The following is a 55532-nucleotide window of genomic DNA, read 5'->3' as shown; positions in this document are numbered from 1 at the left end:
GGCCTGTGAGGTGCGCTACGGAAACCGGAAACCCGGTGGGCTATCCTTTCCGTACGCCCTTCCTTGCATTCCAACCACGATCGGTCCATGCTTTGTACAGCTCTTGTATAGGTACAGGACGCAACGGACTCTGCACTGCGAGGTATTTGCCATGAAGAACTGGAAGCTTGCCCCCCTGGCCCTCGGCCTGATCGCATTCACCGCCGGCAGCGGCTACGCCAGTGCCGACACGATGCCCCAGCTGAGCCAGGATGATCTGCAGGAACGCATCGCCGCCAATCGTGACGCCATCCAGAAGTTCGCCAGCACCCTGCAGGGCGAGCTGATGTCCGCCATGCAATCCGGCGGCCCGACCGAGGCCATCCAGGTCTGCAACGAACGCGCCCCCGAGATTGCACGTGACATCTCGGCCGAGACTGGCATCGAGATCGGTCGCACCAGCCTGAAGCTGCGCAACCAGAACAACGCCCCGGACCGCTGGGAGCGCCTCACCCTGCAGGGTTTCGAGGCCCAGCACGCGGCCGGCACCCCGGCCGCGGATCTCCCGCCCCGCTTCGGCGTGGTCGAGGCAGAAGACGGCGAGCCGAAGTTCCGCTTCATGGCCGCCATCCCGACCGGCGGGGCCTGCCTCACCTGCCACGGGTCCGAGGTCAGCGGCGAAGTAAAGCACGCGCTGGAACGCCTTTACCCCGAAGATCAGGCAACTGGCTTCCGCGAGGGTGACGTGCGCGGCGCCTTCACCGTGACCCAGGAAATGTGAACCTTGGTGTGGTCCCGGCGAACCGCCCGGGCCCCATACAGAAAGGCCGCCTCCGGGCGGCCTTTTTTGTGTCTGCGCCACGCGAAATCATCCCGGCTGGTGTCCGATTTTTGAACACAGTGGCACCGGAACGTGCTATTTTCGTGCCATACAAGCGCGGGGGTTGCGCCCGGTACCGGGCCCTGGCGCGCTCGACTCGCAGACCAGATCGCTACACGTTTATGACCCGAACGATAGACGCCGAACTCCTCGCCCTCGCCGTGGATGCCTCCAATGACGGCATCGTCATCGCCGAGCGCGAGGGCGATGACAACATCCTGATCTATGTGAATCGGGCCTTCGAAGAACTCACCGGCTACCGCTCCGAAGAGATCCTCTACCGCGATTGCCGGTTCCTCCAGGGCACCGACACCGATCAGGAGGTACGCCAGGAGATCCGCTCGGCCATCGAGGAAAACCGCCCCTGCCGCGTGACCCTGCGCAATTACCGCAAGGACGGCAGCCTGTTCTGGAACGAACTGTCGCTGACCCCGGTATTCAACGACGAGGACCGGCTCACGTACTACATCGGCATCCAGAAGGACATCACCGACCGCGTGGAGGCCGAACAGCGCGCCGAACGCGCCGAAAGCAAGCTCAAGAACTCCGCCTGAGCCCGCCCCGGTCAGCCCGACCGGTCCGCGTCCCGCGCGTTGCCAATCGCGTCCAGGACCCCCGTCGCATATTCCCCGGCCCCCAGTTCCAGCGACAACCACAGGTCGTCGCCCCCCCAGCGCCATGCAAGGGCCCGGGGCACCATGCGCAGTGATCGGCGGGCGGCCCGGACACCCTCCTGCTCCAGCCCTTCCGCCAATACCGGTTCTTCTGCAGCGATGGCCGCCTCCAGCGCCGCCACCTCGCCCGCCGTCTGCATGGCGCCACGGCCCCACAGGGGCCCGGTCGGGTGGATGTCCAGGCGGGCGGCACGGGCCTCCAGCTCGGCATCCACCTCCGGTACCGCGAACACGCTGCCGGAGCCTTCCAGATTGGCCACGTCCCCCGGCAACAGCCGGTCCCAGTCGCCACGGCGCACGCGGGCCGCGAGTACCGCGTTGAAGATCGCCGAGCGCGCGGCGGAGAGCAGGAGACTGCGCTGATTGCGGCTGCGCGGCGCCCGCCCGCCACCCAGCCAGACGCGCGCCCGCTCCAGATTATCGCGACCAAAACGCTGCGCACCGAAGTAGTTCGGGATGCCACCATCCCGCACCGCCGCCAGGATCGATTCCGCCGCCGCCCGGTCACCCTGCACGGCACCCAGCCGGATCTCGAAGCGGTTGCCGGCCAGGTGGCCGGTGCGCAGCTTGCGCGCGTGGCGCACCATGCGCAGCACCCGCATCCAGCTACCCGTCGCCTCGGCCTCCTGTGCGATATTCCAGGCCTCGGCCCGGCCGGCCCAGTCCGGCTCGGACTCGGGCGGGCACTGCACGCTGAACCACTGGCGGGTAACGGCCTGACGGTCCTTGCGCCCGGCGTAGCTCACCCGGCCGCGTCCCGCACCTGACTCGCGTCCCAGCCACACGGCCACGTCCTCGGAGTTCAGCAGGCGCTTCTCGATCTCCAGCCAGACATGCTCGCCTTGCCCCTCGGGCGTCGTGGCGGGTACCTCCTCGACCCGAAAGTCCTCCGGCTCCGCCTTGATCGTGGCGACCAGCGGCGGCAACCACGGGTAGGGAGTGGCGTCGTTTTCGGTTTCCCGGCTCATCGCGGCGTGGCCGGGCGGGCGACATCGTTGCGGATATACTCCGGCTGCGCATACTCGGGGGCCACGGCCTCGCCGCGCTCCCAGGCGTCCACCCCCAGCAGGGCGATCTCGCGGGCATCCGGCAGCGCGTCGGGATCCACGGCGGCCATGGCCAGCCCCTGCGCGGCCGCCAGTTCAGGGTAGGCGGCAAACGCGGAGCCCAGACCGAAACGCTCGCCCTCGGGCCAGGCAGGCACCAGGCTGGCAGGCGCCCCGACCTGTTCCGCCGCCGTCTCCACGCGGTCCCCCCGGACCGGACAAAGGCTCCAGTAAATCTCGCCCATGCGCGCGTCCAGTGCCGCCAGTACGGCTGCCGGCCGTCGCCCCTCCCGCAGCGCCTGCTGCGCCAGGGCCTGCAGCGTGGAGACCGGCACCACGGGGCGATCCAGCGCGAAAGCCATCCCCTGTGCCACCCCCAGACCGAGGCGGACGCCCGTGAAGGCCCCGGGGCCGCGGCCCACCGCCACGCCATCCAGGCTGGCGCGCGGGATATCCGCCTCGCGCAGCAGCTGTTCCACCTGCCCCAGGATCAATTCCCCGTGGCGCCGCGCCGCGCGCTCGGCAACGCCAAGGATCTCGCCATCGAGATACAGGGCGGCCGAACACTGTTCAGTTGCGGTTTCGAGCGCAATCAGGCGCATGTATTCGTCTCCCGGGCCTGCTCCAGAAAGCGCAGCGCGGCCGCCGGTTCCCGGGTGCGATGGAACGGCGGCAGGCTGGCGAGAAAACGCCGACCGTAGGATTTTCCGGTCAGGCGCGGATCGCACAGGGCCAGGATGCCGGCATCATCAGCATCCCGGATCAACCGCCCCGCGCCCTGCTTCAGGGCCAGCACGGCCTGCGGCAGGGTGAACTCCATGAACGGCGAGCGACCTTCGGCCTCCAGCGCGGACGCGCGCGCCTGCAGGACGGGATCGTTGGGCGCGGCGAACGGCAGGCGATCGATGATCACGATCGACAGCGCCTCGCCGCGGATGTCCACCCCTTCCCAGAAGCTGTGGGCCCCCAGCAGCCAGGCCGTCCCCGACTCGCGAAACCGCGCCAGCAAATCGCCCCGCGGCTGTTCGCCCTGGACCAGCAGCTCGCGATCGCGGGGCAGTTCGGCGCGCAGGATAGCGGCCGCCTCCTGCAAGGCCCGGTGACTGGTAAACAGGAAGAACCCGCCGCCCGGGTTGTCCCGCAACAGCGGCCACGCCCAGGCAATGCAGGCCCGGGTATATCCCGGATCGTTGGGATTGGGCAGCGGTGGCTGCGGATGCACCAGGCAGGCCTGACGGGGAAAATCGAAGGGACTGTCCAGGCGTTCACTGGCCACGTCCGCGGGGAGTCCGAGCCGTCGCGCCGCATGGCTGAAGTCCTCTCCCACGGCGAGCGTGGCCGAGGTAAAGATCCATGCCGCCGGACGCGCGGCCCGGCGCTGCGCGAGCGGACGCGCCGCATCCAGCGGCGTCCGATGCAGCGTCAGGCTCTGGCTGAAGCGCTCGGCCCAGGCCACGGTATCCGGGGTCTCCTCGCGCCATTCCCGCAGGCGCTCCAGCAACAAGGCGCTGCGCCCGCGCAGCTGCTCCAGCCCCGGCGCCCGCGCCGCGGCGGCCTCCAGGGCGTCCCCGACAAACCCCAGGGTCGCGTCAAGGCGGTCCAGCAACGGATCCAGGGCACCCTCCGGGTTGACCGTATCCCAGCTGGAACGCCCCTCCCAGGTCCGCGACGCCTCGAGGAACTCGGCGACGCACGCCTCCAGTTCCGCGACCCGCTGGCGAATGTCCAGCATCTCCGGCGCATGCTGTTCCTGTTCACGCCGCGTGTCCCGCGCCAGCTCCCGCAGGGCGCGCGTGCCGACGGCAATCCCGAAGAACGATCCGGCAATATCCGGCAACTGGTGCGCCTCGTCGACGATCACCGCGTCCACCTCGGGCAGCAGTTCTCCGAAGCCCTCCTCCTTCAGGGCCATGTCCGCGAGCAGCAGGTGGTGGTTGACCACCACTACGTCCGCCTCCTGGGCACGCTTGCGCGCCTGCACCACAAAGCAATCGTTGTAGTTCGGGCATTCCCCGCCCAGGCAGTTGTCCACGGTCGAGGTCACCTGCGGCCAGAGTCGCGAGTCCTCCGCGAGGATCCCGGCCAGCCCCAGATCCCCGGTGTCACTAGTGCGCGCGAACCGCTGCAGGGCCTCGATCACCGGCAACTGGTCACGGCGTACTCCGCCACCGGTCGCGCCGCCCGCCTCGGCCGCTGCCAGTTCCAGGCGATAGTGGCAAAGGTAGTTGGCCCGGCCCTTCAGCAGGGCTGCGCGCGGGCGATAGCCCAGCGCCTCACAGACCACCGGGAGATCGCGTTCGAAGAGCTGGTCCTGCAGGGTCTTGGTACCGGTGGAGATCAGGGCGCGGCGGCGCGCCTGCAGGATCGGCACCAGATAGGCGAAGGTCTTGCCCACCCCGGTGGCCGCCTCGACCAGCAGGGCGGTGGGTGCGGTGGCCAGGGCCTCCTCAACCGCCACGGCCATGCGCTGCTGCGGCTCGCGCGGGCGAAAGCCGGCAACGGCCTCCGCCAGGTCGCCCCCCGGGCTCAGGGCGTGAACGGCCGCCGATCCCGCCGCCGCGTCAGACAACGTCGGCTTCCAGACGGCGGATCGCCTCGCGGGCCTCCTCGGCACCGGCGGCATCGCCCAGGGCCTCGCGCGCCGCGAGGATCACGCGCCAGTTTTTCAGCCCGAGCTCGCGGTCGGTCCCACCCGCCAGCCGCAGGGAACGCTCCGCCAGGCGCTCGGCCTGTTCGTGGCGACCCTGTTCCAGGCGCAGCACGGCCATCTGATGCCACAGGCCCGCATCCCGTGGCGCAATGCGCAAGGCCCGTTCCAGGCGTTGTTCCGCGCGCGCGGTATCTCCGGCCTGGCGCGCCGACTCGGCCTGCTGGGCCAGCTGCAGGGCCGCGCCAGGGGTTGGCTCGCGTTCCGGCTCGGGTGCATCACGCTCCTCTTGCGCCGGATCCTCATCAACGGCCCTCTCGGTCGCGTCGGGCGCGGGCGCGCCGGCATCGCGGGGCGCCGGGGTCGCGCAGGCCGCCAGCACAAGCGCCAGCGCAACGACCCCCGCACCCTGCACGGCCCGCCAGCCGCCGTCGGCCATCCAGGCCTCTCGGGACCGGTCCTCTGCAATACGGAACATCTTCAACGAAATAACCTCTCGAACCAGCCCTGCGAGCCGGAATCACTGCCCAGGTCGCACTCGGCGCGCCCTTCGGGCCCCGAATTCTGCCAGAACGGCAGCGTCTTCACCGCCTCGCAGGCATGGTCCTCGTTTTCCACCCGCAGGCCGGAGGCCAGGTCCACCTCCTGATAGCCCACGCCGGGGTGGCCTTCCAGCCGCAGAGAGTGCACGCCTACCCCCGCCATGATCTCCGCCCAGACCGGCGCGGCGGAGACGCCACCGGTGAGTCCGGTCGGGCGATTGTCGTCCATCCCCAGCCAGACCACCGCCACATGCCGATCATCGAAGCCGGCGAACCAGCTGTCCCGAAAGTTGTTCGTGGTACCGGTTTTGCCAGCCACCACCTGACCGTTCAGCCGCGCCGCGATCCGCCGCCCGGTCCCCTCGCGAGTCACGTCGTGCAGGGCATGGGTCAGGACGCGCACGGAACCATCCGACACCGCCCCCTGGAGCGACAGGCCGTAGTGGGACAGGACCTCGTCGTTCTGATCCAGGACATCCCGGATCACCCGGGTACCCGTCGCGTAGCCGCCGTTCGCCAGCGCCTGGTAGAGCCCGGCCACCTCCAGCGGTGACAGCTCGATCGCGCCCAGCGCCAGCGAAGGCAACGGGGCCGGCGTCCGCTGCAGCCCCAGCGTCTGCAGCAGGTTGACCACCTGGGAAATACCGATCTCCTCCGCCAGGCGGACGGTCGCCACGTTGTAGGATTGCACCAGGGCCTCCCAGGCCGTGACCGTCCCCCGGTTCTCGCGATCGAAATTGCGCGGTGTCCAGGGCTCCCCGTGCGGCAGCTGCAGGGTCAGCGGGCTGTCATCCAGGAGGGTCGCCAGGGTGTAACGATCCGGGTTGGTCAGGGCCGCGAGATAGACGAACGGCTTGATCACCGACCCCACCTGGCGCTGGGCCTCCACGGCCCGGTTGTACCCGGGATAGCGCGGGTTGCGATCCCCCACCACCCCCAGCACTTCGCCCGCCTGCGGATCGGTCACGACCGCCGCGGCCTGCAGGTTGTCGAGGTCGGAACCGCCCCCGCGGCTCCGGACCAGCTCGTCCACACCCCGCACCAGGCGATCCTCCAGCCGCATCTGCACCACCGGATCCATGGTCGTGAAGATCCGCAGGCCCTCGCTGCGCAGATCCTCGTCCGCGTAGTCGGCCCGCAGCTCACGCCGCACCAGGTCGAGAAAGGCCGGGAAACGGCTGCGCCCCTCCGGCATTACCGGGGAGACATCAAGTGCGGTTGCCAGGGCCCGATCCACGCGCTCGCGACTCGCCAGACCGGTCTCCGCCATCGCCTCCAGGACCCGGTCGCGGCGCTGCGTGGCCCGCTCCGGGAAGCGGCGCGGATCGTAATAACTCGCTCCCCGCGCCAGACCGACCAGCAACGCCAGCTGATCCAGGCGCAGTTCGTTCAATGGACGCTGATAGTAGAACTGGGCCGCCTGGCCAAAGCCATGGATCGCCCGCTCGCCGGTCTGCCCGAGGAACACCTCGTTCAGATACGCCTCGAGGATCTCCCGCTTGTCGTAGCGGTGTTCCAGCAACAGGGCCATCACCGCTTCATTCAGCTTGCGGCTCAGCGTCTGCTCGCGCGTCAGGTAGAAGTTCTTGACCAGCTGCTGGGTCAGCGTGCTGCCCCCCTGGACCGTGCGCCCGGCACGCAGGTTGGCGACCGCCGCGCGCCCGATGCCCACCGGATCAATCCCGCGATGCGACATGAACCGCCGGTCCTCGATCGCCAGCAGCGCCCCGATCAGCTCGCGCGGTACCTCGTCGATATCGACCAGGATGCGATCCTCACCATGGGTCGGATAGATGCTGCCAATCAGCAACGGCTCCACCCGCATCAGGTCCACATTGCGGCCCCCGGACTGCTCCGCCACCGACTGCACCCGGCCGTTCGCCAGGCGCACGCGTACCGAATGGGCCGGCTCCGGTCCGTCCCCAAACGTGAACGGCCGGGTGGTCAGCCGCACGGTACCGCCGCTGACGTGAAACTCGCCCGGGCCCGAACCCTCCGGCGTCTCGCGGTAGTTCAGCGCGCGCAGCTCCATCTCCAGCGCATCCGCCGTCAGCGGGCGGCCGGCATACAGCTCCAGCGGCCGCGCATACACCCGGGCGGGCAATGCCCAGCGCTGGCCCTCGAACCGTTCGCGGATCTCGCGGTCCAGATGATGGACATAGAGCCCCCCGATCCCCACGGCGGCCAGCAGCAGGCCGGCCAGGGTCCAGCCCCCCGCGCCCAGCAGGCGCCGGACCCGCCCCCTGCGGGGCGCGTTTCGATGACGGGGACGCTGGCGGCTCTTTCGTGGCATGGACTGGCTGGGGGGCGACGTGACCGGAACGGCTGCAATGGTAACCTGACCGACAAGCAAAAACGGGTGCATGCCCGGCGATTCCGGGAAAAACATCCGGCGCCGACGCTCGCCCGCCTGAACCTCCAAGCGGAGCCCCCATGACCGAACTGGAACAGCACCAGAAACGCCTGCGCCAACTGGTCCAGGGCAACGGCTTCCCGACGCCCCTGCCGGACACCAGAGCGGTTCGGACCATCGAGACCCATATCTCCACCGTGATCCTCGCCGGCGACGAGGCCTACAAGTTCAAGAAACCGCTGGATCTCGGCTTTCTCGACTTCACCACGCTGGACGCCCGCCGCCATTACTGCGAGACCGAGCTGGAGATTAACCGCCGCCTGGCGCCCCAGCTCTATCGGGAGGTCGTGACCCTCAATGGTGACGACGCGCATCCGGTCATCAATGGCGACGGACCCGTGCTCGACTACGCCGTGCGCATGCGTCGCTTCGACCGCGAGCGTCAGCTCGACCGACTGCTGGACCGGGACCGGCTCCCCACGGCGGCCATGGATGCGCTCGGTCACTGCATTGCGGCCTTCCATGAGCGCACCGAGCGGACCGATGCTCAATCCGAGTACGGGACCGCCGAGGCCGCGACCCAGCCCATGCTGGACAACTTCCCGGCCCTGTCCGAATCGGTCACCGGCGCCTCGGATCGGGCGCGCCTCGAGCGCCTGAAACAATGGACTCGAACGGAAATCAATCGGCTGTGGACCTTTCTTCAGGAACGTCATGATGCCGGGTTCGTGCGCCACGGCCATGGTGACCTGCACCTCGGGAACCTGGTCTACGTCACGGACGAGAATGGCGACGAGGTCCCGGTCGCCTTCGACGCCATCGAATTCGATCCCGCCCTGCGCTGGATCGACGTGATGTCCGAGATCGCCTTCACCACCATGGATCTCCTGGCCCGCCGCTCCCGCGCCCATGCCTGGCGGCTGCTGAATGCCTATCTCGAGGGGCGCGAAGACTTCGAAGGCCTTGCCCTGCTGCCGCTGTACCAGGTCTACCGTGCCCTGATCCGGGCCAAGGTCCAGGGCATACACGGAGCCGAGCCCCAGCTGCCGTCCGATGAACAAGCGGCCCACCGGGCGGAGATGAGTCGCTACCTCGCCCTCGCGGACCGGTTGACCGAGGCTGGCTCGCCGCGCCTCGTCCTGATGCACGGCGTCTCCGGCAGTGGCAAGACCGTCGTCAGTACCCAGGTGCTGGAGGCCCTGGGGGCGATCCGGCTGCGCTCCGACATCGAGCGCAAGCGGATGGAGGAGCCGGTGGACTACAGCGCCGCCGGGCGCGCCCGGATCTACGAACACCTGTTGCAGCGCGCGGAACGCCTGCTGTCGCTCGGACTCACCGTCGTCGTGGATGCCACCTTCCTCACCCGCGAGCAACGTGCTCCGTTCCAGGCTCTGGCCCGACGCCATGCGGCCGGGTTCGCCGTGGTCGCCTGCCAGGCGCGCGAAGACGTTCTGCGCGAGCGCCTGGAGCGCCGCGCTCGCGCGGGCACCGACGCCTCGGATGCCGGTATCGAGGTCATGCAACAGCAGCAGCCCCAACAGGAATGGCCGACCGATGCCGAAGGCTGCATCGAGGTCGCCCCGGATGCACCGCTCGACCCCGATGCCCTCGCGCACCGCCTGCTCCAGCCCGTCGCAACCTGAGCAACGCGCTACAATGAGGCCCACGAGCACCACAGTCCGCCCGGAAACCGGAGACACCCCCATGCATCGTTGCCGTACTGGCCCGTTCGACCGCCTCCGCCAGGCCCTTGCACCGCTCGCCGCCTGCGGGCTGCTGGCGCTGGGCTCTGCGGCCCAGGCCGATGCCCTGCTCCACTATGTGGACGACGAGGGGCTGGAGAGCCAGATCCTGGTGCGCGGTGACATCGTTCGCATGGAGCTGAACGAGGCGATCAGCGGCACCTCCGGCTATATGCTGTTCGACGCCACCAACGACCAGCTGACCGTCGTGGACGACACCGAACAGACCTACACCCCGCTGACCCGCGAGGTTATGGACCAGCAAATGCGCGCGATGACCGATATGGTCAGCGATCTGCGTCGCCAGATGGAGCAGCTTCCGCCGGAGGTGCGCCAGCAACTGGAATCGCAACTGGGCATCGGCGCGGAAGGCTTCGATGCCGAAATCAGCACCCGGACCACCGGCGAGCAGCGCGAGATCGGCGATTTCGTCTGTGACGAGCACGAGGTCCTGATCGATGGTCAGGTGCAGAGTACGGTCTGCGTGTCGGACCCGGCCCGTCTGGGATTGGAGGAACACGACTTCGCCACCCTGGGCGCCCTGATGGATCGCCTGTATGAGCTGTCCCTCAGCGCCCTCGAGGCCGGTGGCCCGATGGCCTCGCAGATGGGCGCGTCCCTGCTGCCGCGCGTGGATGGCATCCCCCTGGAGGTCAGCGAACACGACGGCGTGACCACTCGCCTCGCGGGCATCTCCACCGACGACCTGAGTCCCGAGCTCTTCACTGTCCCCGACCGCTATGCCGAACGCGATCTTTTCTAACACCGTCCCGCGCTTCCTGCCCCTCGCTCTGGTGGGCAGCGGCCTGCTGTTCCTCGCGGCCTGCAGCGCCGGCCCCGAGCCGCGCGGCACGGAGACCGCCACCACCATCGCCACCCCCCAGCCGCTGCCGCAGGGGCCGATGAGTCCCGCACCCGAGGCCGGTCTGGAGCGCTCGGAGGTCGTCCTCACGGCCCTGGGGCACCTGGACACGCCCTATCGCTACGGGGGAACCGACGCCTCCGGACTCGACTGTTCCGCCCTGGTGCAGCGCGCCTACCGCGAGGCCGGTCGCAGCGTGCCGCGCACCACTCGCGACCAGGCCCGGGCCGCCACGCGGCGCGACGGCGCCCCGGCGCCGGGTGACGTCGTGTTCTTCGCGATCAACGGGAGTCAAATCGATCACGTCGGGGTCTACGTGGGAGACGGACGTTTCGTACATGCACCCAGCTCCCGGGGCCAGGTGCGTATCGAGCAACTGGACAACCCCTACTGGGCCCCTCGAACCCGGTTTGCCGGTCATTTCTTCGACTGAACCCGGCATCCCGGAAAACGCGGTGCCGGCCGCCCCGAGGGGCGTTGGCGGCGACACCCGCCCTCGCTCATCCAGCCTTCGAACCCGCTACCTGAGGAAGGAACCATGAAAACGACCAACCCCGTAACACGCGCATTGCGGACCTCGGCCCTCGCCATCACCCTCGGGCTTGGCGTCGGCTTCGCCACCAGCACCGCGCACGCATTCGGCCCCGAGACCGTGATCGAGACCCAGGAACGCGTGGTGTACAGCGTCGAGGGCGAGTTCGACTTCTACTACGAGATGATCGAGGACGCCATCGCCGCCGAGGGACTGGTGATCAACAATCGCGGCTACATTGCCGACATGCTGGACCGCACCGCCGACCAGGAAAGTGGCGAAGGCCTGTACCTGAACGGCATGTCCGTCGATTTCTGCAGCGCCACCTACTCGCGCGCGACCATGGATGCGGACCCTCACAACATCACCTTCTGCCCCTACGTGATCGCAATCTACGAACTCTCCGACGAGCCCGGTACCATCTACGTGGGCTACCAGCGCGTCCCGGAGATCGGCGACGAGCCCTCCGCGGAGGCCCTGCGCGACGTCAACAAACTGGTCGACCGCATCGTGCAGAACGCCCTGTCCTTCTGAACCAGGCGGCCCGTCCGACACGAAAAAGCCCGGGCCTTGCGGCTCCGGGCTTTTTCTTTCCGGGCCGCAACGTGCAACCCGGTGTGACGCCCCCCTCAGGGCGTCTGATCTTCCTCTGCCCCTTCCTTCTTAACTGGAAGCAGGACCTGTCGATCCACGCCCAGCATCAAGGCCGCCGTCGCCGCGATGAAGATGGACGAGTAGGTCCCGACAATGACCCCGATGATCAGGGCGATCGAGAAGTTCTGCAATGCAGCCCCCCCGAGGAACGCGAGCGAGAACAGTACCAGCAGGGTCGTGGCACTCGTCACAATGGTACGCGCCAGGGTCTTGTTGACGGCATTGTTCATCACCTGCTCCGTCCCCTGCTTGCGCAGGACCCGGAAGTTCTCGCGTATTCGGTCATACACGACGATGGTGTCATTCAGCGAGTAGCCAATCACCGCCAGTACCGCCGCCAGCACGCCCAGGTCGAACTCCAGCTGCAGCAACGAAAAGATCCCCAGAGTGATCAGGACGTCGTGTACCAGGGCCAGAACCGAACCGATGGAAAACCGCCACTCGAAGCGAACCGCCACGTAGATCAGGATGCCCGCCAGGGCATAAATCATCGCCAGGCCGCCCTGCTCGCGCAGCTCCTCCCCGACCGCCGGGCCGACAAACTCCACCCGACGCAGGTCCGGGTCCTGCGGTCCGCCATCCTGCAGTGCATTGAGCACGCGGTTGGACAGCATGGCAGGATCGTCGTCATCCTCGCTTGGCGGCAGACGGATCAGCACATCGCGCGAGGTCCCGAAGGTCTGCACCTGGGCCCCGGCAAAGCCCCCGGCCGCGAGGGTCTCACGGATCGGATCCAGCTCGACCGCCTCGGGATAGCCGACCTCCACCAGGGTGCCCCCGGTAAAGTCGATCCCGAAGTTCAAGCCGCGGGTTGCGAGCATGGCGATGGAAGCGAGGATCAGGATCAGCGAGATGGCGATCGTGATCTTGCGCTTGCCCAGGAAATCGATGTTCGATTCGGCGAAATTCAGATGCGGAAGCATGCGGGTCTCCCGGCGCTCAGATGGCCAGGCGCGTCAGCCGGCGCTGGCGCCCGTAGGTCAGATTGACGATGGCGCGGGTCACGATGATCGCGGTAAACATCGACGCGATGATCCCGATCGACAGCGTGATCGCGAAGCCCTTGATCGGACCGGTCCCGAACAGGAACAGCACCAGGGCCGCAATCAGCGTCGTCACGTTGGCGTCCGCGATGGTCGTGAAGGCCCGATCATAGCCGGAGGAGATCGCCGCCTGTGGCGACAACCCGTTGCGGATCTCCTCGCGTATGCGCTCGAAGATCAGCACGTTGGCGTCCACCGCCATACCGACCGTCAGCACGATCCCCGCGATCCCCGGCAAGGTAAGGGTCGCCTGCAGCATCGAGAGCACCGACACGATGAAGATCAGGTTCAGGGCCAGTGCCACGTTCGCGATCAGGCCGAACACGCGGTAATAGAGGATCATGAAGATCATCACCGCGATAAAACCGATCACCACCGACTGCATGCCGCGGTCGATGTTTTCCTGCCCCAGGCTTGGCCCGACCGTGCGTTCTTCCACGATGGACATCGGCGCGGCCAGCGCCCCGGCACGCAGCAGCAGCGCGAGGTTGCGTGCCTCGCGGGTGCTGTCCAGCCCCGAGATCTGGAAGCGCCGACCCAGCGGCTCGTTGATGCGCGCAACGTTGATCACCTCTTCGCTGCGCGAGGTCCGCAGGACCTGCTCACCGTCTTCCTCCACCGTCTCGGTGGTCGTCTCGATGAACACCGAGGCCATCAGGCGCCCCACGTTGTCCGACGTCACCCGCGAGAAGATTCGCGCCCCCTGGCCATCCAGGTTAATGAACACGGCCGGCCCGCCGGTGTCTTGCGCAATACCGGAAGAGGCGTCGGTGATGTAGTCACCGGTCAGCATGACCTGGCGCTGCAGCAGCACCGGCGTCCCGTCACGCTCGCGATACAGACGCGTGCCCGACGGGGCCCGGCCGGACTCCGCCGCCTCCATCGGATCCCCGGATTCCGAGACCAGACGGAATTCCAACGTCGCCGTCGCACCCAGCACCTCCTTGGCCCGGGCGGTGTCCTGCACGCCCGGCAGCTGCACGACGATGCGGTTCTCGCCCTGCTGGGCAATGATCGGCTCGGCCACGCCCAGTTCATCGACGCGCGAACGCAGGGTCGAGATATTCTGCTGCAGGGCCTGCCGCCGCAGTTCGGTCAGATGGTCGTCGTCCAGAGTGGCCACCATGCGGATGGAGTCGCCGGAGCCGCGGACGTCCCACTCCAGTTCGCCGCGGTACTCGCGGGTCAGCCAGCTTTCGGCCGCTTCATAGTTCGCCTCGTTGCCGAACATCACGGTGAGGTCGCTGGAGCTGCGTTCGATCGTGTCAAAGGACAGACGCTCGTCGCGCATGCGCCCGCGCAACTCGTTCGCGTAGCGCTCCATCGCCGTGCCGATCACCGCCTCCAGATCCACCTCCATCAGGAAGTGCACCCCGCCGCGCAGGTCGAGGCCCAGAGCCATCGGCTGGCCATTGATCGCCCGCAGCCAGTTCGGCGTGGCCGGGGCCAGGTTCAGGGCCACCGTATGGTTGTCGTCCAGGGCGTTGCGCAGAATCTCGGCGGCGGCCGACTGCTCGTCGGTGGTCTCGAAGCGCAGCAATATCTGGCCGTCGTCCTGCTCCTCGACCTGCTTCGGCGTCACGCCCTGGGCACCCAGGATGGTGCCCATGAGGTCCCGGATGTTCTCGTCGATCTCGCCGGTCATCGGATTCCCGATCTGGACCGAGGGGTCCTCCGGAAACAGGTTGGGCGCGGCGTACAGCCCCGCACCCAGAACGACCACGACGATCAGGGCGTACAGCCACGCCGGATAGGAATTGCGCATATTCGGAGACCCTGAAGGGCGGGGTTTAAAGGTCTTTGAGCGTGCCCTTGGGCATCACGGAGGCGACCGACTGCTTCTGCACGGCCACGTTTACGCCATCGGCGATATCAACCTTGATGAAGTCGTCGCTGACCTCGGTGATCTTGCCGGCCACACCGCCGTTGGTGACGATCTCGTCGCCCTTGGAGAGCGCCTCGACCATGTTGCGATGTTCCTTGGCGCGCTTACTCTGCGGGCGGATGATCAGGAAGTACATGATCGCGAAGAAAATGACGATCATGATCAGGAACTCGATCATGCCGCCGCCGGCGGCTCCGCCTTCCTGGGCATGCGCTGCAGAAATCAGAAAGTCCATCGAAACACTCCGTCTGTCGGTTCGGGTCGAGCCCCGCCCCGCCGCGAAAAGCGCAGCCGGACGGCGCAAAAAATAACGCGCGGATTATGGCACAGGCGGGACGTCCATGCCGCGCCGAGCGTAGAAATCGCCGACGAACGCCTCGAGCGTCCCCGCCGCGATTGCCTCGCGCATTCCGCGCATCAGGTCCTGGTAGTAATGCAGATTGTGGGTGGTCGCCAGGCGCGAGCCGAGGATCTCGTTGCACTTGTCGAGGTGCTTGAGATAGGCACGCGAATAGTGACGACAGGTGTAGCACCCGCATTCCGGGTCAATCGGCCCGGTATCCTCGCGAAAACGGGCATTGCGAATGCGCAGCACGCCCTCGCGGGTGTACAGAAAACCGTTGCGCGCGTTGCGGGTGGGCATCACGCAGTCAAACATGTCCACGCCGCGACGCACTGCCTCGACGATATCCTCCGGGCGTCCCACGCCCATCAGGTAGCGTGGGCGATCCGGCGGCAACAGCGGCAGGGTCACGTCCAGGGTCTGCAGCCGCTCGTCCTCCGGCTCGCCCACCGACAATCCCCCGATCGCGTAGCCGTCAAAGCCAATCGCCTGCAGGCCTTCCGCCGATTCCCGGCGCAGCTCGGGGTACATCCCGCCCTGCACAATCCCGAACAGGGCCGCCGGGTTGTCGCCATGCGCCGCGCGCGAACGTGCCGCCCAGCGCAGGGACAATTCCATGGACTGGTGCGCCTCGTCCTCCGTGGCGGGGTACGGCGTGCACTCGTCGAAGATCATCACGATGTCCGAGCCCAGCTCGCGCTGCACCTGCATCGACGACTCCGGCGTCATCAGCACCTTCGAGCCATCCACCGGCGACTGGAAGCGCACGCCCTCCTCCGAGATCTTGCGCATCTCGGCCAGCGAAAAGACCTGGAATCCCCCGGAATCGGTCAGGATCGGCCCCTCCCAGTGCATGAAGTCGTGCAGGTCGCCATGCGCGCGGATGACCTCCGTGCCCGGGCGCAGCATCAGGTGGAAAGTATTGCCAAGGATGATCTCCGCCCCAAGCTCGCGCAGCTCTTCCGGAGTCATCGCCTTGACCGTGCCGTAGGTCCCTACCGGCATGAAGGCCGGCGTCTCGACCGTCCCGCGCGGAAAATGCAGGCGGCCGCGCCGCGCCGGGCCGTCGGCGGCCAGGTTTTCAAACTCCATCAGGGCCTCCGGTATCGGCGCTCAGGCTGGGCGGGAGGTCATCGGCCCGCCCCGGCGCCAGCCACATCGCATCGCCGTAACTGAAGAACCGGTACCGCTGCGCGACCGCATGGGCGTAAGCATCCAGGATCCGGTGATAACCGGCGAACGCCGCCACCAGCATCAGCAGCGTGCTCTGTGGCAGATGAAAATTGGTCACCATCCGGTCCACCACGCGGAACGTGTAACCCGGCTGGATGAACAGCCGGGTCTCGCCCTGGAACGGCTCAAGCGCTCCCCCGGCCGCTGCGGTCTCCAGCGAGCGCACGCACGTCGTGCCCACTGCCACCACACGCCCGCCGCGGGCCTTGCACGCCGCCACGGCGGCGCAGGCCTCGGGCGAGACCTCCAGCCACTCCGCATGCATCTCGTGCGCGGCGGTGTCCTCCACCTTGACTGGCTGGAAGGTCCCGGCCCCCACGTGCAGGGTCACCGTCGCCGTGTCCACCCCGGCCTCGCGCAGCCGCGCGAGCAGCGCGTCGTCAAAATGCAGCCCCGCGGTGGGCGCGGCGACCGCACCCTCGCGGCGGGCGAACACCGTCTGGTAGCGATCCGCATCATGGGCCTCGTCAGCCCGCTCGATATACGGCGGCAGTGGCACATGGCCGTGCACGCGCAACAGAGCCAGCACGTCCCCGGCCTCCACCAGCGCCAACCGGAAGAACGGCCCCTCGCGCCCGGTCACTTCAACGGTGAAGGCATCCGCGAGCCGCAGGCGGGTCCCCACCTTTGGCGCCCGGCTGGCGCGAACCATGGCCAGCACCTGTCCGGTCGATTCGATGCGCTCGACCAGCACCTCGACCTGGCCCCCGCTCTCCTTCTGCCCGAATACTCGCGCCGGGATCACGCGGGTGTCGTTCAGCACGAGCAGATCGCCCGGGCGCAGCAGGTTCTCGATCTCCGCAAACCCGGCATCCCGCGGGCGCTCGTCCTCCAGCACCAGCAGGCGCGACCCCACACGGTCCGGCAGCGGATACTGGGCAATCAGCTCCGGCGGGAGCTCGTAATCAAAGTCGGCAACACGCATGGCGCGCGATGCTACCACGCGCCACGCCAGCGCGGCGCGGCATGCCCCGGCCCGCGAAGCCCGTTTCTGCCGCGGGAAACCTGCGCTACACTACGGTCGCGCTGAACAAAGTCGACCTGGCTTTTTCAGCGCGCGCAGCGCTGCAAACGCGTTTTGCAGCCTGCTTTGGAATCCACCCCCGTTGAGGGCGATTCCGACGGCACATCCGTGTGCCGCGGGGAGACGCCGACCCATCGGCATCTCTCCGGCACCCCACAAGCCGGGATGGCGGAACTGGTAGACGCGCCGGACTCAAAATCCGGTTCTGGCAACAGAGTGCGAGTTCGATTCTCGCTCCCGGCACCATCATTTTCTCGGGCCCTCCGCCAGGGCCCGCCCGGGGCGCACGACTCCCCGACACCAGGCCGGTGTAGCTCAGTTGGTAGAGCATCTGATTTGTAATCAGAGGGTCGCAGGTTCGACTCCTGTCGCCGGCTCCATTTTTCGGGCTCCCACAGCCAGTGGTGTTCTCTCCTGACGCACATCCCTACCTTGACGATCGCCCCGCGGGGTGTAATCTCGGAAATACGAGGTTGTCCAGAGGCGCCCCACAGGGAAGCCGAGTCAGCAGGCCCGGCTTTCCCCCGGGCTGCGCCCCGCAGACAACCCCCTCGGGCTCTGCCCCAAGGAGGCGTCATCATGTCCACAGACCGCTTTTTCATGTTGTTCGCAGGGATCGTCGTGCTGGTCAGTGCCCTGCTCGCCTGGCTGGTCAGCCCCTGGTGGCTGCTGCTCGCGGCCTTTATCGGCGTCCACCTGATTCAGGCCGCGTTTACCGGCTTCTGCCCCCTGATCATGATCCTGAAGTCGATGGGGCTGAAGCCTGGCGAGATCTTCCGCTGAGTCCCTACAGGCCACTTTGGGCTCAACGTTCCCCGTAGGGTGCGACCGCCCCGCACCCCTTGTAATCACGGGCGACAGACTACATATTAGCGATTACTAATACGAAACCCGGAGGCATCATCCATGAGCATTGACCGCATCGTCCTCGCCTTTGCCGGCACCGTCGTGATCATCAGCGCCATCCTCGCCTGGCTCTTCACCCCGATGTGGCTGATCCTGACCCTGTTCGTTGGCTTCAACCTGCTGCAGTCCGCCTTCACCGGCTTCTGCCCGCTGGCGATGATCCTGAAGGCCATGGGCGTGAAGCCCGGGGAAGCCTTCAACTAAGCCCCTCGACCAGACCATCTCCTCGCGAGGCCCGGGCGCCATTGGCCCCGGGCCTTTTCTTTTGGCGTTCCCCGGTGCGCGATACGGTGGCCTACACTCACGGGAATAACCCCCTGCGCGAGGTGCCCGCATGCGCTTCCGAGACCGCAATGAAGCCGGTGAGCGGCTCGCCCGCGCCCTGGACCGTTATCGAGGTCAGCCCGGGGTCGTCTATGCGTTGCCACGAGGCGGGGTGCCGCTGGGCGCTGTGGTCGCCCGGCACCTGGGCATGCCGCTGGACCTTTTGATCCCGCGCAAGATCGGTCACCCGTTCCACCCCGAGTACGCCATCTGTGCCGTACCGGAACACGGCGAACGGGTCTGCAATCCGCGCGAGGCGGAGCGCGTGGATCCCGACTGGCTGGAGCAGGCCGAGGCGCGCGAGCGCTCGGAGGCCCGGCGCCGGCGCGAGTTGTACTGCACGGCACCCGCGCCGGAGGTGACCGGCAAAATGGCCATCATCGTCGATGACGGGATCGCGACTGGCCTGACCATGCGGGCCGCGATCCGCGACGCCCGCCAGCGCCGGCCCCGCCAGCTCGTCGTGGCCATCCCCGTCGCGCCGGCGGAGACCGCCGCGCTGCTAGAAACCGAGGCAGACGAACTGGTCACCCTGGATATCCCAGAGTATTTCCGCGGGTCGGTCGGAGCTTATTACGAAGACTTCGAGCAGACCTCGGATGACGAAGTGATCGCCTTGCTCGCCTCGGTCCACCAGTCGCAACGCCCCGATGTCTCCCGCTGAGGACCGTAACGTAAGCCTCGTCTTGGATGGCGATCCCCACCAGGGCATCCTCGACCTGCCCGGGTCGCCCATTGGGCTGGTCATTTTCGCGCATGGCAGCGGCAGCAGCCGCCTGAGCCCCCGCAATCACCAGGTCGCCGGCACCCTGCAGGACAGCGGCCTGGCTACGCTGATGTTCGACCTCCTGACCGAGGAGGAGGACCGGACCTACGCCAACCGCTTCGACATCGAGCTGCTCGGCCGGCGGCTGGTGCAGGCCTGCCAATGGGCCACGGCCCAGCCGTCCCTGGCGGCTCTGCCGCAGGGACTGTTCGGCGCCAGCACCGGCGCGGCCGCAGCGTTGCGGGCCGCCGCGGCCGCGCCACAAGCGATCCGGGCGGTCGTCTCGCGCGGCGGACGTCCGGACCTGGCGGGTAACGCCCTGGAACGGGTGCAAAGCCCCACGCTGCTGATCGTGGGCGGCCTCGACACCACCGTCATCCAGCTCAACCGCCAGGCGCAGGCGCTGATGCCCGCCCGTTGCGATCTGGAGATCATCCCCGGCGCCACGCACCTGTTCGAGGAACCCGGCACGCTGGAACAGGCGGCGGAACTCGCGGCGGCCTGGTTCCGTCAGTGGCTCCCTACGGAGTAATTGCCACCTTCAGCACGCCGTCGCGCTGATGCGAAAACAGGTCGTAGGCGGCCTCGATATCGGCCAGCTTGTAGCGGTGCGTCACCATCGGCGTCAGGTCCACGCGCCCCGAAGCGACCACCTCCATCAGCCGCCGCATGCGCTCCTTCCCGCCCGGGCACAGCGTCGTCACGATGGTGTGGTCCCCCAGGCCGGCCGCGATTGCATCCAGCGGCATCGAGAGCTTGCCCGAGTACACCCCGAGACTGGATAGCGTCCCGCCCGGTTTCAGGATCCGCAGGCAGGCCTCGAAGGTTTCCTGCTGCCCCAGGGCCTCGATGGACACATCCACCCCGCGGCCCCCGGTCAGGTCCATGATCGCTTCGACCGGGTCCTGTTCGTGGAAGTTGATCGCCACATCCGCGCCCAGCTTGCGGGCGGTCTCCAGGCGTTCCGGCACACCATCGACCACGATGATCCGGGTCGCGCCCATCAGCTTGGCGCCCGCCGTGGCACACAGGCCGATCGGGCCCTGCGCGAACACCGCCACCGTGTCGCCGATATGGATGTGCCCGCTCTCCGCACCGCCGAAACCGGTGCTCATGATGTCGGGGCACATCAGGACCTGCTCGTCACTGAGCCCGTCCGGCACCGGGGTCAGGTTGGCCTGGGCGTTGGGAATGCGCACGTACTCCGCCTGGCAGCCATCGATCGTGTTCCCCAGCTGCCAGCCCCCCATGGCCTTGCCACCGCACTGACTGGAGATGCCTTCCTGACAGGAATGGCACTGCCCGCAGGGCGTAATCGCCCCCGCGATCACACGCTGGCCCACCTCGTAGCCGGTCACCGCGCTCCCCAGCTGTTCGATCACCCCGACGGGTTCGTGCCCGACGATGCGCCCGGCCTCCACGGGATACTCGCCCTTGAGGATATGAATATCGGTCCCGCAGATCGTGGTGGTCGTCACCCGCAGCAGGGCATCCGTCGGCCCGATCTCCGGGATGGGCCGATCCTGAATCTCGATCCGACCCGGCTCGACGAAAACCGCCGCCTTCATCGTACTCATGCTGGCCTCCTGGGGTTTGGCCGGTTGTTGCATATGGCTTCATGCGCAACCTGTTTATCGAACATAGCAGGCCGTCCGCCTGGTCACTTGGACCGAGCCTTGCGATCGCGACCCGACGATCGCCTGCCGTACAATAAGGCTACATCCGCCGTTCAGGATCGCATGTGATCTCGCTCATCCCCCGCCTGTTTCAACGCGCGCCCGCCCTCGACCCGGAAAGCCGTGCCTGGATTCACGCGGTCTTCGACTGGGCCGGGAACGAACCCCACCTGGGCCCGCTTCTGCGCAAGGCACACCTGGTATTGCCCACGGCCGAGCACTTCCCCGGCCAGGCGGACACCCGGCAGGCGATGGCACAGCTGGTCTTCGATCGCGTTCTGGAGCATGCCGGGCTCGCCGACGGCCCGTTTCGGCTCTCGCATCCCGGCAACCTGATGGACACCCCGGTCCCTTGGGACACCATGGGCACGGCCCGCGCCGCCTCGAACGAAGCGACAGCCCAGAGCGCGGGAGTGGGTATCCCCTACGATCCGGAACTGGTCCCCCATTCCCAGGCCCTGATCGCCCACTTCGCACGCGAGATCGCCCTGCGTCTGCTCGCCACGGCGCGCCAGACCCCACCGGCCCTGGAAGGCAACGAGGCGCACATCGCGGAGCTTCTGGCCACCCGCATGGGCTTCGGCGTAATGCTGACCAATACCGCCTTTCAGGTCCGCGTGAATCAGTGCGGTGCCTGCAAGGGCCCGTCTGCCGAACGTGAAGCCGCGCTGTCCCGCGATGATCTTGCCTATGCCCTGGGTCTGTTCTGCCGCGATCAGGGGATACCGCCGGGACGCGCCCGCGCCCATCTGAATACCCCGCTTCGGCCCGCCCTGCGCCATGCCCTGCGCGACCTCGCCCGCCGTGATCGCGAAGTCGCCAGCGGCGCGGCCTGAGCCAGCTCGACGACCACTCGCGCCAGCGTTATTTGATGCGTTTTATAAAGAAAACACAGTAACTTACCGGCGAAACGGATCGTTTCTTCAAGCAGGCTGAGCAGCCGGTCCGCGCGCATCGTGGACCGCTTGAAGGGCACGACCGGGCGATCTAGTGATCAGGGTGCGAAACCCCGGCTCCCTGGAGGCCCGTAATGAAGACTCTGCGCTACGCTCTTGCCGCCCCCATCGCCCTCGTACTGGCTGCCGCGCCACTGCATGCCAGCGAGGGGACGTTCGATACCCCCACCCTGATCCCCGAACTCGCGGTCAAGGCCGCCGAGGCGGCGGTACAGGCCTGCCGTGATCGCGACACCCAGGTGACCGCGGCGGTGGTCGACCGCCACGGGACGCCCCAGGCGCTCAAGCGTGATCGCTTCGCCGGGCCACATACCGTGGACACCGCTATCAGCAAGGCCTGGACGGCCGTCAGCTTCCGCACCGACACCCTGGAACTGCGCGAAATGACCGATCCCGGCGCGGCCGGTTACGGGATCCAGCATCTGCCCCGGGTCAGCATCCTGGGCGGGGGCAAGCAGATCATGGCCGGGGGCCGCATTATCGGCGGCATCGGCATCTCCGGCGCGCCCAGCGGTCAGATCGACGATGAATGCGCGGCCGCCGGCATGGACGCGATCGCCGACGACCTGCTCTGATCTACGCGACGCGGGGGCCTTGCCGCCACAGGCGACAGGCCCCCGCTCGGGATCCCCTCGGTCCCTTCATGCCCCCAGCAAACCGCTGCGCTGCAGCCCGTCAAAGATAAACTGCATGGCCAGCGCGCTCAGCAGGACCCCCAGGATGCGCGTCAGCACATGCGCCCCGGTCACGCCCAGCCAGTGCTGCAGCCGCGAGGCCACCAGAAGGCACACCAACGCGAGGACCATCACGGCGACCAGCGCGCCCAGCACCACCGCCTGAGCGGCGGGATCGCCCTCGGCCCGGCTCATCATCAGAATGGCGGCTCCCATCGCGCCGGGGCCGGCCAGCAACGGCGTCGCCAGCGGGAAGATCGACAGGTCCTTGCGCGTCCGGGCCTCCTGCGTCTCCGCCGCCGTCGCCGATACGCCGCCGGAACTGCGGGCGAACACCATATCGATCCCGATCAGCAGCAGCAGGATGCCGCCTGCGGTATACAGCGCCGCCAGCGAAATGCCCAGAATCGAAAGCAGCGCCTCTCCGACCAGCGCGAACAGCAGGAGAATACCGCCGGCCACCAGCGCCCCGCGAATCGCCATAGCTCGCCGCTGGGCCGGGCTCATGCCCTGACTGAGCACGGCGAACACCACCGCCACATCCACCGGCCCGATGGTCACGAAGAACGTGGTCAGTGCGACGATTCCCAGTTCCAGCATGGCGGATCCCTCCTCTCGCGGCCCCTTCCGGGGGGCATGGCACAAACCTGAATGAGCCCGACACTTCGAGGTGTAAGTTGCCCTTCGTGTTTCACGAACCTACTTTAGCGCGCTCTGAAATACCGATTGGGGAGCCATCCAGCCATGAAACGTCGTGTTGTCGGTCAGCTGACGCTGGCCAGTCTGCTTGCGTCACCCGCCCTTTCCCACGCCCAGGACGCCGCGCACACTCTGGGCACCGTGTCGGTCACGGCGACGGGCTACGAGACGCTGATCGACGAGACCCCCGCCTCGGTCACCGTGATCGAGTCCAGCGAGATCCGCAACCGCGAGGCGCGCACCCTGGGCGATCTGCTGCGGGGCCAGCCGGGCATCGCCACCGCGGTGGACGGATCGGTGGGCTCCGATCCGATCATCCGCGGCCTCAAGCGCGACCAGGTCCTGGTGCTGGTGGACGGCGTACGCATCAACGCCATGCAGCCGCCGGCGCGTGGCTCGCTGGCGTCCTACGTGAACGTGGACCTGATCGAACGCATCGAGATCGTGCGCGGTCCGGGCTCCGTACTCTATGGCGCCGGCGCCATGGGCGGCGTGATCAACATCATCACCCGCGGCGGCGACTTCACCGAGGAGCCCGAGACCCGTGGTTTCTCGCGCCTCGGTGTCACCTCGGTGGATGACGGCATCCGCGGCGCGGTCGGCGTAACCGTCTCCAACGACCGCAACGTGCTGGACCTGTCCACCGCGTATCTGAACACCGACGACTACAAGAACGGCAACGGCGACCGCCTGCGCGACTCCGGGACCGAACAAAACGCCTACCACCTGCGCTATCGCGGCAAGCTGGCGCCCGGCCACGAGGTCCAGTTCCGCGCCCAGCGCGACGAACGCAAGGACGTCTGGTATCTCGCCTCGCGCACCTTTACGCCGAACGACGGGCAGCGCCCGGCAGGTGTGAATACGCACTACACACCGCGCCAGACACGTGATCTCGTCGAGTTGAGCTATGAAGGCGAGTTGAACGGGGCCTGGGCGCCACGGGTGGAGGCCTCCATCTATCGACAGGACCTCTCTCGCGGGAATTACGACTGGAGCGACCGCCTGCAAAAGGACTACCGGACCTCCGACACCGACTTCACCACCGACGGGCTCCGCGTGCAGACCGAGCTGGTCCCCACCGATGACCAGATCCTGCTGCTCGGGGCCGAGGCCTGGCGGCTGCGCGCCAGCCCGGTGTCCTTTATCGGGCTGGAGAGCACTTCTTACGAACCGGTGATTCGCATGCCGCTCGTAGAGAACGGGAAGATCGAGTCTGCCGGCGTGTTCGTTCAGCACGAGACCTACCTCGACTGGGCCACCGTCAATATAGGGGCCCGCTATGACGAGGTACGCGGGAGTGCTGACGCCGCCATGGGCGTTACCGGGCCGCTGGACAACACTGATCGTAACCTCAGCTGGTCGGCCGGGCTCACCTGGCACCTGCACGAGGCCTTCAACCCCTACTTCAGCCTGTCCGAGGGCTACCGCTCCGCCAGCCTGCTGGAACGCTACCTGACCTATCCCTACAGCGATGGGTACACATGGAACAGCGACCCGCAACTGGATCCGGAACGGAACCGCACGTTCGAAGTGGGTGCCCGCGGCCAAATCGGCGCGACCTCCTACACCGTATCCGCCTATGAAAGCCGCATCCGCAATTACATCGGTGGCGTAACGATTAGCAGCGACGAGAAGGACACCATCAATCTGGACGAGGCCCGCATCCACGGCATCGAGGCCCTGGTGGAGCACGCCTTCACCGACGCGATCACCGGCTATGCGAGTGGCACGTGGATCCGCGGCGAGAACCGCGACCGCCGCTTTGACGAGCCGCTGACCCAGATGCCCCCGCCGGAGGCCACGATTGGCCTGACCCAGTCGACTGCAAAAGGCTGGCAGTGGGATGCCCGCATCCGGGCAGTCGCCAGTCAGAGCCGCACCGCGGACCGGTTCACCGCCAATGAGGATTTCCCGGACGGTACCGAGCGCAACACCTCCGGTTTCGCCACCGCCGACCTCGCTGTCGGCTACCGCTTCGGGCCCAGCGCCGGCTTTCGCTCCAACGAGATCACCTTTAGCGTGACCAACATCGCGAACAAGACCTACCGCGAGCACGTCAACGAGATGACGGAGGCACGTCTGGACCCGGCCAATGGCGTACAGGACATCTGGGCCCCCGGTCGCAGCTTCGGGCTCACCTGGAACGCCGAGTTCTAGACCGGCCGCGGACATCGCCCCCAAGACAAGACAAGGACAACACCATGCGTTTACGCGTAATCGATTTCGGCCAGCAGCCGGCCGTGCGGTCCCAGGCGGTCTACCACGGCATCGCCGAGGCCATGGGCAAGGACGACGATCCTGTGCTCACCCTGGTCAACCCCGACGACCCCTATGTCTGCGTCGGGTTGCATCAGGAGATTGCCCTGGAGGCCGACGAAGACTTCTGCAAGGAACAGAACCTGCCGATCATCCGCCGCCACGTCGGCGGCGGTGCGGTATATCTGGATCACAACCAGATGTTCTTCCACTTCATCTACCCGTCGTCGAAGGCGCCGCGGATCGTCTCCGACATCTACAAGAAGTTCATCGACCCGGTGATCAACACCTATCAGGACCTGGGCGTGAACGCGACCTTCCGCCCGGTGAACGACATCCACGTGGACGGACGCAAGATCGGTGGCACGGGTGCCGCCAGTATTGGCAACGCCACCGTGATGGTCGGCAGCTTCATGTTCGACTTCGACACCGCGACCATGGCGCGTTGCCTCAAGGTCCCTTCGGAGAAGTTCCGCGACAAGCTGCGCGCCGGCATGGAGGACTACATCACCACGCTGTCCCGCGAACTCGGGGAGATGCCGGAACGCGAGACTGTGCGCGACGCCTTCCTGAAACGGGTGGCCAGCGATCTCGACGTCGAGGTCGAGCTGAGCGAGCCCACCGCCGAGGAAACCGCCGCCATCGAGGAACAGATGGCCGACCTCACGGACCCTGAATGGACCTACCGCAAGGGCCGCAAATTCGTGGAGATGGGCGTCAAGATCGCCGCGGGCACCCACCTGACCGAGGGGGCCCACAAGGCCGCCGGCGGCCTGATCCGGGCCCAGCTCATGGAGAAGGACGATCACATCGCGGATCTCCTGCTGTCCGGCGATTTCACGGTCTTCCCGGAAGACGGCATGGACCGCATCGCCGACGCCCTGCACGGCCAGCCGCTGGACCAGGAGGCCCTGCAAACCGCCGCGACCGCCTGCATGCAGGAGATCGGCCTGGATGCCCCGGGTATCGAACCCGGCGACATCGCCACCGCGATCCTGGCCTGCGTCCACCGCGAACCGCACTGATCACCTCCGCTCCACCGGAGGTGCAAACGAAAACGCCGGCGTCCTGCAAGGGGCGCCGGCCGTTTTGTCATGCCGCGTATCCCGGTGGTGCGCTGATCAAGCCGAGTCGAGGAACTCGGCACGGCTGGGCGCGGTAGCCAGCCGCGCCCGGTCCCCCGCATAGGGCTCCGCTCCCGCCGCCGCGCGTTCGGCAGCCTGCAGGGTCGCGCCCGCCCACTCCGGCAAATCGGACGCAATCCGGTAATAGATCCAGTTGCTCTCCCGCCGCGTCCGCACCACCTTGTGCTGACGCAAGGCCGCCAGGTGACGCGACACCTTCGGCTGGGACATCTCCAGAGAATGCGTCAGCTCGCACACACAAAGCTCCCCTTCCGCCTGCATCAGCAACAGCGAACGCAGCCGTGTCTCGTCCGCCAGCAGGTTGAACAAATCCGTTGGTTTAAGCGACATATCGAATCCAGCTAAATTCCTTTTGCGAACCGTATACCGGGCCCGCGATCGCGACAAGAAGCCCTCGTTTCCAGCAACTCAAAGACGCAGGCTAGGGGCAACGCCACGCGGGCGGGGGTTCAGAGCAGACGTCCCTTCGCTTGGCATCATTCCCGCACGGAACGAAAGCCCTGCCGCATTCAATGATGGTGATGGCCATGCCCCCCAGCGCCTCGGCTCTCGGCCGGCGTGTCCTTCTCCCCCTCGACCGAGGCCCCCGCCTCGACCAGAATCCCGAGCACGCGCCCATGGGAAGACACCGCCTCGGCGCGGCTCCGGTGATGATCATGGGGACCCTCATGCGGCGGATCATGGCGGACCTCATGCGTCCCGCGCCCATGATGGGCGTGGGCACCGCCTGGAGACGCATCCTCCCCCTCTTCTCCGGGCATGGCCTCGGCCAGCGCGTACATGTGCCGCGCAATCCCTTTCGGCGTAGTGCCATCGGCGCGCACGACATCCACATCCGCCCCTTGCTCCACCAGTGCCGCCACCATGTCCGCATATCCATACAGGACGGCGTAAGTCAGCGCGGTATTACCCCTCGGGCCCCTTGCATCCACGTCCAGAGCCGGCTCCTTCAGGAGCCGCCGGACCACGGCTGCATCACCGCCGTGCACGGCCTTCATCAGGACTGTTACCCCCTCGCGCTCGCGCGCGTTCACGTCCGCCCCCGCACGGATCAGCAGGTCCGTCAGCTCCGCATCGAGGCCGACCGCCACGAGCAATGGGGTCAGTTCCCAGGGCCGCTGGGCGCGATTCACATCGGCGCCGCCGTCAATCAGATCACGCACCCGTTCCGTGTCACCGCTGGCCACCGCCTGGTACAGGGCTTCCGCTCGCTTGTCGCTGTCATCGGCAAGGCCGGGGCCCGCCATACCCGAAAGGCAGACCGCCATGACCAGGCATTTGTAAAACTGTCGCATGGCTTCTCCAGAAAATGCCCCGGCGATCCCTCGATCGCCGGGGGCGGTATTACCAACCCGAGGCCCACGTTTCGTGGGTCCCTCCATCAGGAAATATTGAACCGCGTGCGGATCGACCCGATCGGCTTCAGCATGCCGTTCGCGGCCCGATAGTCGAAGAAATCGATATCGACCGGGAACGAGCCCGCCTGTTGCGGCTCGAAGATCAGGTCGTAACGTTCCGCGGAGGTCATGAGGATCTCCCCGCCCGCCGGGATGGTCTCGATCTGCGGCAGCGGCCGGCCATCCTCCGCGACCACCTGGATCGGGCCCAGTTCGGCCGGAAAACGCACTCGCTGCGGGACATAGCCCGCCATGATGTAGCGCAGCAGGACCCGGTCCACGCGACTTGCGTTGACCACCACAGAGGGATCGGTCTCGCTGAGATCCGCACCAATCCCGTTGATGCAGAAGATCTCCGGGTTGAAGTCATTCAACCCCGCGTCGCCCCCGCAGAGAGCGGAATCCCAGGGCAGGCAGTGCCAGTTCATGTCGATGTCGTCCACGGCCCAGATCGCCTCCACCGTGTAGCTTGGTCCACCCTCGTACACGGTGCCGGGACCGCTCGGGGGGTCGATGATCAGGGCACCGTACATCCCCATCTCGGCATGCAGAACGGTGTTGGTATGACAGTGGTAGAAGTAGGTACCCGCCTGCGACGCCCGCCACTGGTAGGTGTACTCCCCGAGTACATCGAACGAGTAGTGACCGACCCCGTCGTTGAAGGTATCGGGCTCGATGCCATGGTGGTGGACCGTGTGCGGCGCCATCATCGCCATCGCATTGAGGTGGGTGTGCACGATCTGCCCCTGGCGCACGCGCATCGGCGGGGACGGCATGGCACCGCCCATGCCGCCACCACCACCGCCCATGCCGCCACCACCCATACCACCATCCATGTTGAAGCCCCAGATAGGGACCTCGACACCATTGATGATCTGGCTGCCCTGCATGAAGGTGTTCAGGAAGAATTCCACATCGGGCGTGACGCGGTTCGGGGTATTCGGGGCGTCGATATGCAGGCCGCAATTGCCGGTGATACCGGCATCGCAGCCACCGCCCATACCGCCGCCACCCATGCCACCGCCGTCTCGATTTCTGCTCATGATCTTGTGCTCCGTTTCAATCCGTTGGTTGCGCCGAACTTGTATCAGGACAGGTCATCCACTTTCTGGGTCAGATCCGATTCCATCGACGGCGCCGCCCCCATCACGATCGGCGCATGTGCGCCGTGGGGATAAGAGCCCCCGCCCGCGGTCTGCGACATCTCGGAATGGCAGTGCATCGGGAAGTGCTGGATCTGATTGGCGGAGACCGGCGGATAGGCATCCGGCGGAGCCTTGAACGGATAGATCACGTCGCGCACGTCCAGCGGGAACATGGAAACAGCATCCTTGTTCTTGAACGGGGCACTGAAGCGCTCGTAGTTGATCGTCACCATTTCCACGTGGTTCCCGTGGAAGTGCGGGGCATGGACGATCCCGCCAGCGTTCAGCATTCGCACATAGGCCGCCTCGTCGTAGTGGCCCATCAACTCGGTGTTGTACTCGTGCGTGTTCTCGTACGCATGCCCGTTGATCGTGAAATAGCGCGGATCGAAGCTGTCCGGGTCGATGGAGCTGACCTGGTAATCCCCCAGGTTGCGGACCTGTTCGCCCCACGCCGGATCCACATTGCTGAACAGCCACTTGTACTGGCGCACGAACTGCGGTCCGCCAATGAACGGCCGATCCTTGATCCCCGCGGGCATCACCACCAGTGCCCCGTGCAGGCCCATGATCCGGTTGACGCCATTGTTCTGGTCGTCGTAGTACAGGTACGTACCCGCCGGCGGCGCCGAGAACGAGAACGAGATGTTGTTCTGCGCACTGGCCTGATAACGAATATTGGTGGCCCCGACATGGAACACCACCGGCGTATGCAGCGTGTTCTGCAGATTGACCGTGATGGTGTCGCCCTCCTGGCACACCAGGGTCGGACCCGGCCAGGACATCGCCCCCGTGGCAGAAAAGCCGAAAATCCGCGCCGACGTACCATCGATCATGGTCACGTCGCCTCGCCGTGCCGTCAGATCAATGCTGAGCTCCTCGGCGTGCGCCCGGGGCGCCCAGGCCAGCAGGCCCATCGTGCCCGGAATCGCGAACCCGGCGGACAGCGCCATCCCGCCCTTCAAGAAATTTCTTCGATGCATGCGCGTGCTACCTCCGTGTTGAACAAGGGAGTGCGCAGAAGTCTTCCGTGATCGCGTTCCCGTGACGTCGCGACTCCCGCCGATCACGAAAGGCAGTCACCGGGCCGCATGTACCAACCTCGGTGTGGCGGCTACCGAACCGACATGGCACGGGAACCTCCCCGCCCCCTTCTGCGTCTACGTCTGGCGTTCCTGTATTTGTTCAGGAACTATTGGCCAAACAGCGGGCGAAGATAGAGAAAAACTCCGGTTTTACAACAAGGTTATTACCGAATATTTATATTGAATGCCTCTAATTCTTCGCTGGTCTGGCACAAAAAACCCCGAAGTTTTCGCTTGTTAGGGCTCCGATTCGTGTATGATGCCGGGTTGGCAGTTGCCATCCGATTTTCGCCGGGCCTTTGTTTCCGGCCTGTGTGAGTACCCCCAATGTCCGATTCCCCCTCCTTCTCCCAGCTCGGGCTTTCCGAGTCGCTGGTTCGTGCCCTGTCGAATATGGGCTTCACCACCCCGACCCCGGTTCAGGCCGCCTGTATCCCTGCATTGCTGGAAGGCCGCGACGTCCTGGGCGAAGCCCAGACCGGCACCGGCAAGACCGGCGCCTTCGGCCTGCCGCTGATCGACCTGATCGATGCCGGCGAGCGCGTGCCCCAGGCACTGGTGCTGGCCCCGACCCGCGAACTGGCCAATCAGGTCGCGGGCGCACTGACCGAATTCGCCGCCGGGTTCGATGGCATCGACGTGCTGCCCGTCTACGGCGGTCAGCCGATGGGCGAGCAGCTGCGCGCCCTGCGCAAGGGCCCGCAGATCGTGGTCGGCACCCCTGGCCGCGTGGTGGACCACATCAAGCGGGGCACGCTGAGCCTGGAGGCCCTGCGGGTCGTGGTGCTGGACGAGGCCGACGAGATGCTGCGCATGGGCTTTGTCGAAGAGATCGAGTGGATCCTGGAGCAGACCCCGGAAGCGCGTCAGACGACCCTGTTCTCGGCCACCATGCCGGGCCCGATTCGTCGTATCGCGCATCGCCAGATGCGCGAGCCGGAAGAGATCAAGATTGGTGCCGGCAACGAGGCCGGCACCGATATCGACCAGAGCTACTGCCTGGTCGACGCCCGCCACAAGCTGGAGGCCCTGACCCGGCTGATGGAAACCGAAGAAGACCTGGATGGCGCGGTGGTCTTCGCCCGCACCAAGGCCTCCACGGTGGAGATCGCCGACGCCCTCGGCCTCGCCGGCATCAAGGCCTCGGCCCTGAACGGCGACATGGAACAGGGCGAACGGGAGCGCGTCGTCAGCGACCTGCGCGACGGCCGCCTGGACGTGATCGTTGCGACCGATGTCGCCGCCCGCGGCATCGATGTGCCGCGCATCAGCCACGTCTTCAACTTCGATGCCCCCGGCGATGCCGAGGTCTATGTGCACCGCATTGGCCGTACCGGCCGTGCCGGGCGCAAGGGCCGCGCGATCCTGTTCCTGGAGCCGCGCAAGCGCCGCATGCTCAAGGACATCGAACGCCTGACCGGCAAGCCGGTCCGCGAGCAGCCGCTTCCCGATCGCCAGGCCGTCCAGGCCCGTCGCGAGGCGCGTTTCGCGGAACAAGTCCAGGCCCTGCTGGGCAGTGAACAGGCCAGCGCGCACGACGCCCTGGTCGAGCGCCTGCTGGCCGACGGCACGGTATCCGAACGCGACCTGGCCCTGGCCCTGGTCGCCCTTGCCACCGCCGACAGCCCGCTGGATGCCAACGCCCGTCAGGGTACCGACCCGCTGCTGGCCGCCGCCCGCGCGCCCCATGCCGACCGCGGCAACAGTCGTCGCGACGCGAAGCCCCGGGGCGAGCGCCCCTCACGCGGCAAGGATCGCGAGCCGGAAGCGGATATGGTGCGCTACTACATGCCCGTGGGCCGCAACAACGGTGTGGCACCGGGCGCCATCGTCGGCGCACTCGCCAATGAGGGCGGGCTGAACGGCCGCGACATCGGCCGCATCGGGCTGCGCGACGACCACAGCCATGTCGATCTACCGGCCTCGCTGGACGAGGCTGCCATTCGCCGCCTGGGCAACATCCACGTCGCGAATCGCAAGCTGGAGCTGACCCGCCAGGCGCCCCGCCCCGGCCAGTCGGCCCACCAGGACGACGCACGGCCCGCCCCCGCGCGCAAGCCCGGCAAATCCCGCAATGAGCGGTCCGAGCCGGCGGCCCGGAAGTCGCGGCCCATGGGCAAGCCGGCACCCGCCAAGCGCGGCCCGGCCCCGGCCAACCGCAAGCGCCCGGCCTATGCGGCGCCGGGCAAACGCCCCGCCGGCAAGGGCACGGGGTCCCCGAAGGCCTCCGGTCCACGCGCGGACGGCACGCTGATGATCAAGCGCAAGGTCGCGAACGGCTAACCCGCCCCAACCCGCGAAGACGACGGCTGGCTCAGGCCAGAAGCCCGCGACACCTCTGGGTGTCGCGGGCTTTTTCGTTTACAGCGTCAGAAATCGCCGGTACGGCCCGCCTCGACAATGCTGTAGATCGTGTCGCGGACCTCGCGCGCGGTCGCCTCGAGGTCCTCGGGCAGGTCCGTCGCGTGCAGCATCATGTCCATGTTGGTGGTCACGATCCAGCCCTGCCCCTCGTCGTCCTCCACCACGGCGATCCGGCAAGGCAGAAAGCTGGCGAAGATGATGTCGTGCTGCACCATCTGATTGGCAATCAGCGCATCACAGAAGGCCAGGATGCGCATGTAGTTGCCCTCGCCCCCCATCGCCCGCACCTGCTCGGACAGCGGCAGATCCGCGACCTCCTGGAAATTGCGCAGGTTGGCCCGCAGCTTCATCGACTCGATAGCGTCATCAATGCTTACGCCATCCTCGATGCGCACCAGCTCCACGCTGTGTCGAACCATCTGCTGCAGGGTCTCGCGATCCAGCTCCTCCACATCGGTGGAATCCGACGCAGCCAGAGGCAACGGCAGCAGCATCAACAGCAACACCAGCATCCAGACTTTCATCGCGCTCTCCTGATTCGGGTGGACGGAAGGGTTCGCCGGCCGGGGCGGCATGTGAATCCTTCCTTACCGAAATCTAGATCATGCTGGCGCGCTTCACCCGCTCTCCCGCACTGGACGACGGGAGATACCCCGCGATCAAAGCAATCTGCCCCCCTGCACTAACGCCGGATCAGGCGGTGCAGAAGCTCGTACTTGCCGTTGGTGTGATCGGTGCGACCCGCCTCGTCACGCCAGTCCCAGCGATCCGCCGGAAACAGTTCCCGCATGGCCGGCAGCGCGCAATGGAAGGGCGGCCCACCCTCCCGGCCGGTCTGCATGAAACACGCAAACAGCTCACCGCCCGGGCGCAACCAGGCGTGCAGCTGGCGTTCATAGGCCGGCCACTGAGCGGGCGGCAGGGCACACAGGGAGGTTTGCTCGTAAACCCCGTCTACCGGTGCCTCCGGCCGCCAGGACAGCATATCGGCCTGAACCACATCGGCTTCCAGGCCGGCATGGTCCAGATCGCTCCGCAGCTGTTCGACGGGCGTTGGCGCCACGTCCAGTCCAATCACGCGAAAGCCCCGTGCCGCCAGGGTCGGGACTTCGTGGCCAAACCCGCAGCCGGGCACCACGATACGGGCCCCCGGCTTCAGGGCGGTGCGTTGCAACCATTGCTCCAGCGAGGGGCTGGGCCCACCGCGATCCCAGCGGGTCGAGCCCGCCTGATAGCGGGCCTCCCAGTCCGCCTCCGCATCGACGGAAGCGGAATCGGCAGGGGAACTTTCGGAATTTGGCATCGGACTCCTTCTCGGCACAGGATAGGAACCCGATAGACCATACCAAAGCGCCAACGACTCACGGAGATCCCGATGGACCGGAACCAACTGCCCTACCGCATCCACCGCCAGGAACTCGGCCCCATGGAGAACTTCGTCTACCTGATCGAGGATCGCGCCAGTCACCGCGGCGCCGTGGTCGACCCCGCCTGGGAGCCCGAGGCGATCATCCGTCAGGCACGGGAGAACGACGTCGAGATCTCCGACATCCTGCTGACTCACAGCCATCACGATCACATCAACGGCGTCGAGGCCATCCTGGAGCAATACCCGAATGCCCGGCTGCACCTGCTCAAGCCGGAGGCCGAATTCTGGGGCAAGCAACTGGAACGCCCGGAGCTGCACCACGGCGGCGATGCGATGCGCCTGGGCGATACCGAGATCCGCTTCCTGCATACGCCCGGCCACACGCCCGGCTCTGCCTGCTTTCACATGCCCGCGGGCGACGACCTCATCACCGGGGACACCCTGTTCGTCTTCGGCTGCGGTCGCTGCGACCTGGCCGGCGGCGACCCGGAACAGATGTTCCATACCCTGAACGGGCTGCGTGAAGGCCTGCCGGCGCATACCTGCATCCACCCGGGCCACAACTACGCCGACAAAGCCGAATCCACACTGGAAGAACAGGACGCCGGCAACCCCTTCCTGCACTTCCACGACAAGGACGACTTCGTCCACTACCGCATGGTCGAGCACGACCGCGTACGCAGCACGCCCTACCACCCCATCCCCCGGAGCTGAGACGGGCCGAAAAACAAAGAATCCGTCCCGATGGCTTGCATCCCCCGGGACCAATCGCGATAATGCGCGCCTTCAGACGATGCGCCCGTAGCTCAGCTGGATAGAGTACCTGGCTACGAACCAGGTGGTCGGAGGTTCGAATCCTTCCGGGCGCGCCATATTCCAGAGAAAAGGCACCCACAGCCGGGTGCCTTTTTTCGTTTGGGCCAGCACAAAGGATTCGAACTTCCGTTCAACAATACGGTTCGATCCCGAGCGCAGCGAGGAACGTGTCAGCCCACAGCCGGCAGCCGGGAGGTCAACACGTACCGCGTCGCCGCCATCCTTTCGGGCGCGCCACATTTCGGAGAAAGGGATCCCTGACTTACAGTCGCTGGTCCCTTTTTCGTTCTGGCTCAGGGCTCGTGCCACTCCTGTGACAAACCCGAATTACGCCAATTGGGCTCCTCGTGCCCGATTAGTACCTGGCTTCGCGAGTCATTCCGTTCCTTGTGTTCGTAGGAACGCCTTCGATCGTGCCCCTACAGCCAGCCCTCAGGTGCGGCGCAACGCATCTCCTTCTATATTTTCCACGGGCCAGCTCCCGGGAATGCGCCGTTTGCGCAATCATGCCCCCGACCCGTACTTTTAGCGTAGCAACCGGGTTTCGATGACGCCTCGGTAGTGCTCCCGGCGTTTTCCCAAGCTGGGCGCCGTGCAGGCCTCGGGCAGGACGCGATCGGAGGTGGACGACCCGCAACACGCGGGGCGTTACCCGAAAGAGCGGGGTGGGACGATGATGGAACTGCAGTGGCTGATCGCCCTGCTGCCCTTTCTGGCAGCACTGCTGGTGCACCTCCTTGCGGGCCGGCTGGGCCACCGGGTCGCGCACCTGAGCGTGGGGATCAACGTCATCGTCGTAGGGATCGCCGCGTTCCAGCTGGCGCTCTACATCACCGGCGACACCGGGCCGCAGTGGATGGGCCTGGCCAACGGCTGGGGCAGCCTGCAGCTGGACCCGCTCAGCGCCATCATGGCGCTGGTCGTGGCCGGGATCAGCCTGGTGGTGCACGTCTACTCGATCCGCTACATGTTCGAGGAGCCCGGGTACGCCCGCTTCTTCATGCTGCTGGACCTGATGACCGGATCCATCCTCCTGATGGTGATGGCCGGCGACCTGATCACCCTCCTGATCGGCTGGCACCTGATCGGGGTAGTCCTCTACTTCCTGCTTACGCACAACACCGAACCGCCGCGCGCGCAGCGCTACGCCTTCTGGACGTTCATCACCTACCGTCTGGGGGACCTGCCGCTGGTGCTGGCCACCGTGATCCTGTTCCAGGCCTACGGCGTACTCGACCTCCCCACCCTCTTCGACCGTATCGCCGAAAGCCCCGATGCCCGCACCGTCATGGGGCTGCCCGTCACCGGGACGGTGGCCTTCCTGGTAGCGCTGGCCGCCTTCGCGAAGTCGGCCCAGTTCCCGCTGCACACCTGGCTGCCCTACACCATGGAGGGGCCCACGCCCGTGTCGGCCCTGATGCATGCGGGGATCGTCAACGCCGGCGGCATCATCATCAACCGCTTCGCCCCGGTGTTCGTCCACAGTAGCGAGGTCCTCCATCTGCTCTTCATCGTGGGCCTGCTGACCGCCGTGATCGGCTCGCTGATGATGCTTTCGCAGAACGACATCAAGAAGTCGCTGGGCTACTCCACCATGGGGCAGATGGGCTTCATGGTGATGGAAACCGGTGCCGGCGCCTTCGCGCTGTCGATCTTTCATCTGATCGCCCACGGCCTGTTCAAGGGCACCCTGTTCCTCGGAGCCGGCAACGTGATCGGGGCCGCGCGTCGCCATGACGGGGTTCCCAATGAGCCCCTCTACGACTTCCTCGTGGAGCGCAAATCAGCCCCCGCACGCGTGCCCTGGTTCATCATCGGGGCGGTCACGCTGATCGTGCCTCTGGTGATCCTGGTCGGCGCACATGCCTGGGTTGCGGAGCGCTTCTTCCAGCAACAGGGCGCGATCGTGCTGCTGTTCTTCGGCTGGATCACCGGGGTCCAGGTGCTCTTCACCGCCCAGCGGCTCGATACCGAGAATCCGCTGCGCATGATGGCCCTGATCATCCTGTCCTTCGCCGTGATCGTGATCGGCTACGTGCTCGTGGGCCACAGCTTCGAGGCCTTCCTCTACCCGGATGCCGCATTCCGTGACGCACTCTACTCGTCGGCGGGTATCGACAAGCTCACCTTCGATGTCCTGGTCGTCCTGCTGGCCGTGGTGTTCGTCCTCGGCTGGATCGGGGCCTACCTGAGCCGGACGCGCCAGCGCCCGATGGACAAGCTGCCGGCCGGCGCACGGCTGATGCTGTACTCGCTTCTGTCGCGCGAGCTTTATGTAGCCGACGTCCACGAACGTGTCACGGACCGGCTGCTGGCCCTGTCCAGACGCCTCAATATCTGGCTGAGGTGGCGCTGACATGTCGGTGTTTCTATTGATACTCGCCGCGTTCTTCCTGCCGCTCTTCCCGGCCACGATGCTGTTCACGCGGCTCGCCGTCAGCACCCAGCCTCTGCCGGTACGGCTCGCACTCGTCGTCTTCTGGCCCCAGATCGGGGTCGTTCTGATCCTCTGGGGCGAACTGGAGCCAGGTCCGATTCTCGCGACCTGGGCCGTGATGAGTGCGCTGTTCTACGCCTTCCGGATGCTGACCGTGCGCGAGGTCGGGCGCTGGAACGCCATGCTGGCCGTATCCGCCTGGCCCCTGGTCTGGCTCTACGCCCTGCAAACACCCGCGCCGGTTGATCTCGTCGCCGTGACGCTGGCACTGACCACCGCCCCTGTCCTGATGCTGGTGGTGCGCGAAGTCCTCGTCGGACGCCTGGGAGCCGCCTACACGGGGCTCCACGGCGGTCTGGCACGCGATCTGCCGCGCCTCTCGGGGATCATTGTGGTGGCAACGCTCGCGGCAATGGCCCTGCCCTTGTTCCCCGGCTTCTTCGCCCTGCTGACCCTGCTGGGCAGTGCGCCCGTCGGCTTCGCCATTGGCATCCTGCTGATCTGGCTGCTATGGAGCTGGGCGGGGGCCCGTCTGCTGCAGGGCACGGTATTCGGTCCGCGCAGCGGACCCGTGGCTGCCGATCTGACGGCCCCCCGCGCATGGGGCTTCGCCGGTCTCGTCGTGGCCCTGACAGGCGCCGGGCTCATCTGGACCGGAGGTGCGCTGTGACCCTTTCCCTCGGCCGCCAGCTGAAGATCCGCTCCATGGTGCACATGGCCGCCGAGCCGATCCCCAACTTCTGGCCCATGCGCACCTTCATCCACCACAACCCGTTGCACGGGCTGGAGGACCACCCCTTCCCCGAGGCGATCGAGCGTGGCCGGGCCCTGTTCCACGGGCGCGGCTTCCTGGCCCGCGCCGACTACCAGTGGCTGCTCGCCGATGGCCGCATCGACCCGGATGCGCTGGACACAGCGATCGACCGGGCGCTTGGTGGCTATCCAGCCCTGCAGGCCACCGGTGGCCACGCGCTGATCCATACCCTGCTCACGCGCTGTCGCGAACCGGCCCGTCGACCGTGCGTGCTGGCCGCGGCGGAGGACGTGGCGGCCATCCTCGCCGGCGGTGTTCCATCCGCGGGGGACGGCGTGGATGTGGAACGCATCGAGGACATCCTGCGACGGGCATTCCCGCCGGAGCGGCCACTCTACGAGGCGCTGGACCACCTCTACGACACCCGCATCGGCGAGACCCTGGACGAGCTCCTGATCAAGACCTGCCTCGACTTCTTCGACGAAGGCCAGTCGGCCTGGCCCATGCCCGGGCGCGAACAGGGCCTGTTCGCCGCCTGGAGCCAGCTTGCACAGCGCAACCTGCGGCTGTTCCTGCGCGGCCTGCACATCAAGAAAATCCTGGATCAGAGCGACACCCCGGAGGGCATCATCGCCTTCGTCCTCGACGAACTCGGCATCCCCGAGTCGTCCTGGCCCGGGCTGATCGTGCGCGAACTCACCCATCTGCACGGCTGGGCCGGCTTTATCCGCTGGCGCGAACGGGCGCCTCGCTATCACTGGGCCCGCGAATATCCAGCGGACCTGGTCGACTTCCTGGCGATTCGCCTGGTGCTGGCACTGTCCCTGGTCCGCGAACACGTGCGGCGCCGTCGGATGCCACGCAACCGGTTCGAACTCGAGGCCCGGATTACCGAGCGCCCGGCGGAATCCTTCCTGCGCCACGAACTGTTCACCGGCGCCGTGCTGCCCACTCGGGCCGAGTCCGTCGAGGACGCAGTGGCGCGCGGTCGGCCGGCCGAAATCGCCCGGCTCATCGGGGCTTACATCCCCGAAAAGCGCCAGGCTGAAGCCGGGACCCAGTCACGCGCCCTCGAAGAACTGGCACAGCGCGCCGGCACACCGAATGCCTTCCGCGAGCTCTCGCCGGGATGCCTGGCCGAGGTGCTGACGGAACTGGAGGCATTCGAACGGCGCGAGGGCATGATCTGGCTGGAGGCCATGGAGACAACCTACCGCCGCGCGCTGCTGTCACGCCTTCACCCGACTCCCGCGCCACCCCGCGAAAAGCGCCCCTTTGCGCAGATGCTGTTTTGTATCGATGTGCGCTCGGAACGCATTCGCCGCCAGCTCGAGACGCTTGGCGACTACCAGACCTACGGGATCGCCGGATTCTTCGGTGTCCCGGTCAGCTTCATCGCGCTGGGCAAGGGCAGCGAGGATCACCTGTGTCCCGTACTGCTGACCCCGAAGAACCTGGTCCTCGAGGTGACGACCGGCGCCGAGAAACTGGAGACGGATCTGTATTCCTCGGCGGAACACCTGCTGCACGACCTGAAGCATTCGGTCCTGTCGCCCTACTTCACGGTCGAGGCCATTGGCCTGCTCTTCGGTTTCGACATGGTCGGCAAGACCCTCGCGCCGCGGCTCTACAATCGCTGGCGCCACCGCATCGAATCGGACAAGCCGTCCACCCGTTTGCTGGTCGACAAGCTCACCCGAGAACAGGCGGACTCGGTCGTTCGCGCGCTGCAGCGGGTCATCATCGTGGAGGCGATTCACAAGGAGTTCGGCATCGAGCGCGAATCGATCACCGATGCGATCATCCGCGAACTGCGCGAGGCGGCCCTGGGGCGCCACACGGGGCAGACCCACTTCGCGCAGGCGTTCGCCCTTGGCAAACGCGCCGAGGCGGATTTTATCCAGACCCTGCAACAGCGCTACCGCATCAATCGCTCGTATGCGCAGATGCAGCTCGAACGCCTCGGGCGCATCGGCTTCTCCCTCGACGAGCAGACCTACTTCGTCGCCCAGGCGCTGCGCTCCATCGGGCTCACTGAACAGTTCTCCCGCTTCATCATCCTGACCGGGCACGGCAGCCAGTCGCACAACAATCCCTACGAGTCCGCCCTCGACTGCGGTGCCTGCGGCGGGAGTCACGGCCTCGTCAGTGCCCGCGTCCTGGCGCATATGGGCAACAAGCCGGAGGTTCGCCGGCGCCTGCGGCGCGAGGGCATCCACATCCCGGACGATGCCTGGTTCCTGCCGGCATTCCACAACACGACCAGCGACGCGATCGAGTTGCACGACCTGGATCTGCTCCCGGCCAGTCATCTCGTCTACCTCGAGCGCCTGCGCAACGGGTTGCAGGCAGCGCGGCGCCGCACCGCCGCGGAGCGGCTGCAGACCCTGCCGCCGGAGGGCGGGCCGGAACTCGAGCCCATCCAGGCCGCGCGGATGGCCCAGCGCAACACGGTGGACTGGGCCCAGGTGCGGCCCGAATGGGGCCTGGCGCGCAACGCGGGCTTCATCATCGGGCGCCGCCACCTGACCGAGGGCAGCGACCTCGAGGGCCGTACCTTCCTGCACTCCTACGACTATCGCCTCGACCCGCGCGGGCGTCTGCTCGCGAATATCCTGACCGGCCCGCTGGTGGTCGCCCAGTGGATCAACATGGAGCACTACTTCTCCACGGTCGACAACGAACACTATGGCAGCGGCAGCAAGGTCTACCACAACGTGGCGTGCCGCCTCGGTGTCATCACCGGCAACCTCAGTGACCTGCGAACCGGCCTCCCCGCCCAGACCGTACTGCGCGACGGCCGGCCCTACCATGACCCGATCCGCCTGTTGGCGGTCATCGAGGCGCCCTTTGAACACGCCCAGGCGGCGATCGACGGCGTCGCCAAGGTCCGGAGCCTGGTCACCAACGGATGGATCCTGGTAGTGATCCTCGACCCCGAGACCCACCGGATCCATCGCTTCGCGGACGGCCAGTGGCTGGAAGAGCCGCTGCCCGGGGCCGCTCATGGGCAAACCGATCCAACGGCTGCGGAGGAGACCCGCGCATGAACGACGTGAACCTGAATCCCCTCAAGAAGCTGGAGATCATTCTCGAGGGCGAACACCAGGCCTTTGCCACCGATCTGCTCGACCGGGCCGGCGTCAAGGGCTACACCATCATGGGCAACCTCTCGGGAAAGGGCAGCCAGGGCTTCCACGAAGGCCATCTGATGTTCAACGAGGACGACGTGCTGATCATGATCATCGCCGCCGTACCCGAGGAACTGGTCGAGCCGATCCTCGAGGGCTTCACCCCCTTCTTCAACCAGCACAGTGGCGTGATCTTCATCTCCGACATCCAGGTCAGTCGTCTGGTGAAATTCAAGGGCTGAAATCCACCCCCGGGCGGCTGCGGCGCTCCCGGGAACACCTGCTATTCGACAGCCGGGCTTGGCCGGTTCACAGGCAACATGCCAATCCCTGGCGTGCATCCCGCCTCTTGCAATGCGCCACTCCCGAGGCCAGCCTGAGTCACTCCCCAGTCACGGTTCACCACCATGCGCCAGATGTCCCCCCGGGAATTGCACGACTATCTCTCGCAGGCAAAGAGCCCGCCGAAGCTGCTGGATGTGCGCGAGCCCTGGGAATTCCGGCACTGCCACATCGAGGGCTCGCAACTGCTCCCGATGGGCCAGATCCCGACGGCGTATCAGGACCTGAATCCGGAGGACGAGATCGTGGTGATCTGTCACCACGGCGTCCGCAGCCAGCAAGTCTGCGGCTTTCTGCAGCGGGTCGGGTTCAACAACGTGATCAACCTGTCCGGCGGCATTGATGCCTGGGCACGCGAGGTCGATCCCCACATGGCGACCTATTGATCAGAGCTCCCCTGGCCGCTGCGTGAGACGCGCACCCACCCTGTCGGTCATCATCCCGGCCTGGAACGAGGCCGAGTGGCTGCCACGAACCCTGACGGCCGTCCAGGAGGCCCTGTCGGGCCTTGATCGCCCCAGCGAGATCATCGTGGTGGACAACGCCTCCACGGACGCGACCCCGCAGATCGCGCAGCGCGCCGGCTGTCGCGTCGTCTTCGAGCCGGAACGCAGGATCAGCCGCGCCCGCAATGCCGGCGCGGAGGCCGCCAGCGGGGACTACCTGCTGTTCGTGGACGCCGACACCTGGCCGGATGGCGCCCTGCTGCAGGCTACCCTGAAAGCACTGGACAGCGGCCGCGTCTGCGGCGGCGGTGCCCGGGTGGCGTTCGACCACCTGAATCACCGCATCTACCGCTGGGGCGCGCGTACATGGAATACGCTCTCCGCGCGCCTGGGGCTGGCCGCGGGCTGCTACGTCTTCTCCACCCGCGAGGCGTTCACGGCGGTGGGCGCGTTCAGCGAGCGCGTGTACGCCGGGGAAGAGGTGTTCCTGTCCCGCGCCCTGCGCCGCTGGGGCCGGGCACACGGCCAGCGCGTGGAAATCCTGGACACGCCGGTCCTGACCTCCGGGCGCAAGGCGGACTGGTTCAACCCCGCGCGCCACCTCCTGGTCGTGTTGCAGGTCCTGCTGTTCCCCTGGAGCCTGCGCTCCCGCCGCCTCAGCTGGTTCTGGTATACCCGTCCGGGCAGTCGCGACTGAACGATCGCGGTGCCGTCGCCCCGTCGGGTTCGGTATACTGCGCGGTCTTTCGGTTCGCGCCCTGCAGAGGAACCCCCGGACGCCATGAATCCCCGCCTCGACCGGCTCCAGCCTTACCCGTTCGAACGCCTGCGGGCCCTGTTCGCGGACCTGCGCCAGCCGGAAGGGCTGGAGCCCATCGCGCTGTCGATCGGCGAACCACGCCATGCGCTTCCGGGTTTCGTCGAACCCGCCCTGCGCGACGCCGTACAGGGTTACAACCACTACCCCACCACGCGCGGCGAACCGGCCCTGCGCGAGACGATCGCCGCCTGGCTGCAACGCCGGTTCGACTTGGATACCGTGAAGCCCGAGCGCCAGGTGCTGCCGGTCAGCGGTACCCGCGAGGCCCTGTTCGCGATCGCCCAGGCCGTCGTCGCGGAGAAGCCCGGGGCGCGCGTGCTGATGCCGAATCCCTTCTACCAGATCTACGAGGGTGCGGCCCTGCTGGCCGGGGCAGAACCGGCCTTCTACGACCTGGCGCCGGAGAACGGCTATCTACCCGACTTCTCCACGATCGACGTCGCCACCTGGGATGCGGTGCAGCTCGTCTACATCTGCAACCCGGGCAACCCGGCCGGCGCCTGCATGTCCGAGGCGGCGATGCAGGACCTGATCCGTCTGGCCGAACGCCATGACTTCGTGATTGCGGCCGACGAGTGCTACTCCGAGATCTATCACCCGGAGGCCACCCCACCCGCCGGCCTGCTGGGTGCCGCGGCGCGCATGGGCAATACCGGGTTCGAGCGCTGCATCGTGTTCCACAGCCTGTCCAAGCGCTCCAACCTCCCGGGGCTGCGATCCGGGTTCGTAGCGGGCGATGCCGAGCTGCTGGACCGCTTCGCGCTGTACCGCACCTACCACGGCTGCACACTGCCGCCGCCCACCCAGGCCGTCAGTCGCGTGGCCTGGGCAGACGAGGCCCATGTCGCGCACAATCGGGCCCTGTACGCGGAGAAGTTCGCGGCGGTCGTCCCGCGGCTGCAGGCCATACTCGACGTCACCACACCGGCCGCCGGCTTTTACCTCTGGCCACGGGTTCCCGATGGCGACGACGAGGCCTTTGCCCGCCGCCTGTACGCCGAGGCCGGGGTGACGGTGCTGCCCGGGCGCTACCTCTCGCGCAGCGACCCGACCTCCGGGCACAACCCCGGTGCCGGGCACGTCCGCATGGCCCTGGTCGCCGAGCCGGCCGCCTGTGTCGAGGCCGCCGAGCGCATCACCGGCCTGTATGAATCCATTACCTATTAATACCTTGCAAGGAAAACCTGATGTCCGATATCCAGAGCACCATCGAAACCGCCTTTGAACGCCGCGCCGAGATCAACCCGCGCAACGTGGAGACCAACGTCCGCGATGCGGTGAACGAGGCGCTGGAGATGCTGGACACCGGCCGTGCCCGGGTCGCCGAGAAGAAGGGCGGCGAATGGGTGGTGAACGAATGGCTGAAGAAGGCCGTGCTGCTGTCGTTCCGCATCTCGGAGAACGAGTTCATCAAGGGCGGCTTCACCAACTACTACGACAAGGTGCCCTCCAAGTACGCCGACACCTCCAGCCGTGACTTCCGCGAGGCCGGTGTGCGCGTCGTGCCGCCGGCCACCGCGCGCCGCGGGAGCTTCATCGCCCCCAACACGGTGCTGATGCCGTCCTACGTGAACATCGGTGCCTATGTGGATGAGGGCACGATGGTCGACACCTGGGCCACGGTCGGCTCCTGCGCCCAGATCGGCAAGAATGTGCATCTCTCCGGCGGCGTCGGGATCGGCGGCGTGCTGGAGCCGCTGCAGGCGGCCCCGACCATCATCGAAGACAACTGCTTCATCGGTGCCCGCTCCGAGGTGGTCGAGGGCGTGATCGTCGAGGAAGGCGCGGTCATCTCCATGGGCGTGTATCTCGGCCAGTCCACCCGGATCTACGATCGCGAGAACGACGAGATCCTCTATGGCCGCGTACCGGCCGGCTCCGTGGTGGTCTCCGGCACCCTGCCCTCCAAGGACGGCAAGTACTCGCTGTACTGCGCGGTGATCGTGAAGCGCGTGGACGAGAAGACCAAGGCCAAGGTGGGTCTGAACGCCCTGCTGCGCGATGTCTGAGATCGCGCTCTTCGGGATCGCCAACTGCGATACCGTCCGCAAGGCCCGCCGGGCGCTGGATGCGGCCGGCGTGGATGTTCGCTTCGTCGACGTTCGCAAGGACGGGCTGGAGGAGGCCCGGCTGCGCAACTGGGTCGAGGCGCTTGGCTGGGAGGCCCTGGTCAACCGGCGCGGCACGACCTGGCGCCAGCTTCCCGCCGAACAGCGCGACGGGCTGGACCGCGAACGCGCGATCGCCCTGATGCTCGAACACCCAGCCCTGATCAAGCGGCCGGTGATCGAACAGGGGGACGCGATCACGGTTGGCTGGACCCCCGACATCGCGGTCCGCTGGGGGGCTGCCTGAGGCCCTCGGCGGCATGCTGAGGCGGGCCGGTATTCGCTGGCGGGCGTTGCGCTGGCGCGCCCACCACTGGCTGGCCCGTCATCCCCGCCTGCACACCGGCCTGCATGCCGCCGGGAGCATGAAGAGCGGCCCGGAGGCGATGGCCCGCGGGGTCGCCATCGGGCTCTTCATCGGTCTGACCCCGACGGTGGGCTTTCAGACCGTGCTGATGATCGTCCTCTGCATCGCGCTGGCCGGGAATTTCCCGACGGCCTTCGTGGCCTCGTTCGTCAGCAACCCCCTGACCACGGCCCCCCTGTACTGGGGCTACCACTCGCTGGGCGAGGCAGTCTTTCGCTACATGCCCCTGCTCACCCACGACCCGGACGCCTGGTACCTGCAGGGGATCGGCGACGAGATTACCTTCACGCTACTGGGCAGCCTGCTGACCGCCACCCCCACCGCCATGGCCGGCTACTGGATCTCCCATCAACTGTCCGCCGCCTGGCAGCGCCACCGGGACCGGAGACGTGCCGAGCGGTCTCGGCGCCGCGGCCCCTGAGCCGCATCAATCGGCCGCATCAATCAGCCGCGTCCTCCACGCCCCCTTCCCCTGCCGGCGCGCCACTGGGTTCCGGCCATTCCAGCCGGACATCCAGCAACTCCACCGTGCCCCGGTCGCGCTCCAGGGGCGGTACGTCGGCGTAGGGGTCCGGATCCAGCCGGCCGTCGTGCCACACCCACACGAAGTACCCCAGGTTCAGCAGCGCGACCGCCAGGATCAGCCAGCGCATCCGCCATCCTCCTCGCGCGACAGTGCCCACAGCCCGTCCAGCACCAGGTTGGGGATGATCCGCGATTCCTCGCGCAACAGCGGCGCCAGCCAGTAGGCATCCCCGCCGGTCAGCCAGCAGGGGGCCTCCTCGCCCAGCACGTCGCGGGAGCGCGCGATCAGCCCGTCCAGCGCCCCGGCCAGCCCCAGGCCCCAGCCACGCTCCAGCGCATCCGCACTGTTCAGCCCGGGCGACGGGTCGAGGTCCTCGGGCCACTGCGTCGCCTCGCGCGGCGCGATACGATCGGCCAGACGGGGCTGCAGCGCCTCCCAGCCGAGCTGGCGCCCCGGCAGTATGTAGCCGCCTGCATGACACCCGTCCGCCTGCAACACGTCGACGGTGACCGCGGTTCCGGCATCCACCAGGATGACCGGCATGTCGCCAACGGCCCGCGCCGCGACCAGCGCGCAGTACCGATCCACCCCCAGCTGGCCGGCTGCGTAGTCGGTCCGCAGGCCGTTCGGCCCGGCAGCCGCGACCCGGACCGCGTGGACCGAGGCCGCCAGCCCGGCGCTGTCCAATTCCTCGGCGAACGCCGCCCCGCGATCACCCGCCACCCGCGAGACCCATACGGCGTCGATGGTCGAGTCCTGCGCCATGGATGCGAGGGCGCGGGCGCAGCCCGCGGGCTCCGGGGCCGCGCCGGAGCCCAGCACATCGCCATCCCGACTGCGCACCTGCCATTTCACCCGGCTACTGCCGATATCCACCAGCGCGATGTCAGACATGTTCAAGACTCCGTACCGAAACCTCGCCCGAGTGCAGATGACGCACCGATCCGTCCGCGAATGCCGCCACCAGACAGCCGCTGGCCGGGTCGATCCCCAGCGCCCGGGCCTGCGCTCCATCGTCCAGAAGCTCGATGGCCTGCCCGCGCAACAGATCGAGCCGCTCCAGCTCGGACTCCAGCGAGGCCACGCCCTCGCGCACCAGGACGGGATGCAGGCGGCAAAGCCGGTCGACCACCCGCGCGGCCAGTTCCAGGCCGTCCGGTGCGCCGCCCGGACAATGACTGGCGAGATCGGTAACCGCGCGGTCCAGTTCCAGTGTATCCGCGGCCTCGCGATTAATCCCGATCCCGGCCACCAGCCGGCCCGGCCGCTCCCGACGGGGTGCCCGCTGCTCCATCAGGATTCCGCCGAGCTTGGCGCCCTGGATCATCAGGTCATTGGGCCACTTGAGCCGCACGGACTCCAGACCCAGCCCCTCCAGGGCCTGGATTACCCCGATCCCCGCACCCACCGGATAGGCGGGCGGCACCGGTCCCCGCGCGATGGGCCACGCCAGCGACAGGGCGAGGCTGGCGCCGGGCCGCGACTGCCAGGCCCGACCCCGCCGGCCGCGACCCGCGGTCTGGCTGCGTGCCACGCAGACAAGCGGTCGCTCATCGTCCGTGGCAGCCGCCTCCAGGAGATAGCGGTTGGTCGAATCGACCGATTCCAGGACCTCGACCCAAGGTGCGGCGACGTCGCTGCCCGCCAGCAGGCCATCGACGCGCTCTTTCAGCCATGCACTTTCCGGCGCCATAATGCAGACTGTGAACGAAGTCTCGGTCATCGGGATCGGTACTCGGCCAGGGGACAGGGTTGGATACCAGGGATACGCAGAGCAAAGCCAGGCACCATGGTAAGCATTCCGCCCGGACGGCGCTGCTACTGCTGGTACTGGTGGCAGGGCTGGTCGCGGGCGGAACCAGCGCGGCCGAGCTGTACAGCTACCGCGATGCCTCCGGTGCCCGCGTCCTGACCGACGAACGGCCCCAGGGTATCCCGTACGAAACTATCCGCTCGCCCGCGAGCACGGGCACGGGGACCCCGTCCACGGGCGGCGACTGGTCTCCCAGCCAGATCTTCGTGTTCGAGGGCCCGGGCGGTGAACGCCTGGTCACCAACCAGCATCGCCAGGACAGCGGCATGGAACTGGTCGCCACCTACGGCCGCCCCACCGCGCGCGCCCGCTGCGGCGAGCGCGCCCGCCAGGCGCTGGCCACCGGCGGTGGCGAGTTCGCGGACCTGATTCGTACGGCCGCCACCCGCAAGGGCCTCGACCCTGCGCTGGTCCAGTCGGTCATTCACGTGGAATCCTGCTTCGATCCGCAGGCGGTCTCGCGGGTGGGCGCCCACGGCCTGATGCAGCTGATGCCCGCGACCGCGGCCGATCTCGGGGTCACCGACCGTTTCGATCCGGCCCAGAACATCAACGGCGGCACACGCTATCTGGCCGCGATGCTCGAGCGCTTCGAGGGGAATCTGGATCTCGCCCTGGCCGCCTACAACGCCGGCCCCGGCGCGGTGGAGCGCCACGGCGGCGTCCCGCCATTCCGCGAGACACAGACCTACATCCAGCGCATCCGCTCGCAGTACACCGGCAACGGACGACCGAACTGAATCAGTCTTTGGGCTTGTCGCGCCCGCAGTTCCAGCACTGGGTGAACTGCGGCTCGATCACCTCGCCGCAGCGCGGGCACTTCCAGTCCCGGCCGTCGTGTTCCGGCTCGCCCTCCAGGTACTCCAGGATCAGGGCTCGCGCCTCCTCGGCCTGCTCCTCGTGCACCACCATGATGCGCGCCCAGGTCTCGGTTGGCGGGACCTCCCCCGCCGCGCCCATGAGCCCGGCCTGGTTCACGTACGCCGGGATGCCGGCCTCTTTCAGCAGGTCCTCGATGAACCCGGCCATCACGGGGTCGGCGGCGGAATAGACAGTCCTCATGGCCGCGACCGTAGCACGCGCGGCAAATCCGACGCAGCGGGCCTACCCCTACTGCACAGTGCCCTGATTGGCCGCCTGGAAGTATTCCATCGCCTTCTGGATTGCGAAGAACGGGGCTTCCTCGAGCGCGGTACGGGTGTGCGGCAGGTTGATGTCCGCGTGGTACTTGCGCATGGCCAGGACATGAATCGGCAGCTCGCGCGCGAACATCGGGTTTTCGAAGTTGAAGTACTGGCCCAGCCCCAGCACCAGATCCTGGCGCTCGTCGGCCGTCAGGCTCTCCGGGGACACCCGGACATCCGGGAGCTGCCCGGCCTGGCCGTCGACCGATACGACCACCTGGCGATCCCCGTCGGCCGCGGCCGGCACGGAATCTCCGTTCACCAGCTGCAGGTTCTCCGACAGGTCCAGGTACCCCTTGGACAGGATATGCCCATGCGGCTGGAACACCTTGCTGGACATGTTGACCGCCCAGAGTTCCATGGTCTCCTTGAGGTCCTGGGCCGCCTGCACCTCGCCCAGGGCGAACAACTGCTGGGCGTAGACGATATCCCACACCCAGACCTGGCCGTATTCGGGCAGCTCGCCCTCGACGGCCAGCGAGACCTTGCGCAGCTCGGGCTGCGATTCGTCGCGCGCATGCAGTGTCAGGGTAAATTCGGCCAAGGGAGTTCTCCTTACGGCAGCGCCACTCGCGCTGCATGATCAAGGCCCGGATTATAGTCGCCTGTGCCCACCCGCCGCAGTTCAGGCACGCAGCCCGGGGGCTTCGGCCACGCCTGCCCCCCATTCACGGAACTGACATAATGTCGGAGGGGAACACTGGTTAATCTACACATTCGCGTTGGTGCCCCATGTTTCCCGAGACAAGGCGCGGTGCGCAGCCGGTAGTGGGGCTACCGGTAAGCGCCGCAACGCTGCATCGGGGAACATGGGGCACCAACCCCACAAACTATTGAACGCAGGGGCTCGGCCGATTTTGCGCGCGCACGGCGTTGCGGTTCCCTTGTGCAGAATGACTGCACGGCAGTCACCGCGCCTTGTTCGCACGCAAAATCGACTCGAGCGCGAACGTGTAGATTAACCAGTGTTCCCCTAGACTCGCGGGTCCACTTCTGCCGCGAGTCGTGCATGCCGGATGCCGACGTGACCCAGACCGATCTGTTCCTCAATCGCGAGCTGTCCCTGCTGGAATTCAACCGTCGGGTGCTCGCGATCGCCCAGGACCCCGCCTTCCCGCTACTCGAACGCCTGCGCTATCTGAGTATCTCCTCCACCAACCTGGACGAGTTCTTCGAGGTCCGCTTGGGCTCGCTGCGCCAGCAGGTCGAGCTGAACGTGCAGGCCCCCGGTCCGGACGGCCTTTCCGCCGCCGAGCAGCTTCGCCAGATCGCCCCGCGCGCGCACGACCTGGTCGAGGAGCAGTACCGCACCCTGAACGATGAACTGATCCCGGCACTGGCGGCCGAGGGCATCCACTTCGTGCGTCGCACCCACTGGAGCTCCGCGCAGCAGGAATGGGTGCTGCAGTATTTCCGCGAACAGCTGCAGCCGGTCCTGACCCCGATCGGCCTGGACCCGGCGCATCCCTTTCCGCGCATCCTGAACAAGAGCCTGAACTTCATCGTCACGCTCAAGGGCAAGGACGCCTTCGGCCGCGAGTCCGGCCGCGCCGTGGTACAGGCACCGCGTTCTCTCCCGCGTCTGGTGCGCCTCCCGAGGGAGGTCGCCAGCGGCGACAACGATTTCGTCCTGCTGTCGTCCATCCTGCACGCCCATGTTGACGAGCTGTTCCGCGGGATGAAGGTGACCGGCTGCTACCAGTTCCGGCTGACCCGCAACTCCGACCTGTTCGTGCAGGAAGAGGAGATCGACGACCTCCTGAACGCCCTGGAGGGCGAACTGCCCCAGCGCAACTACGGCGCCGGCGTGCGGCTGGAGGTCGCGGACAACTGCCCGCAGGAGGTCGCCGATTTCCTCCTGCAGCAGTTCCATCTGGACCCCGACGACCTGTATCAGGTCACCGGCCTCGTGAACCTGAACCGGCTGATGGCGGTGCACGAACTGGTCGACCGCCCGGACCTCAAGTTCCCGCCCCTGGTCCCGGCCCTGCCTCGCGTGGACGCCAGCGGCAGCGGCATCTTCGCCTGCATCCGCGAGCAGGAGCTATTGCTGCATCATCCGTACCAGTCGTTCATGCCGGTGGTGGATTTCCTGCGCCAGGCCGCGGCCGACCCGCGGGTACTGGCCATCAAGCAGACCCTGTACCGCACGGGCACCCGCTCGCCCCTGGTCGAGACCCTGATCGAGGCGGCGCAGGCCGGCAAGGAGGTCACTGTCGTGATCGAGCTGCGGGCGCGCTTCGACGAGGCCGACAACATCGAGCTGGCCAACCGCATGCAGGATGCCGGGGTGCATGTGACCTACGGCGTGGTCGGCTACAAGACCCACGCCAAGCTTGCCCTGGTGGTGCGCCGGGATGGCGACCAGATTACCCGCTACGCCCACCTCGGCACCGGCAACTATCACTCCGGCACTGCCAAGGCCTACACCGATTTCGGCCTGCTGACGGCCGACCCCGTGCTGACCGAGGACGTCCACCGTGTGTTTCTCCAGCTGACCGGGCTCGGCAAGGTGACCCGGCTGCGCCAGCTCATCCAGGCCCCCTTCCGCCTGCACGACGCGATGCAGGAGAAGATCGAGCGCGAGATCGAGAACCACCGGGCCGGCAAACCGGCGCGCATCGTCGCGCGCATGAACTCCCTGAACGAGGCCACCATCATCCAGGCCCTGTACCAGGCCTCGCAGGCCGGTGTGCCCATCCAGCTGATCGTGCGCGGCATCTGCAGCCTGCGCCCCGGGGTCCCCGGCATATCGGAAACCATCGAGGTGCGCTCGGTACTGGGCCGCTTCCTCGAACACTCGCGGGTGTTCTACTTCGAGAACGCCGGCAACCCCGATGTGTTCCTTTCCAGCGCCGACTGGATGCCGCGCAACTTCTTCCGCCGCGTCGAGGTGGCTTTCCCGGTGCGCGACCCGGAGCTGCGCGACCGCGTGGCCGAGGAATCCCTGTTCAACTACCTGCGCGACACCGCCACCGCCTGGTCCCTGCAACCGGACGGCAGCTACACCCGCATTCGGCCCGCCGACGACCAGGCCCCCTACTCCGCACAGGAGGTCCTGGCGGCCCGGCTGGCGGGGTCTACCGCCGGCTGACGCGACACCCATGGCCGGCGCGGGGCACCCGGTCGTGGGACTTCGCCGGTCCCCGCTTGACCCCATCCTTCGGACAACCGAACCTGAAGGTCACAACCTCCCTGTGGGCGCGAGCATCCGGACCCCCTATGAAGATCCTGATACTGGAAGACGAAGATCTCATGGCGGATCTCCTGAAGACGCTCGTTCGCGGCCTTTATCCCGATTCCGACATCTTCCACGCGCGCTCCATTACCGAGGCCCTGCGACGGTGGCGCGAGACACACCACGACCTCGTGCTGTCGGACCTGTCGCTGCCCGACGGGAACGGGCTGGACTTCCTGCGACGGGCGGCCATCGATGGCCGCGTCACGCCCATCGTCATCATCACCGCAGACCCGGACCGTAAAAGCGTCCAGCGCGCCGCTCGCTACGGCGTCCGGGGTTTTATCTCCAAGCCCTTCGAGGCGGAACTGGTGCATGACCGTCTGCAAGCGATACTGGCTACGAGAGCGACTACCGCCGAGTCCCGCGAAGAAGCCGAGGGCGAGCCGGAGGCGCCCGCCCTGGAAAACGCCCTGCAACAGGCCGAATCCGGTGAGCTGAGACTGCCTACACCGATCGATCTTGACGCACTGCGGGAATTGAGGGCGCGGGCCGACACACTCTCGCTGTCCGAACTGGAGAAGGCCTGGCAGGACATTCCATCCCTGGTCACGCGCCTGATCGATGCATCCAACGGCAGTGCTCTGAGGCGCACCGACACCCCCAATACCTCGCTACGCGACGCCCTGCAGGTTCTGGGCATCCCCACCGCCCTGAATCTGGCAATGGCCATGGCCCTCGATCTCACCACCACACTTCAGGACCCCAACCTCCAGACCCGCGCCCGGCATTACCAGGAACAGAGCGAGCGCATGGCCCACCAGGCCGCGGCCCTGGGTCGCAGCCTGCGGGCGGACGCCAGCCTTTGCTTTACCGCCGGACTGATGCATCGCCTGGGCGAGCTCGCGGTCATCGCCACGGCACAGCGCTGCGTCCTTCAGGGCTGCACCCTCGACCCAGCCGCCCTGGATACGGCGCTTGCGGGGGACTGGCCCGCTCGAATGGCCGTAGCGCTGAAGTCGCGTCTGCGCCTTTCTCTCCCGTTAAAGCAGATGATTGGGGCCGCCCACGGCTTCGGTCTGGGCAGCGGCCACATTCATCTCCCCATCATGCGCACCGCCTTCTTGCTGACCAATGGGGCGGCGGACTCCGCCGAATGCCAGAAGCTACTGGGGCGCCTTGGTCTGTCGGACCAGGACACAACAGGCGACATACCCGCTCAGCAGGTCTCGCTCCAGAGAAATGCTGATGGGTGAACACGCTCGCGTGGGTACCCCGAGCCCCCGAGGCAGGGGTCACACAGCCGTTAGCGCCTCCACCCCCGTTCTATAAACCCTCGGGGCGCAATGCAGGGTCGGGGAACCTGGAGTACAAGCCCCAAACGTGAGTGAATACAGGGGCACATGCGCCGCACACCATCGGGCCGCACACGCGTGCGGCACCCTCCCGGAACCGAGGCGCTCCTGAACCCAATCCTCTTGTTCCCGATGCAGAGGGTCGCTGGGTTCCCTACCCGTTCACAACACACCCGGTAAGCGCCTCAGCTCCCGCGGTTTTTTGTATCCGCTTCACTTTGACGCTCGGAGCGCGGCACATCATGCAGTCCGCCCAGCAGGGTGACCTCGGCGTCGCCATGACGCAGCAGGTCCTGCAACAGCACCACGATCCCGACCACGCAGAGGAACAGCCCGAAGTTCAGTCCGATCGACTGCACATGGCGGAGCACAAAGAAGAACTCCGCCTCCTGCGCCGGAATCCACAGGATCGGCGCCATCACCCCCAGCAACGCCACGAATGCATACACCATGAAACGGATGAAGTGCACCGGTACCCGCCGTATGCTCAGGCCGTACACAATGGTGGCCACGATCAGCACACTCGCCGTCGCCTGAACCGCGATCATGGCCCGGTCGGTGATGAACACGTACCGACCCTCCTCGTAGGTGGCTTCGCTGAGCCCGCCGAACATGGCCACCAGCAGGGCGTTTCCGACCACATACACCAGACTGAGCAGGAAGGGCAGTGCCAGCAACCGGTTGTGCCGCATCAACCGGAACCCCGTAGCCGACCACCAGATGCCGATCCACAACGGCACCGACAGCACCTAGGGCAACACTGATTAATGTGCACGCTCGCGTTGGCATCCCAGGTTCTCCGAGACAAGGCGCGTCGCGCAGCGGGTAGTGGTTCTACCCGCAAGTGGCGCAACGCAGGATCGGGGAACCTGGGGTGCCAACCCCGAAGGGGCTCGGCCGCTTTTGCGCGGGAACGGCGTTGCGGCTCCCTTGTGCAGAATGACTGCACGGCAGTCACCGCGCCTTGTTCGCACGCAAAAGCGACTCGAGCGCGAGCGTGCACATTAATCAGTGTTGCCCTAGATGTGATCTCTCAATAGGTTGTCCACGGGACGACTCCGAAGGATGCTGAGTTTGCGGACTGAGCCATTCCCAAGGAGGACGCCCCGTGAACCTTCATCAAAATGCCTTAATGGGTCCCCGCGGTCGAGAGCGGATGGCTCGCCTGGTCGTGGATCACGGCCTGAGCCTTCGTGCAGCGGCCCGCGCCTTTGACGTGGATCCGAAGACCGTGCAGCGCTGGGTCCAGCGGTTCCAGGAGGCCGGCCGTTCCGGACTTGTGGACCGTTCGTCCCGGCCGCGGAGCCAGCCGCGGCGAACCCCCCGACGGATCCAACGGCAGGTGGTCGCCTTGCGGCGCCAGCGCTGGACCATGGATCGCATCGCGACCTTCACAAGGATCTCGAGGGCCAGCGTCAGCCGCATCCTGCGGCGCGAGGGCCTGAACCGCCTGAGCGCACTGGAGCCGGCCGAGCCACCCCGGCGCTACGAACACGAACACCCCGGCGATCTGCTCCACCTCGACATCAAGAAGCTGGCGCGCTTCCGTCACCCGGGCCACCGCGTGACCGGCGTCCGCGCCAAGGACTCCATCGGAGCGGGCTACGAGTACGTGCATGTGGCCATCGACGACCGCTCGCGCATCGCCTACAGCGAGATCCATCCCGCCGAGCGGGCCCAGGATGCGATCGCGCACCTGGAGGCGGCCGTGCGCTACTACGCCACCCTGGGGATCACCATCCGACGGGTCCTGACCGACAACGGACCCTGCTACCACGCCCGGGCGTTCAGCCAGGCCTGCCGCCGACTGGGCATCCGCCATCGCCGCACCCGGCCCTACACGCCGCGAACCAATGGCAAGGCCGAGCGCTTTATCCAGACCGCCCTGCGCGAGTGGGCCTACGCCTTCACCTACGCCACGTCAGAGGAGCGCAAACGCCATCTGCCCCGATGGATCCACGACTACAACTGGCACCGCCCACACGGTAGCCTGAACAAGCAGCCACCCATCAGCGTCCTCGGTCTACCTGAGGACAACCTTGTGAGACTCCACA

54 protein-coding genes and 3 tRNA genes are annotated in these 55532 nt (G+C 66.9%); 33 read left to right on the top strand and 24 right to left on the bottom strand.

All coding sequences use genetic code 11. The annotated features are described in order from the left end of the window. The first annotated feature begins 151 nt into the window (after positions 1-151). Both D103_RS0100285 and D103_RS0100280 read left to right on the top strand, forming a co-directional pair. Positions 152-760: a DUF3365 domain-containing protein gene (locus tag D103_RS0100285; RefSeq protein WP_018867398.1), complete on the top strand. Its 609-nt coding sequence runs from the start codon at positions 152-154 to the stop codon at positions 758-760. 221 nt (positions 761-981) lie between these two features. Further along, positions 982-1413 (top strand): PAS sensor domain-containing protein, encoded by a 432-nt coding sequence (locus D103_RS0100280; protein ID WP_026280209.1) that lies wholly within the window; start codon positions 982-984, stop codon positions 1411-1413. Positions 1414-1424: 11 nt separating this feature from the next. Here D103_RS0100280 and truD read toward each other — a convergent pair whose 3' ends face one another. Genes truD through mrcB form a run of 5 tightly spaced genes read right to left on the bottom strand, consistent with a single transcriptional unit; the run spans position 1425 to position 8061 of the window. Continuing rightward, the gene (truD, locus tag D103_RS0100275; RefSeq protein WP_018875371.1) at positions 1425-2501 is read right to left on the bottom strand and encodes a tRNA pseudouridine(13) synthase TruD; all 1077 of its coding nucleotides are present in this window, start codon (positions 2499-2501) and stop codon (positions 1425-1427) included. Next, a complete protein-coding gene (gene tsaB, locus D103_RS0100270; protein ID WP_018875370.1) occupies positions 2498-3181 on the bottom strand; it encodes a tRNA (adenosine(37)-N6)-threonylcarbamoyltransferase complex dimerization subunit type 1 TsaB in 684 nt (227 codons plus the stop codon). Before tsaB ends, truD begins: the two co-directional genes overlap by 4 nt. Further along, positions 3172-5148, bottom strand: coding sequence for an ATP-dependent DNA helicase (locus tag D103_RS0100265; protein WP_018875369.1), 1977 nt, complete (start codon positions 5146-5148; stop codon positions 3172-3174). The genes tsaB and D103_RS0100265 overlap by 10 nt, the downstream gene beginning before the upstream one ends. Further along, a complete protein-coding gene (locus D103_RS0100260) occupies positions 5141-5665 on the bottom strand; it encodes a tetratricopeptide repeat protein (RefSeq protein ID WP_018875368.1) in 525 nt (174 codons plus the stop codon). Before D103_RS0100260 ends, D103_RS0100265 begins: the two co-directional genes overlap by 8 nt. A gap of 41 nt (positions 5666-5706) precedes the next feature. Beyond that, positions 5707-8061 (bottom strand): penicillin-binding protein 1B, encoded by a 2355-nt coding sequence (gene mrcB / locus D103_RS0100255; RefSeq protein ID WP_018875367.1) that lies wholly within the window; start codon positions 8059-8061, stop codon positions 5707-5709. A 140-nt stretch (positions 8062-8201) separates the two neighbouring features. Between mrcB and D103_RS0100250 the strand changes: the two genes are divergently transcribed. The 4 genes from D103_RS0100250 (at position 8202) to D103_RS0100235 (ending at position 11791) form a co-directional block, all read left to right on the top strand. After that, the gene (locus D103_RS0100250; RefSeq protein WP_018875366.1) at positions 8202-9764 is read left to right on the top strand and encodes a bifunctional aminoglycoside phosphotransferase/ATP-binding protein; all 1563 of its coding nucleotides are present in this window, start codon (positions 8202-8204) and stop codon (positions 9762-9764) included. 61 nt (positions 9765-9825) lie between these two features. Then, the gene (locus tag D103_RS0100245) at positions 9826-10626 is read left to right on the top strand and encodes a hypothetical protein (protein ID WP_018875365.1); all 801 of its coding nucleotides are present in this window, start codon (positions 9826-9828) and stop codon (positions 10624-10626) included. Further along, positions 10604-11158: a C40 family peptidase gene (locus D103_RS0100240; protein WP_018875364.1), complete on the top strand. Its 555-nt coding sequence runs from the start codon at positions 10604-10606 to the stop codon at positions 11156-11158. Before D103_RS0100245 ends, D103_RS0100240 begins: the two co-directional genes overlap by 23 nt. Before the next feature lie 105 nt (positions 11159-11263). After that, entirely contained in the window at positions 11264-11791 is a 528-nt protein-coding gene (locus tag D103_RS0100235; protein WP_038028148.1) for a DUF302 domain-containing protein, read from the top strand. A gap of 95 nt (positions 11792-11886) precedes the next feature. Here D103_RS0100235 and secF read toward each other — a convergent pair whose 3' ends face one another. From secF to queA, 5 genes are all read right to left on the bottom strand, one after another. After that, positions 11887-12834, bottom strand: coding sequence for a protein translocase subunit SecF (gene secF / locus D103_RS0100230; RefSeq protein WP_018875362.1), 948 nt, complete (start codon positions 12832-12834; stop codon positions 11887-11889). A gap of 16 nt (positions 12835-12850) precedes the next feature. Next, on the bottom strand, positions 12851-14719 hold the full coding sequence (gene secD / locus D103_RS0100225; RefSeq protein ID WP_018875361.1) for a protein translocase subunit SecD: 1869 nt from the start codon (positions 14717-14719) through the stop codon (positions 12851-12853). Positions 14720-14744: 25 nt separating this feature from the next. Beyond that, a complete protein-coding gene (yajC, locus tag D103_RS0100220) occupies positions 14745-15074 on the bottom strand; it encodes a preprotein translocase subunit YajC (RefSeq protein WP_018867385.1) in 330 nt (109 codons plus the stop codon). An 84-nt stretch (positions 15075-15158) separates the two neighbouring features. Beyond that, positions 15159-16274 carry a tRNA guanosine(34) transglycosylase Tgt gene (tgt, locus tag D103_RS0100215; protein WP_018875360.1) on the bottom strand — a complete coding sequence of 372 codons (1116 nt, stop codon included), beginning with the start codon at positions 16272-16274 and terminating at the stop codon, positions 15159-15161. Continuing rightward, positions 16264-17340, bottom strand: a complete 1077-nt coding sequence (gene queA / locus D103_RS0100210) for a tRNA preQ1(34) S-adenosylmethionine ribosyltransferase-isomerase QueA (RefSeq protein WP_018875359.1) — start codon at positions 17338-17340, stop codon at positions 16264-16266. The genes tgt and queA overlap by 11 nt, the downstream gene beginning before the upstream one ends. A 258-nt stretch (positions 17341-17598) precedes the next feature. Here queA and D103_RS0100205 point away from each other — a divergent pair. The 6 genes from D103_RS0100205 to D103_RS0100180 all read left to right on the top strand — a co-directional run bounded on the left by D103_RS0100205 (position 17599) and on the right by D103_RS0100180 (position 19967). Beyond that, a tRNA-Leu gene (locus tag D103_RS0100205) sits at positions 17599-17685 on the top strand. Between the two features lie 58 nt (positions 17686-17743). Further along, positions 17744-17819 (top strand) — tRNA-Thr (locus D103_RS0100200). Positions 17820-18018: 199 nt separating this feature from the next. Then, positions 18019-18222 carry a DUF2892 domain-containing protein gene (locus D103_RS0100195; RefSeq protein WP_018867382.1) on the top strand — a complete coding sequence of 68 codons (204 nt, stop codon included), beginning with the start codon at positions 18019-18021 and terminating at the stop codon, positions 18220-18222. Positions 18223-18345: 123 nt separating this feature from the next. Continuing rightward, positions 18346-18549, top strand: a complete 204-nt coding sequence (locus D103_RS0100190) for a DUF2892 domain-containing protein (RefSeq protein WP_018867381.1) — start codon at positions 18346-18348, stop codon at positions 18547-18549. Between the two features lie 130 nt (positions 18550-18679). Continuing rightward, positions 18680-19333 carry a phosphoribosyltransferase gene (locus D103_RS0100185; RefSeq protein ID WP_026280207.1) on the top strand — a complete coding sequence of 218 codons (654 nt, stop codon included), beginning with the start codon at positions 18680-18682 and terminating at the stop codon, positions 19331-19333. Continuing rightward, positions 19320-19967, top strand: coding sequence for a dienelactone hydrolase family protein (locus tag D103_RS0100180; protein ID WP_026280206.1), 648 nt, complete (start codon positions 19320-19322; stop codon positions 19965-19967). Before D103_RS0100185 ends, D103_RS0100180 begins: the two co-directional genes overlap by 14 nt. Here the strand turns inward: D103_RS0100180 and D103_RS0100175 are convergent. Continuing rightward, positions 19957-21012 carry an NAD(P)-dependent alcohol dehydrogenase gene (locus D103_RS0100175; RefSeq protein WP_018867378.1) on the bottom strand — a complete coding sequence of 352 codons (1056 nt, stop codon included), beginning with the start codon at positions 21010-21012 and terminating at the stop codon, positions 19957-19959. The two genes, D103_RS0100180 and D103_RS0100175, sit on opposite strands and share 11 nt — an antisense overlap. A 164-nt stretch (positions 21013-21176) precedes the next feature. On the opposite strand from D103_RS0100175, the gene D103_RS0100170 reads away from it, so the two are divergent. Beyond that, entirely contained in the window at positions 21177-21947 is a 771-nt protein-coding gene (locus tag D103_RS0100170; protein ID WP_018875356.1) for a hypothetical protein, read from the top strand. A 194-nt stretch (positions 21948-22141) separates the two neighbouring features. Further along, a complete protein-coding gene (locus D103_RS0100165) occupies positions 22142-22642 on the top strand; it encodes a heme-binding protein (protein WP_018867376.1) in 501 nt (166 codons plus the stop codon). Between the two features lie 66 nt (positions 22643-22708). Here the strand turns inward: D103_RS0100165 and D103_RS0100160 are convergent, their stop codons facing one another. Beyond that, entirely contained in the window at positions 22709-23341 is a 633-nt protein-coding gene (locus D103_RS0100160) for a MarC family protein (RefSeq protein ID WP_018867375.1), read from the bottom strand. Positions 23342-23485: 144 nt separating this feature from the next. Here D103_RS0100160 and D103_RS0100155 point away from each other — a divergent pair, with 144 nt between their 5' ends. Together D103_RS0100155 and D103_RS0100150 are read left to right on the top strand one after the other, a co-directional pair. Then, the gene (locus D103_RS0100155) at positions 23486-25597 is read left to right on the top strand and encodes a TonB-dependent siderophore receptor (protein WP_018875355.1); all 2112 of its coding nucleotides are present in this window, start codon (positions 23486-23488) and stop codon (positions 25595-25597) included. Between the two features lie 44 nt (positions 25598-25641). After that, entirely contained in the window at positions 25642-26721 is a 1080-nt protein-coding gene (locus tag D103_RS0100150) for a lipoate--protein ligase (RefSeq protein WP_018875354.1), read from the top strand. A gap of 96 nt (positions 26722-26817) precedes the next feature. Here D103_RS0100150 and D103_RS0100145 read toward each other — a convergent pair whose 3' ends face one another. The 4 genes from D103_RS0100145 to D103_RS0100130 form a co-directional block, all read right to left on the bottom strand. After that, positions 26818-27171, bottom strand: coding sequence for a metalloregulator ArsR/SmtB family transcription factor (locus D103_RS0100145; protein ID WP_018875353.1), 354 nt, complete (start codon positions 27169-27171; stop codon positions 26818-26820). Positions 27172-27350: 179 nt separating this feature from the next. After that, positions 27351-28136 (bottom strand): ankyrin repeat domain-containing protein, encoded by a 786-nt coding sequence (locus tag D103_RS0100140; protein WP_018875352.1) that lies wholly within the window; start codon positions 28134-28136, stop codon positions 27351-27353. An 86-nt stretch (positions 28137-28222) separates the two neighbouring features. Beyond that, positions 28223-29281: a multicopper oxidase domain-containing protein gene (locus D103_RS0100135; protein WP_231366570.1), complete on the bottom strand. Its 1059-nt coding sequence runs from the start codon at positions 29279-29281 to the stop codon at positions 28223-28225. 44 nt (positions 29282-29325) lie between these two features. Continuing rightward, complete coding sequence (locus D103_RS0100130) at positions 29326-30336, bottom strand: multicopper oxidase domain-containing protein (protein WP_018875350.1); 1011 nt, start codon at positions 30334-30336, stop codon at positions 29326-29328. A 459-nt stretch (positions 30337-30795) separates the two neighbouring features. On the opposite strand from D103_RS0100130, the gene D103_RS0100125 reads away from it, so the two are divergent. Beyond that, positions 30796-32751 carry a DEAD/DEAH box helicase gene (locus D103_RS0100125; RefSeq protein ID WP_018875349.1) on the top strand — a complete coding sequence of 652 codons (1956 nt, stop codon included), beginning with the start codon at positions 30796-30798 and terminating at the stop codon, positions 32749-32751. An 86-nt stretch (positions 32752-32837) separates the two neighbouring features. Here D103_RS0100125 and D103_RS0100120 read toward each other — a convergent pair whose 3' ends face one another. Together D103_RS0100120 and D103_RS0100115 are read right to left on the bottom strand one after the other, a co-directional pair. Next, the gene (locus tag D103_RS0100120) at positions 32838-33356 is read right to left on the bottom strand and encodes a DUF302 domain-containing protein (RefSeq protein ID WP_018875348.1); all 519 of its coding nucleotides are present in this window, start codon (positions 33354-33356) and stop codon (positions 32838-32840) included. Positions 33357-33514: 158 nt separating this feature from the next. Next, the gene (locus D103_RS0100115) at positions 33515-34135 is read right to left on the bottom strand and encodes a methyltransferase domain-containing protein (RefSeq protein ID WP_018867369.1); all 621 of its coding nucleotides are present in this window, start codon (positions 34133-34135) and stop codon (positions 33515-33517) included. Between the two features lie 72 nt (positions 34136-34207). Here D103_RS0100115 and D103_RS0100110 point away from each other — a divergent pair, with 72 nt between their 5' ends. From D103_RS0100110 to D103_RS0100055, 12 genes are all read left to right on the top strand, one after another. Next, positions 34208-34915, top strand: coding sequence for an MBL fold metallo-hydrolase (locus D103_RS0100110; RefSeq protein ID WP_018875347.1), 708 nt, complete (start codon positions 34208-34210; stop codon positions 34913-34915). An 81-nt stretch (positions 34916-34996) separates the two neighbouring features. Further along, a tRNA-Arg gene (locus tag D103_RS0100105) sits at positions 34997-35073 on the top strand. A gap of 617 nt (positions 35074-35690) precedes the next feature. Then, a complete protein-coding gene (locus D103_RS0100100; RefSeq protein WP_018867367.1) occupies positions 35691-37373 on the top strand; it encodes an NADH-quinone oxidoreductase subunit L in 1683 nt (560 codons plus the stop codon). A 1-nt stretch (position 37374) separates the two neighbouring features. Beyond that, entirely contained in the window at positions 37375-38124 is a 750-nt protein-coding gene (locus D103_RS0100095; protein WP_018867366.1) for a hypothetical protein, read from the top strand. Further along, positions 38121-41258 (top strand): DUF2309 domain-containing protein, encoded by a 3138-nt coding sequence (locus tag D103_RS0100090; protein ID WP_018875346.1) that lies wholly within the window; start codon positions 38121-38123, stop codon positions 41256-41258. Before D103_RS0100095 ends, D103_RS0100090 begins: the two co-directional genes overlap by 4 nt. Then, positions 41255-41581 carry a P-II family nitrogen regulator gene (locus D103_RS0100085; protein ID WP_018867364.1) on the top strand — a complete coding sequence of 109 codons (327 nt, stop codon included), beginning with the start codon at positions 41255-41257 and terminating at the stop codon, positions 41579-41581. Before D103_RS0100090 ends, D103_RS0100085 begins: the two co-directional genes overlap by 4 nt. Positions 41582-41746: 165 nt before the next feature. Beyond that, complete coding sequence (locus D103_RS0100080) at positions 41747-42067, top strand: rhodanese-like domain-containing protein (RefSeq protein WP_018867363.1); 321 nt, start codon at positions 41747-41749, stop codon at positions 42065-42067. Between the two features lie 22 nt (positions 42068-42089). Further along, on the top strand, positions 42090-42824 hold the full coding sequence (locus D103_RS0100075; RefSeq protein ID WP_018875345.1) for a glycosyltransferase: 735 nt from the start codon (positions 42090-42092) through the stop codon (positions 42822-42824). 84 nt (positions 42825-42908) lie between these two features. After that, a complete protein-coding gene (gene dapC, locus D103_RS0100070) occupies positions 42909-44114 on the top strand; it encodes a succinyldiaminopimelate transaminase (RefSeq protein ID WP_018875344.1) in 1206 nt (401 codons plus the stop codon). Between the two features lie 20 nt (positions 44115-44134). After that, positions 44135-44956: a 2,3,4,5-tetrahydropyridine-2,6-dicarboxylate N-succinyltransferase gene (gene dapD / locus D103_RS0100065; protein ID WP_018867360.1), complete on the top strand. Its 822-nt coding sequence runs from the start codon at positions 44135-44137 to the stop codon at positions 44954-44956. Continuing rightward, the gene (locus D103_RS0100060; protein WP_018875343.1) at positions 44949-45302 is read left to right on the top strand and encodes an arsenate reductase; all 354 of its coding nucleotides are present in this window, start codon (positions 44949-44951) and stop codon (positions 45300-45302) included. The genes dapD and D103_RS0100060 overlap by 8 nt, the downstream gene beginning before the upstream one ends. Positions 45303-45315: 13 nt before the next feature. Beyond that, positions 45316-45843, top strand: a complete 528-nt coding sequence (locus D103_RS0100055; RefSeq protein WP_018875342.1) for a DUF2062 domain-containing protein — start codon at positions 45316-45318, stop codon at positions 45841-45843. A 19-nt stretch (positions 45844-45862) separates the two neighbouring features. Here the strand turns inward: D103_RS0100055 and D103_RS0100050 are convergent, their stop codons facing one another. From D103_RS0100050 to D103_RS0100040, 3 genes are read right to left on the bottom strand one after another with little or no spacing between them, the layout of a single operon-like run. Then, positions 45863-46075 carry a hypothetical protein gene (locus D103_RS0100050; RefSeq protein WP_018875341.1) on the bottom strand — a complete coding sequence of 71 codons (213 nt, stop codon included), beginning with the start codon at positions 46073-46075 and terminating at the stop codon, positions 45863-45865. Beyond that, positions 46063-46842 (bottom strand): type III pantothenate kinase, encoded by a 780-nt coding sequence (locus D103_RS0100045; protein WP_018875340.1) that lies wholly within the window; start codon positions 46840-46842, stop codon positions 46063-46065. Before D103_RS0100045 ends, D103_RS0100050 begins: the two co-directional genes overlap by 13 nt. Then, positions 46835-47641 (bottom strand): biotin--[acetyl-CoA-carboxylase] ligase, encoded by an 807-nt coding sequence (locus D103_RS0100040; RefSeq protein ID WP_018875339.1) that lies wholly within the window; start codon positions 47639-47641, stop codon positions 46835-46837. The genes D103_RS0100045 and D103_RS0100040 overlap by 8 nt, the downstream gene beginning before the upstream one ends. A 140-nt stretch (positions 47642-47781) precedes the next feature. Here D103_RS0100040 and D103_RS0100035 point away from each other — a divergent pair, with 140 nt between their 5' ends. Then, on the top strand, positions 47782-48501 hold the full coding sequence (locus D103_RS0100035; protein ID WP_018875338.1) for a lytic transglycosylase domain-containing protein: 720 nt from the start codon (positions 47782-47784) through the stop codon (positions 48499-48501). 1 nt (position 48502) lies between these two features. On the opposite strand, the gene D103_RS0100030 is transcribed toward D103_RS0100035, so the two are convergent. Both D103_RS0100030 and D103_RS0100025 read right to left on the bottom strand, forming a co-directional pair. Next, entirely contained in the window at positions 48503-48823 is a 321-nt protein-coding gene (locus tag D103_RS0100030) for a DUF2007 domain-containing protein (protein WP_081618338.1), read from the bottom strand. A 48-nt stretch (positions 48824-48871) separates the two neighbouring features. Beyond that, the gene (locus D103_RS0100025) at positions 48872-49489 is read right to left on the bottom strand and encodes a hypothetical protein (protein WP_018867352.1); all 618 of its coding nucleotides are present in this window, start codon (positions 49487-49489) and stop codon (positions 48872-48874) included. A gap of 465 nt (positions 49490-49954) precedes the next feature. Between D103_RS0100025 and ppk1 the strand changes: the two genes are divergently transcribed. Both ppk1 and D103_RS0100015 read left to right on the top strand, forming a co-directional pair. Further along, on the top strand, positions 49955-52039 hold the full coding sequence (gene ppk1, locus D103_RS0100020) for a polyphosphate kinase 1 (RefSeq protein ID WP_018875336.1): 2085 nt from the start codon (positions 49955-49957) through the stop codon (positions 52037-52039). A 128-nt stretch (positions 52040-52167) separates the two neighbouring features. Then, positions 52168-53379 (top strand): response regulator, encoded by a 1212-nt coding sequence (locus D103_RS0100015; protein WP_018875335.1) that lies wholly within the window; start codon positions 52168-52170, stop codon positions 53377-53379. 284 nt (positions 53380-53663) lie between these two features. On the opposite strand, the gene D103_RS0100010 is transcribed toward D103_RS0100015, so the two are convergent. Beyond that, the gene (locus D103_RS0100010; RefSeq protein WP_018875334.1) at positions 53664-54170 is read right to left on the bottom strand and encodes a hypothetical protein; all 507 of its coding nucleotides are present in this window, start codon (positions 54168-54170) and stop codon (positions 53664-53666) included. A 416-nt stretch (positions 54171-54586) separates the two neighbouring features. Here D103_RS0100010 and D103_RS13310 point away from each other — a divergent pair. Beyond that, positions 54587-55532 (top strand): IS481 family transposase (locus D103_RS13310; RefSeq protein ID WP_081618355.1); only part of this gene is annotated, 946 nt, incomplete at its 3' end.

The organism is Thioalkalivibrio sp. ALE31 (assembly GCF_000377405.1).
In the GTDB taxonomy this organism is placed as follows: domain Bacteria; phylum Pseudomonadota; class Gammaproteobacteria; order Ectothiorhodospirales; family Ectothiorhodospiraceae; genus Thioalkalivibrio.
The sequence above is the reverse complement of the archived record's forward strand: the minus strand, read 5'-3'. Positions and strand labels throughout refer to the sequence as shown.

Excerpts from the sequence above, each read along its gene's own strand:
- D103_RS0100285 (WP_018867398.1), top strand. The coding sequence starts at position 152 with ATGAAGAACTGGAAGCTTGCCCCCCTGGCCCTCGGCCTGATCGCATTC.
- D103_RS0100280 (WP_026280209.1), top strand. The coding sequence starts at position 982 with ATGACCCGAACGATAGACGCCGAACTCCTCGCCCTCGCCGTGGATGCC.
- truD (WP_018875371.1), bottom strand. The coding sequence starts at position 2,501 with ATGAGCCGGGAAACCGAAAACGACGCCACTCCCTACCCGTGGTTGCCG.
- tsaB (WP_018875370.1), bottom strand. The coding sequence starts at position 3,181 with ATGCGCCTGATTGCGCTCGAAACCGCAACTGAACAGTGTTCGGCCGCC.
- D103_RS0100260 (WP_018875368.1), bottom strand. The coding sequence starts at position 5,665 with ATGGCCGACGGCGGCTGGCGGGCCGTGCAGGGTGCGGGGGTCGTTGCG.
- mrcB (WP_018875367.1), bottom strand. The coding sequence starts at position 8,061 with ATGCCACGAAAGAGCCGCCAGCGTCCCCGTCATCGAAACGCGCCCCGC.
- D103_RS0100250 (WP_018875366.1), top strand. The coding sequence starts at position 8,202 with ATGACCGAACTGGAACAGCACCAGAAACGCCTGCGCCAACTGGTCCAG.
- D103_RS0100245 (WP_018875365.1), top strand. The coding sequence starts at position 9,826 with ATGCATCGTTGCCGTACTGGCCCGTTCGACCGCCTCCGCCAGGCCCTT.
- D103_RS0100240 (WP_018875364.1), top strand. The coding sequence starts at position 10,604 with ATGCCGAACGCGATCTTTTCTAACACCGTCCCGCGCTTCCTGCCCCTC.
- D103_RS0100235 (WP_038028148.1), top strand. The coding sequence starts at position 11,264 with ATGAAAACGACCAACCCCGTAACACGCGCATTGCGGACCTCGGCCCTC.
- secF (WP_018875362.1), bottom strand. The coding sequence starts at position 12,834 with ATGCTTCCGCATCTGAATTTCGCCGAATCGAACATCGATTTCCTGGGC.
- secD (WP_018875361.1), bottom strand. The coding sequence starts at position 14,719 with ATGCGCAATTCCTATCCGGCGTGGCTGTACGCCCTGATCGTCGTGGTC.
- yajC (WP_018867385.1), bottom strand. The coding sequence starts at position 15,074 with ATGGACTTTCTGATTTCTGCAGCGCATGCCCAGGAAGGCGGAGCCGCC.
- tgt (WP_018875360.1), bottom strand. The coding sequence starts at position 16,274 with ATGGAGTTTGAAAACCTGGCCGCCGACGGCCCGGCGCGGCGCGGCCGC.
- queA (WP_018875359.1), bottom strand. The coding sequence starts at position 17,340 with ATGCGTGTTGCCGACTTTGATTACGAGCTCCCGCCGGAGCTGATTGCC.
- D103_RS0100195 (WP_018867382.1), top strand. The coding sequence starts at position 18,019 with ATGTCCACAGACCGCTTTTTCATGTTGTTCGCAGGGATCGTCGTGCTG.
- D103_RS0100190 (WP_018867381.1), top strand. The coding sequence starts at position 18,346 with ATGAGCATTGACCGCATCGTCCTCGCCTTTGCCGGCACCGTCGTGATC.
- D103_RS0100185 (WP_026280207.1), top strand. The coding sequence starts at position 18,680 with ATGCGCTTCCGAGACCGCAATGAAGCCGGTGAGCGGCTCGCCCGCGCC.
- D103_RS0100180 (WP_026280206.1), top strand. The coding sequence starts at position 19,320 with ATGTCTCCCGCTGAGGACCGTAACGTAAGCCTCGTCTTGGATGGCGAT.
- D103_RS0100175 (WP_018867378.1), bottom strand. The coding sequence starts at position 21,012 with ATGAGTACGATGAAGGCGGCGGTTTTCGTCGAGCCGGGTCGGATCGAG.
- D103_RS0100165 (WP_018867376.1), top strand. The coding sequence starts at position 22,142 with ATGAAGACTCTGCGCTACGCTCTTGCCGCCCCCATCGCCCTCGTACTG.
- D103_RS0100160 (WP_018867375.1), bottom strand. The coding sequence starts at position 23,341 with ATGCTGGAACTGGGAATCGTCGCACTGACCACGTTCTTCGTGACCATC.
- D103_RS0100155 (WP_018875355.1), top strand. The coding sequence starts at position 23,486 with ATGAAACGTCGTGTTGTCGGTCAGCTGACGCTGGCCAGTCTGCTTGCG.
- D103_RS0100150 (WP_018875354.1), top strand. The coding sequence starts at position 25,642 with ATGCGTTTACGCGTAATCGATTTCGGCCAGCAGCCGGCCGTGCGGTCC.
- D103_RS0100145 (WP_018875353.1), bottom strand. The coding sequence starts at position 27,171 with ATGTCGCTTAAACCAACGGATTTGTTCAACCTGCTGGCGGACGAGACA.
- D103_RS0100140 (WP_018875352.1), bottom strand. The coding sequence starts at position 28,136 with ATGCGACAGTTTTACAAATGCCTGGTCATGGCGGTCTGCCTTTCGGGT.
- D103_RS0100135 (WP_231366570.1), bottom strand. The coding sequence starts at position 29,281 with ATGAGCAGAAATCGAGACGGCGGTGGCATGGGTGGCGGCGGTATGGGC.
- D103_RS0100130 (WP_018875350.1), bottom strand. The coding sequence starts at position 30,336 with ATGGCGCTGTCCGCCGGGTTCGCGATTCCGGGCACGATGGGCCTGCTG.
- D103_RS0100125 (WP_018875349.1), top strand. The coding sequence starts at position 30,796 with ATGTCCGATTCCCCCTCCTTCTCCCAGCTCGGGCTTTCCGAGTCGCTG.
- D103_RS0100120 (WP_018875348.1), bottom strand. The coding sequence starts at position 33,356 with ATGAAAGTCTGGATGCTGGTGTTGCTGTTGATGCTGCTGCCGTTGCCT.
- D103_RS0100115 (WP_018867369.1), bottom strand. The coding sequence starts at position 34,135 with ATGCCAAATTCCGAAAGTTCCCCTGCCGATTCCGCTTCCGTCGATGCG.
- D103_RS0100110 (WP_018875347.1), top strand. The coding sequence starts at position 34,208 with ATGGACCGGAACCAACTGCCCTACCGCATCCACCGCCAGGAACTCGGC.
- D103_RS0100100 (WP_018867367.1), top strand. The coding sequence starts at position 35,691 with ATGATGGAACTGCAGTGGCTGATCGCCCTGCTGCCCTTTCTGGCAGCA.
- D103_RS0100095 (WP_018867366.1), top strand. The coding sequence starts at position 37,375 with ATGTCGGTGTTTCTATTGATACTCGCCGCGTTCTTCCTGCCGCTCTTC.
- D103_RS0100085 (WP_018867364.1), top strand. The coding sequence starts at position 41,255 with ATGAACGACGTGAACCTGAATCCCCTCAAGAAGCTGGAGATCATTCTC.
- D103_RS0100080 (WP_018867363.1), top strand. The coding sequence starts at position 41,747 with ATGCGCCAGATGTCCCCCCGGGAATTGCACGACTATCTCTCGCAGGCA.
- dapC (WP_018875344.1), top strand. The coding sequence starts at position 42,909 with ATGAATCCCCGCCTCGACCGGCTCCAGCCTTACCCGTTCGAACGCCTG.
- dapD (WP_018867360.1), top strand. The coding sequence starts at position 44,135 with ATGTCCGATATCCAGAGCACCATCGAAACCGCCTTTGAACGCCGCGCC.
- D103_RS0100060 (WP_018875343.1), top strand. The coding sequence starts at position 44,949 with ATGTCTGAGATCGCGCTCTTCGGGATCGCCAACTGCGATACCGTCCGC.
- D103_RS0100055 (WP_018875342.1), top strand. The coding sequence starts at position 45,316 with ATGCTGAGGCGGGCCGGTATTCGCTGGCGGGCGTTGCGCTGGCGCGCC.
- D103_RS0100050 (WP_018875341.1), bottom strand. The coding sequence starts at position 46,075 with ATGCGCTGGCTGATCCTGGCGGTCGCGCTGCTGAACCTGGGGTACTTC.
- D103_RS0100045 (WP_018875340.1), bottom strand. The coding sequence starts at position 46,842 with ATGTCTGACATCGCGCTGGTGGATATCGGCAGTAGCCGGGTGAAATGG.
- D103_RS0100040 (WP_018875339.1), bottom strand. The coding sequence starts at position 47,641 with ATGGCGCCGGAAAGTGCATGGCTGAAAGAGCGCGTCGATGGCCTGCTG.
- D103_RS0100030 (WP_081618338.1), bottom strand. The coding sequence starts at position 48,823 with ATGAGGACTGTCTATTCCGCCGCCGACCCCGTGATGGCCGGGTTCATC.
- ppk1 (WP_018875336.1), top strand. The coding sequence starts at position 49,955 with ATGCCGGATGCCGACGTGACCCAGACCGATCTGTTCCTCAATCGCGAG.
- D103_RS0100015 (WP_018875335.1), top strand. The coding sequence starts at position 52,168 with ATGAAGATCCTGATACTGGAAGACGAAGATCTCATGGCGGATCTCCTG.
- D103_RS0100010 (WP_018875334.1), bottom strand. The coding sequence starts at position 54,170 with ATGCGGCACAACCGGTTGCTGGCACTGCCCTTCCTGCTCAGTCTGGTG.